Source organism: Phycisphaeraceae bacterium (genome assembly GCA_019636735.1).
Lineage (GTDB): Bacteria > Planctomycetota > Phycisphaerae > Phycisphaerales > SM1A02 > VGXK01.
Map to the genome: position 1 here is coordinate 1 of JAHBWY010000012.1, position 42,772 is coordinate 42,772.

A 42,772-nucleotide genomic window follows, 5' to 3' on the forward strand; every position below is an offset into this window, starting at 1 on the left:
GACTGATCGCCGCCCCTCAATCGGAGCGAATTGCGGACAGTGCCTCTGCGAGCGACCGCTGCCCTCGCGTCAGCCCATCGGCGTCGTCAACTTGAGATCGCGAGCGTTCGCTACGGTTGGGCCTTGTGGCACAGAGATGTCCTCTGAGACTGAAGCCACGAAGCTCGTGCTGATCGGGACCCCGATCCCGGAACGCTGTAAACGGAGAGTTGGAGAGCGCGAGAGTCCGGGGTACATTTGGTCCACGAGTGATCGTTCTGTTCGGGACCCTCCGCGCACTCTTCAAAGCCGAGAGCGCAGACCCCTCGCCACGCCGTCGAACCGGGGTGTTTCCTCTCGGCGCTGGCTGTAAACGACACGGCCCGCCCAGACTTTGGGCGGGCCGTTGAACTCCCCGAGCTGGGCTCGAACCAGCAACCTGGCGGTTAACAGCCGCCCGCTCTACCATTGAGCTATCGGGGATATGGACTTGTGCCCGCGGGGGAGCGGCTCGGCCGTCCGAACGCGGGCCGAGGATCTTACCGTGCCCAGTCGCTGCGTCAACGGTGGCCCGTCCACAGCGTGCGCCTGCCACGGTGCAATCCGGGATTCCCGCACAGCCCCGACGGTGCGGCGGCAGGAGTGCCCGATACTATTGTCAGCCGAGCACCGCGGCAGCGGTCGGGGGACCAGCTCCTGAACACGCCGGAACTCACCCAGCACAGATGCCGCGGCGAGTGCTGCACCGTGTCGTGCCGACGCCTCTGCCCCCCGGAGCGCGGGTGAAGCCCGCCGAACTCCCGATGCGCCTCGAGCACACTCGACCTCCTCGCCACTCCCGAGCCCCCCAAGGGAATCGCTCTACGCTATCCCCATGCCAAGCGAGCCGCCAGCTCCTTCGCCCCATCGTGACTCCCCTCGCGGTGGCGCGCAGCGATCCACTGCCCAGTTCGATCCTGCGTCGATCGAACGGCCCGATCCGCGACTCCTCACCTACTACCTCATCGTCTCGCTGGCGTCGCTGATCTTCGCGCCGATTGTGTTCCTTCCTTTGTTCCTGCGATACAAATCGCTGCGGTACCGCGTGGACCGCGATGGCATCTCGATGCGAGTCGGCGTGCTGTTCAGGCAGGAGGTTCACCTGACCTATCGACGCATCCAGGACATTCATGTCACGCGAGGACTGCTCCAGCGGTGGCTTGGGCTCGCGACGATTTCACTCCAGACGGCATCGGGCAGCGCCGCGGCCGAAATGCAGATCGAAGGGGTGCTTGAGGCCGACGCGCTGCGCGACTGGCTCTACGCGCGCATGCGCGGCGCCGCCGGTGACACCGAGGGCGAGGCGCTCGACGGCCCGGCGCCTGGGCGTTCCGCAGCCGTGGCTCGCGGCGCGATGGCGGGCGTAGAGGCGGGCGTAGAGGCGGGCGTAGAGGCGGGCATCGGTGACGAAGCGCCCTTCCCGGAGCCGGGAAGTTGTGAGGCCACTCGAGTGCTGAGGGAGATTCTCCTCGAAGTTCGAGCGCTGCGGGAGCGACTCGATGAGTTGGAACGCCGCACCTAAGCCATGCGCCTCTTCACAGCGAGACTGGAACGCCGCACCTAAGCCATGCGCCTCTTCACAGCGAGACTGGAACGCCGCACCTAAGCCATGCGCCTCTTCACAGCGAGACTGGAACGCCGCACATGAGTCATGCGCCTCTTCACCGCGCCGCATCTCCAAGTGAAGCTCGCTCTGAGGTGGCCGTCCGGGCGTACCGAGGTGTCTGGCGCCTCCTCGCGGTCTGGTTCAAGCTTCCGCAGGAACCGCCCTCGCTCCCGATTGCACCTGGCGATGTCGCGGACTCGTTTCACCCATCGCCCGCGTTTCTTCGCTATCTCAAGTTCCGCTTCTGGATTGCGCTGCTCATCATCGATGTGGTGCTGGTTGTGCTGTGGATCGCTGCAACGGTGGCGCTGTATTTCGCGAACCTGACCTGGGTGGCCGTCATCCTTGCGCCGGTAGCGCTCGCGATCATCGTTGTTCCGGATATCGTCGCGTATGTCGCCATTCACCTTCGTTTCGACACCACCTGGTATGTGATGTCGCGGCGAAGCCTCCGAGTCCGGCAGGGCGTGTGGAGCATTCGCGAACTGACGCTCACCTTTGAGAATGTGCAGAATGTGCGAGTCGTGCAGGGACCGCTCCAGCGCTTCTTCGGTCTGGCCACGGTGATGGTTGAGACGGCGGGCGGCGGGTCGGTGCAGGCTCAGGGCCAGCCCGTCAAGCTTGGCCATCACGCCCTCATCGAGGGACTCACGAATGCCCAAGAGATCCGCGACCTGATCCTCGCGCGTGTCACGGCGTCTCGCAGCGCCGGAATCGGCGATGATCGAGTGCCCGTCGAAGCGCCGATGGTCTCGCGCGACTTCACTATGACGAGTGAACAGCTCGCCGTGCTCCGCGCCATTCGAGACGAACTCCGCGCCGCGGCCGCCGCGTGAGAATGACGAGCACAAGGAGCGCCCCGGCCATGACCGCGATGCTGCCCGCCGTGTTGACACTGCCTGCGCCCAGCAACGCAGGAACCACTACGGCCGCCATGTGACCGGTCGCCGCGGCAACCGCTCCGACAAGAACGGCGACGATCACCATGGCCGACAGGCGCAAGGTCAGGAGGCGCGCCGTCGCCGCCGGAACCACCAGAAGGGCGACCACCAGAATGCTGCCCACGCTCTCAAAGCACGCCACCGCGGTGATGGCGGTCATCATCATCACCATGGCCTGCAAGAGCCTCGGGCGCAAGCCAAGCGAGGCTGCTGACTGAGGGTCGAAGATCGAGAGCGCGAGCTCCTTCCAGAACGCGACGACACAGATCACATTCAGAACCAGCACTCCTCCGATGGTAAGAACGGCGCGCGGCACCACCACACCGCCGATCGACACGAGATCGAGTGGCGTGAACTCGATGCCGCCGAAGAGCACGCAGGAGGGGTCGAGATCCACTCGCGCCGATCCGCGCACCATCAGCAGAATCCCCAGGGCGAACAGCGAGGTGAAGACCACGCCGATCGAGGCGTTCTCTTCGACGCGGCCTCGGGCACGCAGCCACTCGCTTGCCAGCGCGGTCAAGGCGCCGACCATGGCCGCACCAAGAAACATTGGAAGGCTTGCTCGATTTCCGGTCAGCAGGAACGCCGCCGCGATGCCGGGCAGCACGGCGTGGCTGATCGCATCGCCCATGAGGCTCATGCGCCGAAGCAGAAGGAGCGAGCCCGGGATGGCGCATGCGGCCGCGGCGAGCGCGCCGACCACCACGATCCACCCGTCGAGCGACCACGACCACCTGGTGAGGCTCGCCACGATCATCGTTGGTGAACCTCCGGATCGTGTGGAGCCGCCTGCGGGCCTGGGGTGTCGCACTCACCTGCACTGGGCGGATCCCTGGGCGTGTGCGGCTGCACCGCGTTGGAATGTGGCGGGGCGTCGCTTCTGTGCGACCATGTCTCAGTGGTGCGCGACGGTGTGTTGGCACTGGGCTCCGGCGACTCGGAGCGAGGAAGTGCGGAACTGGAGCCGTGCGCCATGTCCCTCGACGAGTGCGGGTCGCGCGGGAGCGCTCCGCAGAACCCGATGGCTCGTTCGATTCTCGCAAGAAGCGCGGGGGAGAGGACATGCTCGACCATGTCCGCGTCGCGATCGACATGACTCGCCTGCACGCCTGCACGCTCGATCAGGAAGTGTTCCCAAAGCCGGTGCCGCGCCGTCAGCCGCGCCGCCTCCTGCCACCCCGCATCGGTGAAGTGGAGGCGCGCCCCGGCATCGCGCCAGATCAGACGGCGACGGAGGGCCATCGAGACTGCTCGTCGCAGGGCGGGGGGGCGAAAGCGTCGCCTTGCTTGAATCGCCTCGAGGGTGACGCCACCGTGCGAACTGAAGGCCGAATTGTCGTGGCTCAAGAAACTTGCTGCGGCCCCTGAGGTCGCCGATGTCATCGCGTCGCCCTTTCCATCGGCCTCGACTGCCTCGAACTGGGCGCGGAGCAGGTGTTCGAGTGCCACTTCCCGCGCCGCTCGCCAGTGCAGCAGACCGCGCCATGCCATTCCGTGCGCGGGGCCGAAGAGCAGGCTCATGACGAAGAGCGCTGCCGCAACCAGAACGATCACGGCACCTGAGGGCAGGTTCGGAAGCAGTGCGCTGAGCGCGGCACCGATGACGCCCGATGAGGCGCCGAGCCCCATGGCCAGGACGACGCACAGCGACAGGCGATCGCTCCAGAAGCGGGCGGCCGCGGCAGGAATCACCTGGAGTGCAACGACCAGGATCAGGCCCACCGCCTGCATGCCAGCGACCGTCACCAGCGTGGCAAGCGCCATCAGCGCGGCGTCGAATCGGGCGACCCGAAGACCGACAGCGCGGGCAAACTCCTCGTCGAAACACAAGACCTTCCAGCCGCGCGCGAAGCAGAGCCCGAGGGCCGTGGTCACGACGGCAACAATGGCGATGAGCCACGCGTCGCGGGCGAGCATGGTCGCGGTGCGACCGTAGATGAGCCCCTCGAGTCCTGCGGCATGTCCGGTCGGGAGCGACTGGATGACGCTGAGGAGCACCACGCCCGCGCCGAAGAAGACACTGAGGACGATCGCAAGTCGAGCATCGTCGCGAAGGAGGGTGGCGCGCCGAAGCAACTCGGTGGCAGCCACACCAAGCGCGCCACCGAGCGCGCCGCCCGCGAGGAGCCATGGCAGTGAACGGGCGCTGTCGGCGCCGGCGAATACGAGCCCCGCGATGAACCCGAGGGCGACACCGGGAAGCGCCGCATGACTGATCGCATCACCAAGAAGGGCGCGCCGTCGCAGAACGAGGAATGTCCCGAGCAGCCCGCACACGGCGCCGAGCGCGCCCGACCCGAGCATGACGACGCGCGCGTTGTGGTCGTCGAGGAGCACCGCAAGCCCGGCGATCACGATCGGCTCCGTGCAGCACCAAGGGCGGTGGCAGCCTCACTCAGAATGGTCAGCGAGCCTCCGTACGCGCGATGGAGGTTCTCCGCCGTGAAGACCTCGGCCGTCGGACCTTCGGCGACCACACGCTGATTGAGAAGGATGATGCGATCGAAGTAGAGCGGCGCCGTCGGGAGGTCGTGGTGCACCACAAGCATCGTGCGGCCGCGCGAACGCAGCTCGCGCAGGATGGCCACGATCGCCTCCTCGGTCGCGGCGTCGACCGCTGCGAAGGGCTCATCGAGCAGAGCCACCTCGGGGTCCTGCACCAGCGCCCTCGCGAGAAAGGTGCGCTGCTGCTGACCCCCGGAGAGTTGGCTGATCTGCCGCTCCGCCAACTCCGCCATGCCGACCCGTTCGAGGGCGACCATCGCTTGCGCGTGATGCCTTCGCCGGACGGGCCGAAACCAGCCGATGCGTCCAAAGAGGCCCATCGTGACGACATCGATCACTCGAACCGGGAACTCCCAATCGACGCTCTCTCGCTGCGGAACAAAGGCGACGCGCTGTCGAACCTTGGCAAGTGGCTGGCCCAGGATGCGAACCTCGCCTGAGAGGCGGGGAATCATCTCCATCACGGCTCGAAGGAGCGTGCTCTTGCCGGCGCCATTGGGGCCAACCAGCCCGACGATCGATCCGCGCGGAACATCGAGATCGATGTCCCAGAGGACCGGGCGGCCCTGATACCCCACCGTGAGGTCATGCACGCAGAGCGCCGCATCGGGCGCATGCTCCGCCCCAAGTCGATCGGTTCGCGTCTGTTCACGGGCGCTCGACATGGTCCCTCCCGGACTCTGGCGCACCATCGACCGGCGGCGACTTCGCCGTAGATGCGGCCGCGCCCAGCCGACCGCGCCATCCGCGCTCCGGCGCCGTGCCGCCGAGCCCTCGCACAATGACGGTCATGTTGTGATCAAGCATGCCGGCGACCGATCCCTCCCAGCGATCGGCGGGCCCGAGGGCATCGGAGAAGAGCTCGCCTCCCACCGCGAGTTGGTGACCGCGGGCGCGTGCGCCCTCGATCAACGCCTCCACGCTGCGTCGAGGAACGCTGGTCTCCACGAAGACGACCGGAACCTGCTGACGCACTACGAGGTCCACGAGTTCCAAAATCCGTCTGAGTCCGGGCTCAGAATCAGTGGAGACGCCTTGGATTCCCTCGACCCGCACTCCATAGGCGCGACCGAGATAGCCAAAGGCATCATGCGAGGTGATCAACACGCGCCGCGCCTCGGGCACCGTGGAGATGGCCTCGCGCGACCACGCATGCAGCGCTCGAAGTTCCTCGGCGTAGTCGGCCGCGCGCCGAGTGAGTGCCTCGCGCGCTTCCGGATGATCGGCCGCAAGCGCCTCCGCGAAGCGCTCCGCCGCGAGGGCCCAGAGCAGGGGATCCATCCAGATGTGGGGGTCTGGCTCACCGTCGTCGCCGCTCGAGAGGAGCAGCTCACTTGGAGGGAGAAGCGAGCCGAGCGCGACGCCACTCCGCTGGCGGCCGAGGAGATCGCCCATCTTCCCTTCGAGCAGCAGGCCGTTGCTCACAACGAGGTCGGCGCGCAAGATCTTCGCCATGTCGTCGCGCGTCGGCTTGTAGAGATGCGGATCGACTCCGGGGCCCATCAGGACTTCAACGCTCGCGGCATCGCCCAGCACTCGGCGGGCGAGGTCGCCCGCCATCCCGGTCGTTGCGACGACCTTCGAAGGGAAGGGGTGCGAGCCCCGCTCAGATGCAGCATCACCGCCCCCGGGTTCGCAACCAGCCATCGAGAGCAGCACGGCAGCCACCACCAGCCATCGAGAGTGACCCATGCGGGAAGTGTATCGAGTAACCTTGACTCATCAAACTCTCAAGTTTGACTCATCAAACAAAAACCTGTAGCGTGGGGGCCATGGGTCTGCTGCGACGCCATGCTGGGCCGCACGAGCGGCGCTTCCGGCACGTTCCATTGGCGTGGTTGCTGGCGAGCGGCCTGGCCGCGCATGCGTCGGCGTGGCCACAGACTGAGTCCGACGCGATGGAGCCATTCACGCAGGATGAGCTCTCCGCCGAACAGGTGCCCGACTTCGGTGCACTCGGGGATCTCTGGGGGGTTCGCAGCGACCTCTCGGCAGCAGGAATCGACTTCGGTGGCACACTCACCGTCGACAACGCGTGGAACACCATGGGCGGTCTCTCACGCGGATTCGTCTTCCTGCCGCTCCTCGACCTGAACCTCGCCCTGAGGACCAAGCCGCTCATCGATCTCGAGGGTGGTCGCTTCAATGTGGCGATGATCGCCTACGGCCAATCGCGAAACCCCGACGCACTGGTCCCTGACTTCTGGGGGTGGAGTGACCTCATCAGTGGAATCGGTTCCGTCACCCAGCTCTCCGAGCTCTGGTACGAGCAGATCCTGTGGGACGATCGCCTTCGGATCCGCTTCGGAAAGCAGGATGCCAACGCGCTCTTCGCCGTAACTCCCGGTGCCGCGAACTTCATCACCTCGGCCGCAGACTATCCCGGTCCGCTGGTGGGATTCCTTCCGACCTACCCGGAGCAGGCGGTGGGGCTTGCGATCGAGGTCGAGCCGATCGACCGCGTCATTGGTCGATTCGGGTGGTTCGATGGAACAACCAACTACTTCGATGTGGAGCGAGGCACCCGGTGGCCCAACACCGGCACACGCGGACCAAAGAGCTTCTTCAACAACCCGGGCAGTTGGTTCTTCATCACCGAGGCGGAAGTCGGATGGCGACTCTATGACGACCTACTCCCCGGCATGATCCAAGCGGGTGCGTGGTGGCAGACCGGCACCGTGGGCTTTCTGCCGCCGTCAGTGTCGTCGAGTAAGAGCGGTGGCGAGGGTCTCGACGAGGGCGACGCGCTGTGGTCGCCGTATCTCACGCGAGGCTCAGATGGCTTCTATCTCGGCGCCGCGCAGACCGTTCTGAACCTCTCGCAGGATCTCGACGCATCGCAGGGCGTTGCGCTGTTCAGCCAGCTCGGATTCGGCAGGCCTTCGTCCAATGCGGTGACCTTCTCGGTGGTGTCAGGTGTGGTGGCGACGGGCCTCGTTCCAGGCCGCCGCGCGGACTCGATCGGGGTTCAAGTCAACTACGCGCAGTTCACCGGCGACGGCAGGATCACCGCCACACCAAGTTCGTTCCAGCTTGGCTTGGAGGCCTACTACCGCATCCAGATCACCGATTCGATTGCGATTCAGCCGGATGTGCAGTGGATTCGAAGGCCCGACGTGATGCCTCGATTCGAGATGCGCTGCTCGCGACGATTCGGGTGCAGGTGACCTTCTGATGCCGCGACGAAGGGCCGAATCGTGGGTTTCGTCAGGGCGAGCGTCGCCGGCTCGATCGGACACGGTCGAGAACTACCTCAAGCAGATCCTTGCGCTCTCGGGGAGTGCAGGGGGCCGGCGACGAGGGGCCGGCGGGCGGGGGGTGCGTCGCGGCGCCACACGACCGTCCGCGAGTGTCGATGCAGCGCTCGTCTCTCTCGGTGAACTTGCCGCCGCACTGAGTCTCACGCCGGGCAGTGTCACCAGCATGGTGAAGCGCCTCTCGAAGGAGGGGCTGGTCCGCTACGAGCGCTACGGCGGCGTGGCCCTCACGCCGGTCGGGGCGAGAGCGGCGGCGGCCGTGCTGCATCGACATCGCCTGGTCGAGACCTTTCTGGTGCGAACGCTCGGCCTCGACTGGTCCGAGGTGCACGACGAGGCGGAGAGGATCGAGCACGCGCTCTCTGACCGCGTGCTTCTAGCGCTCGATCGCTTCCTCGGATTCCCGGAGACCGATCCGCATGGAGATCCGATTCCGCGACGCGCCGCGGGGCGTCACGAGTTGGGGCGTCGACTTGTCGACTGCACCCCCGGCGAAAGCGTGATCGTTGAGCGTCTGCTCGATCAATCCGCTGACTTTCTGCGCTTTGCGGCGAAGCACGCACTCACGCCTGGAGCGACGCTGCGCGTGCTTTCACCCGGCGCCGCAAAGGGCGTCATGCGACTCAGCCCAAGGCGCGGTGTCCGGGTGTCGCTCGACACATCGCGCGCCGCGCAGATTCGGGTCACCAACTGATGGCTCACTCGCTGTCGAGTTCACGATCCACCGATCGCTGACGCGCTGTCAGTCTCGCGAACCGCCAAGCGCTGATGCGCGCTGTCGCATGGACAACGCCGCGCACGACTTGGAACTCGGCGGTAGCGCTCACGATTCACGCAGCGCACGCTTCGGAGCTGCGCGGTGGTCCTCACAGGCAACGCCCGACTGTTCAATCTGAGCGGCGAAGACGCCTCTGTCATCCCTCTGCGGCGCGGAGGGCGTCGACAGCATCACGGACCATCTTGGTCACTCGCGTCTTCGCCTGATGCACGCTGTTGACCGCGAGGCCGAGCTGTTCGGCAACCTGCTCCGCCGGCATGCCGCGGCGGCCGTAGAGTTCGAATGCCTCGAAGGTCTTCGCATCGACGCGCGCGGCGATCTCGCGCACGGCGCGTTCAAAGAGATGTTCCGCCCAGGCGTTCTCCCACGGTGCTTCGCTCTCCTCGTCGAGCGCCGGGTCGATCTCATCGAGTGGAACGCTCGAGGCTCCAGCGGTCACCTGGCCGTGGCGCCGTCGGCGCATGGCATTGAGCGTGCAACGCTTCAGATATCCGCGAAAGCGCCCGCGCTCGGGGTCATAGGTGAATCGCGGCGCTGCCTGGAAGAAGCCGAGGAGCACATCTTGGACGACATCTTCCGCATCATCGCCACGGCCTCCGGCATTGCGCACGAAGCCGCGAATGACTGGCGCATAGCGATCGTGAAACTCCTGCCAACTCACCTCGCGCTGCTCGGCGCTCGTCGATTGGAGGCGCAGGAAGATGGTCGGCCGAGTGGCATAGGTCTCGGCTCCGGAGCGCACCACGCGACGCATCGCGATGCGCTCGTCGGCGCGACCGGATCCCTCGAGTTCGACGCGCCATCGCCACGGACCGACGACCAGCAGATCGCCCGACGCGAGCCGACGAGGGTGTTCCGGTGCGAGCCTCTCCTGATTGACATATGTGCCGTGGCGACTGCCCAGATCGGCGACGGTCCATTGGCCATCGACGACGGCGAGTCGCGCGTGGCTCCTCGAAATGCTCTCATGGTCGAGCCTCAGCGCACAACTTGGCGCCCGCCCAACTTCGCAGGCTTCTCCTGCGGGAAGCGCATGGTCGATCCGCACCGGCCCATCTTCATGCTGGAGCGTGAGGCGCGGAACATCGCTCATGGCCACGACAGCCTACGGTCGGACTTCACGCCATGTCGCCGCCGAACACGGTCGAACGCCGCGCTCGAGTCTCTCAGTTGCACGCGCCCCAGTTCGCGAGAAGGATCGAGATGTCAGCGCCATTCACGAAACCGTCGCCATTGAGATCAGCAGGAGAACCGGGGTTCGGGCCCCAGGCACCCAGCAGGATCGCCAGGTCGGCACCGTCGACCACACCATTGCCGTCGAGCGAACCGAGACACGCAATCGGCTGAGAAACCTGCACCGAGATCGCGCCGGGCAGAAGACCCGCGGCGATTCCACCGGCCTCCCCGGCGCCCGCGAGCACGAGATCCGGTGGTCCTTCACCATTCGCATCGCCGCTTGCGAGCGCAGCGGGAATGCCGAAGACGCTCTGCGCATTGAAGATCGGCACGAGCACGAGATAGCCATTGGTGGTGTCGTTGCGGAACACGGTGAGCGAGGGAACACCGGCGTTGTCGACGATCACGGCAATGTCGAGATCGCTCGCGGCGTCTCCGTCGAGATCGACGAGCGCGAGGGCCGTCGGCGTGCCACCGGCATCGAGTGAAACCGCGGGTTCGAAGGTGCCGTCACCGCGATTGATGAGCAGCGACAGCGTGCCATCGCCGGCGTTGGCGGTCACAATCTCCGGGAAGCCATCTCCGTTGAGGTCGCCGGTCGCCAGCGCGAACGGATCGGGCCCGACCGCATAGGAAACACCGGGTTCGAAGCCGGTGAAAGGTCCGCCCTTCACGAGCGTGTTGATGTGCACTGACACCGATGCGGTCGACGGATCACCCGGCACGCCGCTGTTGAGCGCGACGACATCGATGTCCTTGTCGTTGTCGAGATCGGTGGGGTTGACGCCCTTTGTTCCAGTTCCCGATGGCACCACCGAGCCGACGGCGAAGAAGCCCGTGCCATCGTTGAAGAGCACCACGAAGGCGCCGCTGATCGACTCGGCGACAACGATGTCCAGCGCGCCGTTCCCGGTGATGTCAGCGATGCCCAGGCCGCCCGGTGCGCCGCCAAGGTCGAGGATCTGCGACACCTTGAAGCCCGGATCGCCCACCACGCTGCCTCCGAGGTTTCGCACGATCGTCACGGTGCCGCTTCCGCGACTCGACACCGCGATGTCGCGAAGTCCGCGTCCACCGAGATCACCGTTCCCGAGTCCCGCGGGTTCGGCTCCGACCGGAATGACCGTCGTCTCGATGTAACCCGGGGTTCCTCCCGGGAAAGGCAGCGTGTTGGTGAGAATCAGAAGTGAACCCGGGTCTCGTCGTGTCGCACCGGGAATCGTGACTGCGGCATCGAGCAACAGCGGATCGCCACCGAATGGCGCGACGGTGAGCAGGTTCGGCGGTGCAGGCAGGGGACTTGTCGTCGGCGGATCAACGCTCAAGCGCAGGTCCAGCGTCTTCACTTCGGCCACCACGCGCGTACCGCCGAGGTCGTCGACCTCGCTGAGATCGACGAAGTTCAAGCCACCAAGCAGCGGAGTCGTGGTGACGAGCAGCGCTCCGCTCACGGCGTTCGCTTCAACAACATCGAGCGATGCGCCCAAAGTTGGCGGATCAAGAGGATCGGCGAGCTCGAGCGCCAACGACCCGGAGAGTGTGGCCATCGAGGTCACGCGGAAGAGGCTCTGCTCGCCCGGTGTGACGCTCCCCGGTGCAAAGGTCGCCCTGATGCGAGCCAGCGGGTGGATGTCGAGTGCATCGCACTCCACGCGCGACGCGTCAAGATCGAGAAGCGCTTCCGCTCCAAGGATCACATCGCCCGCCACCACGCGTGCGCCACTTCTCAAGGTGACCTCGCCCGGCGCGGTCGTGCCGATCGAGAGCCCCGGACCCGAAGCTGGAACACCGGCATTCACCGACGCAATCGAAGTCGCGTCGATGGCGAGCGTTGCCGCGGTCGTGTGCAGCGCACCGATATCGAGCGTGGCGCCGCTGATGGTCGCTTCGCTCTCCGGACGAAGCGTCAGAAGTTCGCCAACGGAAAGCGCGGCGTCGTTCGTGACTGTAAGCGCCGCCAGACCTCCCGCGCCAAGGTCCGACCCACCGAGGAAGAGCGAACCCGCAACGGACCACGAAGTTCCGGTGCCGTCGAGAGTGATCGATGCCTCCGACCCCGGTTCACGCGCGGCGTGGACATCGGCCGTGGTCAGCAGCGCCGAGCCCTGCAAAACCTCCAGCGTCGCGACGCCTTCGTCGGCAATGTCAACGGGCCCGAAGAGAATCACGGTGGCGGTGTCGAGCACGCGCAGCGTCGCGTCGGAGCCCGGCGCGACGGCGATCGCGGCGGCACCGGCGATCAGCGTGCCGTCGAGGACTTCGAGCTCAACTCCATCGCCGGGATTCGGGCCGACGAGGAAGGGGCGATCGGGGCCGCTCGTCTCGGGCGCGTTCAGAAAGTACGCATCGCCTTGAAGCAGCAGGCGCACCTGCGGCGTGAGCCCGCGCACGATGAGCTGCCGGTTGTTGGTGAAGGCGCTGCCGAAGAGGATGTCACCACCGACGCCGTTGAAGATCGCGGCATCGAGCGCGTTGGGGACGCCGACCGGCGACCAATTCAGCGCACTGTTGAAAGTGGTCCCGTCGCCGGGTGGAAGCCCCGTGGAGCCCACCCAGGTTCGATCGACCGCGAGCGCGGCGCTTGACATCACCGCGATCGGAAGCACGATCGTCGACACCACTCCGGTCCGCAACCATTCGCACCTGCCCTGCATGCTCTTCATGACTTCTCCCACTCGCCCTTGATTCGACCGCATTGGCCCGCGGAAACGAGTCTAACGGGCATGTCTTGACAGACCGAGGGCTCTCTGGTCGATTTCGGACTGTGGCAACGGCCGGCGGGGCCTCGCGTGGGCCACCAAGAGAACCTCTGACATGCACACGGGCCACTCCCGCGAACCAGATGAGACCTCGCCCGTGGACGCGTCCGCCGTGGGCCGGGCGGAGCCGGGAGCGGCGGGTCCCGAGGTCACGCGGATCGGTCCCTATCGCATTCTGAAGCGGCTTGCCGCTGGTGGAATGGGCGTCGTTTACCTCGCCCAGCGCGAGGGGGCCGTCGCCTCTCGGCCGGTGGCGCTCAAGGTGGTTCGCGCGGGAAGTGCTGTCGAAGATGTGCTGGTGCGCTTCGATCGCGAGCGGGCCGTGCTCGCATCGCTCGATCACCCGAACATCGCGCGCCTGCTCGATGCAGGAGAGAGCGAACGCGGCGAACCCTACTTCGCCATGGAGTTCGTCGAAGGTCAGCCCATCGACGAGTGGTGCGACGCGCGGCGCCTTTCGGTGTCGCAGCGCGTCGAACTGCTCCGAACCGTGTGCGACGCGGTGCACCATGCGCATCGGAATCTGGTGGTGCATCGCGATCTGAAGCCGCGCAACATTCTCGTTGGCGCAGATGGAGTTCCGAAGCTCCTCGACTTCGGCATTGCCAAGCTCCTCAATCCAGCACTCGCGCCGGGAGCGCTCGCGCCGACGGCGGCCGGCATCCAGCTCATGACCCCCGAGTACGCCGCGCCCGAGCAGGTGCGCGGTGAGCCGATCTCGACCGCCACCGATGTCTACGCCCTCGGCGTCATCCTCTACGAGCTCCTCACCGGTCGGCGCCCATATCGCTTCATCACGCGCGATCCCGCGGAGATCGAGCGCGTGGTGACAGGTGCCAACCCGCCGAGGCCGGGCAGCGTTGTCGTCGTGCCGGTGAGCGAGCCATCGTGGCTCGCCGGTCCGTTGCGCGGTGATGTGCGCGTGAGTGCCGAGGAACTTGCGCTTCGCCGTGGCACCTCGCCCGCCAAGCTCGCCCGACAACTCGCGGGCGATCTCGACCAGGTGGTGCTGATGGCGCTTCGCCAGGAGCCGCAGCGGCGTTATCCCTCCGCCGAGGCGCTGGGCCAGGATCTCCGGCGCCACCTCGATCGCGAGCCCGTCACGGCCCGACCGGACGCGCTCTTCTATCGACTCTCGCGCTTCGCGTCGCGGCACCGCGGCGTGGTGGCGCTCGCGCTGCTGCTGGTGATGGCGCTCGCGGCCGGCATCGGCGCCACGGCATGGCAGGCGCGACGAGCCGCCGCGGAGCGCGATGCGGCGCTGGCCGCGAATGTCATTGCCGAGCGGCGCCTGGGAGAGGTTCGAACGCTCATCCGCTCGCTGCTCTACGACTACCACGATGCGATTGCGCGACTTGCAGGCGCCGTCGAGGTGCGTCGGCGGCTGGTGGAGAACGCGCTCTCGCACCTGGCCCGCCTTCGGGAGGAGTCCTCTGAAGACCCCGAGCTGTTGATTGAAGTCGCTGGCGGCTATCGACGCTTGGCGGAGATCCAGGGGGGCACTCGAAGCGGCAACCTTGGCGACACCGCCGCCGCCTTGGCCACGCTCGCGCAATCGGCGGCGCTGCTCGAAGAGGCTCGCACGCTGCACGGTGATGTCGGCGTCATCGAACGACACCTGGCGGCGAACGCGCTCTTGCGCGCCGACAATCTTCGCCTGCGAGGGGAGATTCCCGCGGCACTTGAATCGGCTGAGACAGGGCTCGCCCTGCGGCGAGCGCATGCCGACAGCGGCGATGAACTCGATCGTCGCGGCCTCGCCGTGGCGCTCGCTTCCGTGGGTGATCTGCTCGACATGCAGGGGCGCGGGGCCGAAGCGCTCGCGGCGTACGAGCAATCCCTCGAGATCCGCCGCGAACTTCTTGAACGCAAGCCCACCGATGCCGACGCGCGTCGCGAGATCACCACCGCGCTCCTCCGCATCGGCTGGATGGAGTCAAAGGCGGGCCGACCTGAGCGAGCCGTCGAGTCGTATCGGCAGATGCTCGCGATTCGGGAGGCGATTCTCGCCGCGTCGGACACGGCGCGGGCCCGGCGCGATGTGATGCGCGCCCATGCCGTCCTGGCGCAGGCGCTGGAGGAGACGGGGCGCACGCAGGAGGCGATCGAGGCGGCCCGTCTTGAACTCGCGATGGCCGAGCAGCTCGCGCGCGATGACCCGCAGAATGAGCGGGCCCGAGGTGATCTCGTGGTGGCTCGCTTCGAGGCGGGTTCCATTCTGGGCCGCGCGGGCGAGCGGAGCGAGGCCGTTCCACTCCTGCGACTGGCGATCGATGGCGCCAGGACCACGCTCGAGCGCGATCCCACGCAGCGGGTCCACACGAGCGTGCTTTTCGGAGCGCGCGAAGCGCTCGCCGACCTGCTCAGGCAGGAGTCGGCGACAGCGCATGAGGCAATCCAACTCTATCGGACCGCGCTGGCGACACTCGCCGCAGCGCCGTCGGCCGGGCGCACGGGCGATGACTCGGCCGAAGGCGCGGCCTCCACGCTGGTGGATCTCGACCGGGCGAGACTTCGCATTTCGCTCGCTTCGCTTCAGGTCGAACTCGGATCTCTCGCCGAGCCGGCTGAGCTGCTCGACTCCGCGCTGGCGGCCCTCGAAGGTCTGCCCCCTGAAGTCGCTGCGACCCCGACCGCGCGGATCGAGCTCGGGCGCCTTGCCCTGGCTCGCGCCGAGTTGCTCACGAAGCGCCATGACTTCGATGGCGCCTTTGCCGTGCTCAGTGACGGAATCGAGCAGATGGAACACTCTGCCGAGGCGACAAACAGCGCGACCTCGGCCTTGCATCAGGATCTCCTGCGCCGCCTGCGGACCTCTCGTGACGAGATTGCAGCTCGGCGCCGCTGAGCGCCGTGGCATACCGCTGCGTTTGACAGCTCGACGCCCATGGCCCCAAATCGCGATCAACGGCGGCCGAGCGGCGCGGATTGCCACAGATCGTTCTCAATTGCCGCTGAGCGCCGCTGCGCTCCGTCGCTCACGGCCCAATCTGCGATACGCCGCCCATGTATCCGCGCAGGGGCTCCGGAATGCGCACGCTGCCGTCGCGCTGCTGGTGAATTTCAAGCAGCGGGATCAGGATGCGAGGACTCGCGATGACCGTGTTGTTGAGCGCGTAGGCAAAGACCGTGCGGCCACGCTCATCGCGATAGCGCAGGTTAAGGCGACGACACTGGAAGTCGGCCAGGCGACTCGCCGAATGCGTCTCACCCCAGGCGCCCGTCGGCCGGCCGTCGGCGTCATCGTTGCCGCGCCCGGGCATCCAGCACTCGACATCGATCATGTCCTCGTTCTTCATGCCAAGGTCACCCGTGCAGCACTGAAGAAGCCGGTAGGGAAGATCGAGCGACTGGAGCACCATCTCGACGCTCTCGAGCATTGTGCGGTGCCACTGGCGACTCTCCGCATCGTCGGCGCGGCAGACCACCACCTGCTCCACCTTGTCGAACTGGTGGATTCGATACAGACCCGCCGTCTCCTTGCCAGCGGCGCCCGCCTCGCGGCGGAAACAGGTGCTCATGGTGCAGTAGCGGAGAGGAAGCTGAGCGGCATCGAGAATCTCATCGGCGTGAAGGCCCATCAGGCCCACTTCGCCCGTACCGGTGAGATAGAGGTCGTGGCCGGAGCCGCGCTTGCTCTCCTCGAGGTGATAGGCCTGGTCACGCCCGAATGGGAAGAACCCCGTGCCGGTCATGCACTCCTCGCGCACGATGACGGGCACACCCATGGGCGTGAAGCCGCGCCGGTCGATCATGAAATCGAGGGCGTAGCGCAGCACCGCCTGATGCAGGCGCATGCCGAGGCCGGTCAGGACATAGTGCCTGGTGCCCGACATCTTGACGCCTCGTTCGAAGTCGACAAGCCCGAGGTCCCGCACGAGTTCGATGTGCGTCTTCGGCGCGAAGCCACGGTTGTCCTGGAAGCTGTTCGCCGGATCAAAGCCCGCCGGCGACCAGCGCCGGATCTCCACATTCCCCGAAGCATCCGCGCCGATCGGAACATCGGGGGCCGGTGGCTGCGGCACGCTCATGAGAAGCTCATGCCACTGCGGCTCGATGGCCGCAAGTTCCGACTCGAGCGCCTGCCCCGTGGACTTGAGCGCGAGCGGCTGCGACTCGAGTTCGCGAAGATCGCGCTCGAGAGCATCTCGTTCAGCGCCTGAGGCGCTCTTGAGCGCGCCCTTCAGCTTGCCGATCTTCGGCCCGATCTCCCGGCTGATGCGATTCTGCTCGGCCCGGAGGGTCTCCAGCTCCGTGAGAATGCGGCGTCGCAGTTCATCGAGCGCCGTCAGCTTCTCGAAGGGAATGGAGACACCCTTGCGACGCGCGCCTTCGATGAAGCGCTCGGGGTCCTCGCGAAAGGCCTTGACATCGATCATGGGCCGGGCAATGTACCTCGGCCCGAATCAGGAGCGGTAGTTCGGCGGGACCGCCCAGCGCATCTTCTCAATGAGCGTGCGCCAGTAGTTCACCTGCGGATTCCCGATGAAACGAGCCTGCGTGTGGTACCGGGCGATGCTCACGCGCTCGCCGCGGGCGAGAGGCCGTGTCTCCTGTCCGTCGAGCACCAGCGTGGTGCCCTCGTTCGCCCGCAGCACCTCGATTTCGAGGACTTCGTGCGACGGCGCGACGATCGGCCGAAAGGAAAGACTGTGGGGCGCAATCGGTGTGACGATCAGCGCCTCGTTCTCGGGATGCACGATTGGACCACCCGAACTCGCGTTGTAGGCGGTGCTGCCGACCGGCGTGGCGACGATCACGCCATCGCCTGTCAGCAGCGGCCCTTCTTCCCCGCCGAAATGCAGCCGAAGCTCGATCATGCGGAATGGCGGTCCTGCCGTGACGACCGCGTCATTGACGGCAATGCTCTGGAAGACGGTCTCGCCAGCGGCATTGCGAACGACCGCATCAAGCGCCATGCGCGTTCGCACGAGCGGATCGGGCCCGAAGACCTGCTCGGCGTGCGTGGCGAGGGAGACATCGTCGAACTCCGCGAGGAACCCGAGTCGCCCGAAATGGACCCCCACCAGCGGCACACCTCGATCAAGCATGCGCCGGCATTGGGAGATGAGCGTGCCATCGCCACCAACGACCACGGCGCGATCGAAGGAGAGCGATGGAGGAATCGCGGTGTGATCGGCCTCCATCTCGGCCACGATCATGGCGTGTCGCGCGACGATCCGGCGCACTTCCTCGAGCACCGGACCGACGCCCGCCCGCGAGCGGGTGGCCAGCAGCAGCACGGCGCTCATGGTGCGATGCTCACGACACGAGCCCCTTCGTCAGCTTCATGAACGCGGTCTCGAGATTGACGCGCTCCTCGTGCAGGGCCGCCACACGGAAACCCTGAGCCACCAGGCGGCTGGGAATCTCGGAGACCGCCAGACCGACCTCCGGGTCGAGCGTCAGGCTCAGGTGGATTCGACCATCCGATTCATCGATCTGCACGCGGGAAATGCCCCGCACGCGCCGGAGAATCTCCGCCGCCTGCTCATGCCGCTCCTCGACGCGGACCTGCACCACGGTTCCGGCGCTCGCCCGCGCCATGATGTCGGACATGGGCCCCGCGTAGATGAGCTTGCCCTGTTCAATGATGCCGACGGCGGTGCTCAACTCGGCGAGTTCCGGCAGGATGTGCGAGCTGATGATGATCGTCTTGCCCATGCGGCGCAGCTCCTTCAGGAGTTCGCGCATCTCGATGCGGGCGCGCGGGTCGAGGCCCGAGTTCGGCTCGTCCATGAGCAGCACCTTCGGGTCGTGCAGCAGCACGCGCGCCACGCTGAGGCGCTGCTGCATGCCGCGACTCAGTCCGTTCACCTCGGCATTCGCCTTGTAGGTGAGGTCGGTCAGCTCGAGCACGCTCTGCACCGTCTGTCGGCGCTTCGCCCCGTGGATGCCGTAGCAGGCGGCGAAGAACTCGAGGTACTCGAGCACCACCATGTCGGTGTAGGCGCCCATGAAGTCGGGCACATAGCCGATGATCGGCCGGATCAGCGCATTCTGGTAGCCGATCACCTTGCCATCGATGCGCGCTTCGCCCCAGGTTGGCTTGAGCAGCGTCGCGAGAATCTTGATGGTCGTCGTTTTGCCCGCGCCGTTCGGGCCGATGAAGCCGAAGCAGACACCCTCCTCGATCGTGAGGTTCAGGTTGTCGAGCGCGACGAGATCGCCATACTTCTTCGTGAGGTTGACGGTCTCGATCATCGCCATGGCGGGGCGGCAGTGTAGAGGGGGCGGTCGCCGGTGCGGCGATCAGGGGAAGGGAAGAACGCTCGCGGTATCGGAAGGCAGTGGCACGACGATCCGCACGATGGTGAGTCCATTCGAGGGTGGTCGTCGTCCGCCAATCTCGATCGGAATCGGCAACGGCGAATTCGCGAGGTATCCAACGATCACCAGACATGGCCGGTTCGACCAAGGTGACAGATCGATGGTGCGACCGAGCGTTCTCAAGACTCGGGCCAGTTGCGGCTCGGGACGCGCCATGTACTCCGGCGGCTGGAGCCACCAATAGAAGCTGAGCAGGTCGTACTGGTCGAACTCCGGCAGGCTGACGCCGCCGATCAGGCCTGACGCGGCGACTCGTGCGTAGTAGCGCTCGCGCATGCCCACCTGGAGTGAATCGACCGTTCCCACGCTGGGCGGCGCCGGACCGTTCGGATAGAGCACCGACGACAGATCGAGCGGCGTGCCGGCCGGCCACAATGGGACCTCGCGATATCGACCGTAGTTCGGCGCGTTGCCGCTCGGATCGATCTCGGGAAGCGGGTCTCGGAGCGGTGCCTCGGTCGCACTCCGCGCGCCGCGCCGATCGGTCGCCCGCGCGGGCGGAGTGACCAGTCGCGGCCGTGGCGTGCGGAAGGGCTGCACATGGATGATGCGCACCGACGAGAGGTCACTCGGCAGCCGATGGATGAGCGAGCCTCGCAAGCCGACGCGCGGATCGACGATCCACTCGAGGACGGGCTCGATCGTCGAGGCGCCATCGCCCGCAGGGAGCGCGCCCCACTGCTCATTCAATGCCCCCATCCAGTGCACCTCGAACTCGCTCGAAGTGGCGCGCGAAGGAACTTCGATGGATCCCGGTGAATCGATGGGAACCTCGTATCGGGAAGGGTTGGGGAAGGTCAGCGTGCTGCCTGAGGGGGGAGGCGACCAGATGGTGAGGAGATTGCGTTCACCACTGTCGCGATCGACGGTGATCTCAGCGGCGCCATACCCCGGCAGCGCCGCGCTGAACCACGACACCGCTCGCGCGAGGCGCGGCGCTGTGCTCGGCGGCTCATGAGGTCCGCGGGCGATCCAATCCAGCACCGTGACATGCTGGACGCGCGGCTCGCGCTCGCTCATCAGGCGCGACGCGCCCCAGGCGATGCCGCTGAAGAGGAGCGCCACGCCCACGAAGACGAGCCATGTGAGCTGACGCTGACGAAGTTTGCCGAGTACGACCCACGCGGCGGGACCGGCCACCACCCAATAGGTCGCAAAGAGCGCCAGCACACCGAGCAGGCCGAGCGCCGCCTGACCTCGCAGACCGATGCGGCCGCTGACGAGTGCGCCTTCAACGGCAAAGATCGTGGGCTGCCCGCGCGAGAGGCGCCTCGGTTCCGAATCAGCCCAGCCCTGCAACTCCGCGGCCGTGGGTGTATCACCCCGGCGACCGAGCACGCAATTCCAGAAGACATCGGCCTGCGGCAGATCGCCCGCCTGAAGTCGACGGCGGTGAAGCCCATCGACATCGATCCCGATCAGACTGATGCGTCCGTGACCGACCATCGCCTGCACTGCGACCACCGCGCCATCGAGCGTGCCCGGCCGTGGCGCAAGCTCACCCGTCGCCGAGTCGCGCGGACTGGGTAGCGCAAGCAGCGGCACGAACCCGCGGTCGAGGCGCGAGGGGTCAAAGACCTGGATCGGAACCGTCGCATCCTCCACGCGGAGCGAGTCTGACTTCGAGAGGATCGGCAGCAGGCTCGCCACCGGTGTTCCTTCGAGCCGCTGCGGCATCTGCGAAGGCAGGAGCGCCGAGAGACCATGCGCCGTGGCCGATCCGAGCGTCCACGGATTGCCCGCCTCGGGAAGCACGATCACCAGATGGCCACCGCGACGGATCCATGTGCGGAGCGCCTCGGATTGCTCCGCCGAGAGCGCCGCGGGCGAACCTTCACTCCAGATCAGCGCCTGATAGGGGAAGAGTCCCTCCCAGCGATCGGGCAGATCGCGCGGCTGAATGCCCCGCGCGAACATCGTCGCGGTGTTGAGGGACACTGGCCGATCGCCGAAGCTTGCGACCGGCTCATAGCCGTCGAGTCCCATGCGGCCCGCTCCGACGATCCCGACGAGGTCATCTTCGATCGAGACGGCCATCGGCCTGACCTGCGCATCGGAGGCCTTGATGCGCTGCGAAGCGAGCTCACGCACGCGACGACCATCGCGCTCTTCGAAGACGCGAATCAGCGTGATGAACTCATCCGAAATCCCCACCGAGCGCATCGGCGGCAATCGACCGTAGAGCCAGCGCGTCGCTGACTGCCGTGGATTCAACACGAGCGATCGGCTGTACTCAGCCATGTCGCCGTTGGCATCGGGCACGCTCCACTCGACCCGCACGGGCGTCGGTTCAGAGAGGTCGCTGGTGAACGACACCTGAATCCCCACGAAGTCGCCGGAGCGCCACCGATCGCCGACGCCGTAACGCTCAAGCTTGACCTCGACCTGCGCGACCGCGGTCGCGACGAGGAGCAGCGGGTGAAGCCGGGTCAGAGACAGCAGCAGGCGCACCGTGGAAGCCTAGCGTCGAAACGCGGCGAACTCCGCCAGCATGGCGACATGGCTGCGAATCCCACCCTGGTAGCAGGCGAGATTGAACTTCTCGTTTGGGGAGTGCACGCGGTCGTCGTCGAGACCGAAGCCAACCAGCAGACTGTCGATGCCGAGCACGCGCTTGAAATCTCCCACCGCGGGAATGCTGCCACCGGAGCCGATGATCGCCGCCGGTTTCGAATAGACGCGCTCGAGCCCTCGCTTCGCCGCCGCGAGCCACGGGGAGTCGATCGGCACTCGAATGGCGGGGGCGCCCGAGTGGCGAATGACCTCGGTGGTGCACCCCTGCGGCGACTCTCTGGCCACGAATGATTCGAGCGCCGCGAAGATCTTCTCGGGGTCCTGATCAGGCACGAGTCGGCACGACACCTTGGTGCGGGCCTCGGCTGGAATCACTGTCTTCGCGCCGACACCGGTGTAGCCGGCGACGATGCCATTGCAGTCGCAGGTTGGGCGCGCCCACATGCGCTCGAGCGTGGTGAAGCCGGCTTCGCCCCAGCCTTGGCGCACACCGGCGCTGCCGAGGAACTCCGCTTCGCTGAACTCGAGTGAGCGCCAGCAGGCGGCGAGTTCTTCGGGAATCGGCCGGACAGCGTCGTAGAAGCCGGGCAGCGTGATCCGCCCCTTGGCGTCATGCAGCTTCGCAATGAGCTCCGCCAGCGCATTGATCGGATTGCGCACCGTGCCGCCATACATGCCCGAGTGGAGATCATGGCCCGGACCGCGCAGAACAATTTCCGCGTAGACCAGCCCTCGCAGCATCGCGGTGATGGCGGGCGTCTCCTGGTCCCACATACCGGTGTCGCTCACCACGCAGACATCGGCGGCGAGCTCCTTCGCATGAGATTCGAGGAAGGGCACAAGGCTCTTGCTTCCCGACTCCTCTTCACCCTCGAGGAAGACGGTCACGGGGCAGGGCACTCCGCCAGCGACATCGCGCCACGCCCGGAAGGCCTCGACAAAGGTCATCACCTGCCCCTTGTCGTCGACGGCACCGCGGGCCACGATCCGCTTGCCACCGGGACCATCTCGAATCACAGGCTCGAACGGCGCGCTCTCCCAGAGTTCAAGCGGGTCAGGAGGCTGCACATCGTAGTGGCCGTAGTAGAGAAGGCGCGGGCCGTCCCAGCCGGGCGGCCCCTCGGCGTGGGCGACCACCATCGGGTGCCCTGCGGTCGCGTGGATCGCCGCATTGAAGCCGACACCTCGAAGCGCTTCGGCCATCCACTCGGCGCAGCGCGCGACCTCGGAGGCATACGCCGGATCGGTGCTGATCGAGGGAATGCGAAGCAGATCCGCAAGACGATCGACGGACGCGTCGAAGTTCCGGTCCGCCTTCGCGAGGACTTCGTTGAGAGACTCGGTCATGGGGCGCGAAGCCTACTGGCGAACCCAGCTCAGCCCCGCGCGAAGTGCATGATGACCGCGATGGCGACGATCACTCCAATCGCGCCAAGGAAGCCGACGGCGAGCCAGCGCTCCACAAGGCGACGCTCCTGCCACGCGGGGCGGCGCAGCACCACGGGGCGCTCATCGGCTTCGAGAAGACCTTCCATATCGGCGTAGCTTCGAGGAGGTCGCTCCTCGAAGTCGACACCGCAGCGAGGACAGGAGTCGGCGTCATGACTTCGAATGATCAATCCGCAACCAACACAGCGGGGGGCCAGGTGGCGAGGCTCGATGGTTCGAATCGGCGTCGACATCGCATCAACAGTAGCACCGACGCGGCTCGAGTCCACCCTTGCGCAGGAGTCGGTAGCATTCACGCCAGCAACTCTCACTGTGCGGAGGTGACATGGCCGACCTGAACGACGGTGAAGCGCTCGATCTGAGAAGAATCTTCCGGGTCCACCGCATCTTCAGTGCAGTTCCCGTGGCCCTCAGGCCCGGGGCGATCCTTCTGGCAACCTTCCTCATTCTCCTGATGAGTGTTTCCGGTCGCCTTTGGGACGGGCTCCGGGGGCCAGCCATTCAAGCCCCCGGGTTGCTCCAGCCGGCACCCTCCGAGGCGGCGCTCTCGGCGCAGCGCAATCGCCTCTTCCGAATCACCAGCGAGTTCGTCCCGCGCGACCGCCGTCCCGAGGGAATGTCGCTCGATTCGATCGATCCGACCTGGCTTCGAGGGGCGCTGGAGCAGGAGCGCGGCCTTCTCGATCCGACGACCGACGGCTCGCGCATCGAGCGACTGGGGCAGGCGATTCAGGAGGTCGAGGCCCTGGCGCCGCGCGGCACATTCGCTGCAACATCGATCGCCATCGGCCAGGTGGTCGACACCCTGTCTGTGGCGATTGTGCAGGTTGAGCCTCGACTCGCCGCGACCGCCGTCGGGGTCCTGGCCATCGATCTGCCCAAGGCGCTTTGGGAGCGCGACCGCGGCTTCGTCATCTTCTTCGGGCTGCTGTCGGCGATCATCCTCTCGGTGGGCGCGGGGGCGCTCGCACGAATGACCGCCGTCGCGTTTGCCGAGAGACCGGCGCTCCCGCCGGCCGATGCCGTGAGTTTCGCCCTCTCGAGATGGACGAGCTTCGCCTTTGCGGTGCTGCTGCCACCTCTCTTCGTGGGCGGTCTCTTTCTGCTTGGCGGAATCGTCGGTTTCCTCCTGCGGGTGCCAGTGCTGAATGTGCTCGCCGGCGCCCTCTATGGAGTCGCGCTCATCTTCGGATTCCTCGCGGCGCTGGCGGGCATTCTCTGGGTCATTGCGCTGCCGCTCATGGCGCCATCGGCGGCGTGCGATGGCGCAGATGCCGTCGAGAGCTGCCAGCGCTCGGCGGCCTATGTGCTGCGCAGGCCGCTGCTCGCGCTGGGCTACTTCGCCGCCGGAGTGGTGGCGTGGGGCCTCGGCATCTTCGTGGTGCGCGTCGTGCAGGTGGTGACCGTGAATCTGACGGCCGCCAGCGGCGCTTGGTTGTCAAAGGCGCCCGCTCTCGGAGGCGCCGGGGGCATGCCGCTCTTCGGGCGTGCGTCAACGCCACCGCCGCTGCTCTCGGGAAGTGAGCGGTGGACCGCGGGCTTCATTGACCTCTGGGTGCAGACGACGGGCATCATCGTGACCGGCGTCGCCTTCGCGATTCTCATTTCAGTGGCCACCGCGGTCTATCTCTGCCTGCGACACGCCTGCGACGACCAGCCCTTCGAGGACCTCTGGGACCCCGATGACCCCTCCGGTGTTCGCACCATTCCTTAATGGATGAAGGCCACAGCGCTGAAGTGCGTTGAAGGCGCCGAACTCTGCTGAATTCCGCTGATGTCTGCTGAAGAGCGCTGATGACCGTTGTTGAGCGTTGATGAGCATCGCCGACCAGATTGCCCGCCGCGCCGCCGAGTTGCTCCTGGGCGGTGAGACCTCGGACATGCAGAAGGCCATTGCGCTCGCGGGGGAGGAACTCGGCTTCGCTCGTTCCACATGGCCCGGGCCTGTGCTCGTGCGTCGCCATGCCCGCGCCATGGCTGAGCGGGATCTCGGCGTCGAGGGCCATCGGGCGCTCATGCACCGTCGCCTGCGCATTGCCGAGGAGATCATGACGCTGCTTGAGACGCAGCTTCGGCCGAAGGAACTCTGGCTCGTCGGCCGCGCGGCGAAGGGTCAGCTTGACGCCGACCCCGTCATCCGCGTGCGCTTCCACGGTGATGATCCGATCGGCACCATCGCCGCGGTGCTGGTCGAGGCAGGCTACGAGGAGCCGTCGTTTGAGACCCTTTCGACGCGCGTAGGTCGACTCTCGTCGCTGCGCTTCAATGAAGGCGAAGTGGAGTGTGTCGTGGTGCGCTGCCCGCCGTCGCAGGTGAGCGACAGCACCATCGATCTCGTGACCGGTGGAGCGGTCGTGCGGCAATCACTCGAATCGCTTCGACGCGAGCTGGCCTCGGGCGACGATCAGCCGATGCCGCCCTTGAGCTGACTGCTCGACGAGAACCGGGCCTTCAGCTTGCGCATCGCAGGGTCTTCATCGCGCAAGTAGCCGTCGGGTCGAGCGGGAGTGTCGGCATCGCTTCCGGGGCGAGCCGGTCGCTCCACCAGCGCCTTGATCGAGAGGCTGACACGCTTGCGGTCGGCATCGACCGAGAGCACCTTCGCCGTCACGATCTGGTCCCTCTTGAGCACCCGATCGACCGAGGGAATGCGGTCGTGGCTGACTTCGCTGATGTGGACCAGTCCTTCAAGACCGGTTGCAATCTCGACGAATGCCCCGAACTCCGTGAGTCGCGTGACCCGGCCGGTCACCGTCGCGCCGATGACGATCTCCGACATCTTCTGGAGCACGGGATCGGCCATGATCTGCTTGCGGCCCAGGGCAATCTTCGGCGGCTGCTGCGAGCGATCGATGCGAAGGATCTTGACCTCAAGTTCATCGCCGACCTTGACCACCTCGGAGGGGTGCTTCAAGCGCTCGTGCGCAAGGTCGGCAATGTGAATCAGCCCGTCGATACCGCCAATGTCGGCGAAGGCGCCATAGGGCTGCACGCTGGTCACGGTCGCGCGAATCTGCTGTCCCTCTTCCAGCGTGTCGAGGATCTCATCGCGCTTTCGAGCCCGCTCCTGGGCGAGCGCCGCCTTGCGGCTGAGCACAAGGCGACCCTTCTCCTTCCGGAGTTCGAGGATCTGGCAGGGGAACTTCTGCCCGAGAAACACCGAGATATCGGGGACATGGCGCAGGTCGACCTGACCCGCGGGCATGAACGCCTTGTGATGGGCGACTTCCATTTCGAGCCCGCCCTTGTTCATGCCGATGCAGCGGGCCTCCACCACCTGGCCGACTTCGAGGTGCTCCCAGTCAGCCTTCTGCGTTGCCCCCGGCAGGGAAAGCACATGAAGTCCTTCAAAAGCATCCATGCGCTCGAGAATGAACTCGCGCTCGCTGCCGACTTCGGGCGTCTCCTCGCCGAACTGAACGAGCGGGCAGACGCCCTGCATGAGGTTGCCGAACTCGACAAAGACATCGCCGTCGTGGATCCGCATGATGCGTCCCACGCGGATCTGGCGCTCCGGCTTGGGTGCTCGATCCCGCTGCGAGCCGCGGGGCTTTCGCCGCTGCTGCTTCGAGCGATCGGGCGCACGGCCCTTGTGGCGAGCCGAAGGCGCCGGAGCGCGCTCGCTCCGCTCGGGAGTGCTCGAGTCGTCCGCGCCCTTACCGCCATCATCGCTGCCCGAGAGTTCGATCAGGTCGTCCATTGACATATCGCCCAAAGCCTCGCTGATCTCGCGCTCGAGGGCGTCGTCAAGAGACGGGGCGGGCCGAGCCGGAGGCGTCGGCGGCGTGGTCGGCGATCGATCGGGGGGCTGGGTGGGGTCCATGGGATGCTCCGGCGTCTCGGGAGGGAACCGCATCGGCTGCCGGCGGGCGGTCCTTCAGGGTATCCGAGAGTGGGGGGACGGTTCCAAGCCCCGAGCCGGGGCGATCGGGCAACCAAAGCCGGCTCGAGTTCGTATTCGAGAGCGTCCAGTTATGATCAATGGTTCTCTCTGGTCGCCCCCGGGGTGGCCAGTCACCAGTCCCCGCCACGGCGGGTTCGCGCTCGCATCGGAGGCCAGGAACAACCATGCCAAGCAGCAAGGCCGCGTGGGGTATCGAAGTGGGAGCAGGGGCCGTCAAGGCCATCCGGCTCGAGCGAAGCGGCAGCGAGGTCCAAGTCACGGACTTCGCCTATATCGAACACAAGAAGGTCCTGACAACGCCCGACCTCGATCACAACGAGGTGATCCGGCTCAGCCTCGGGCAGCTCGTCAGTCAGAAGAACTTCGAGAACGAGCGAGTCGTGATGAGCGTGCCCGGGCACTCGGCGCTCGCGCGCTTTGCCAAGTTGCCGCCGGTCGAGCCGAAGAAAATCCCCGACATCGTCAAGTTCGAGGCGGTGCAGCAGATCCCGTTTCCCATCGATCAGGTCGAGTGGGACTACCAGACCTTCTCCGCACCCGACAGCCCCGAGGTCGAAGTCGGCATCTTCGCGATCACCAAGGAGAAGATCGCCGATCGCCTGGCGCTCTACGGCGAGCTTGGTCTGACGCCGGAGATCGTCACGCTCAGCCCGCTCGCGGTCTACAACGCGGCGGTTCACGACCTCGAGACGAAGCCCGGCACCCCGCTCGTCATTCTCGACATCGGGACATCGGCGAGCGACCTCATTGTCGCTCTCGATGGTCACTGCTGGATTCGCACCTTCCCGCTCGGTGGCCATCACTTCACCGAGGCGCTGGAGCAGTCCTTCAGCCTCAGCTACAGCAAGGCGGAGCGCCTCAAGCATGAGTCGGCAACCAGCCAATACGCCAAGCAGATGATGCAGGCGATGCGGCCGGTCATCGGCGACCTGCTTCAGGAAGTGCAGCGAAGCCTCGGCCACTTCCAGACGCTCCACCGGGAAGCGCAGGTCAGTTCGATCATCGGTGTCGGAAGCACCTTCAAGATCCCCGGCCTGCGGAAGTTCCTCGGCCAGCAGCTTCAACTCGAAGTCAATCGCCTTGATGAGTTCAAGAAGATTCGCGTCGAGGGACGCGAGGCTGCGGACTTCGCGGCACATTGCGTGAATTTCGCCACCGCCTATGGCCTCGCCCTTCAGGGGGTCGGACAGTCGGCGATTGCCGTCAATCTCTCGCCCGTCCGCAACATCCGCGAGAAGGTCTGGGCCTCGAAGACGAAATGGTTCGGTGCCGCGGCGGCGATCGCGATCGTGGCGGGCGCCGCGATGACGGTGCGGCCGCTCATCGAGCGCGTCCAGATTCCCGGCGATATGCCGCAGGTGACGCGCGTCAAGAACAGCGGTAAGGGCTTTGTTGATGAGTATCGCCGCGTGGAGTCATCGAGTGACATCGGCTTCGTTGCCGAGAACATGCGGCGCCTGCTGGAAGATCGTGAAGTCTGGCCCTTCCTCGTCAGGGACTCCTTCGAGGCGCTGCGATCGAGCAAGCCCTCGCGCGTCGAGCTCGAGGCGACCAACATCGCCGATGTCCTTCGACTCTCCGCCGGCCAGCGCAATCTCATCATGCTGGAACGGCTCTCCGGCACCTACGACTTCGTGAATGGCCGCCGGGTCATCGATGTTCGAATGCAGGTCACCTTCCCCGAGCGGGATCAGCCTCGCGGGTTCCTCAACTCCACCGTGGGCGACTGGCTTCGGGCGAACGCCGACCGGCCCGATGTGCCCTACATCATCCTGTCCGACACCACCTCGCCCAGCATCGAGGTCACCGGTCCTCTTGGCGGACCAGAGAGCGAGCGCGCTCCGGGGCAGCGAGGGTCCGATGACTCGCTCGATCTTCCCTCGATGCCGGGCCGCGAGGGCGACGCGGGCGCGACCACGCCCTCCGCTCCCCCATCGCAGGGACATCCGGGGCGCCAAAGACCCGGCGCAGGCGGCGGCGTGTCACGCGGTGGCGACGGCGGCGGGGGGGGTGTCGGCTTCGGAATCGGTGAATTGAAGCCGCCGCCTGGCACCGATCGCGAGCCTGTCGAAGAGGAGCGACGGCAGGGGCCCACCGGGCCCTCGCCCGAGGAGGTCGCCGAGGCGAAGGAACTGGATCAACTCGCGCCGATTCCGGGGCTGCCGGGCATCTACTCCAATGTGCGCTTCCATCGTGCCGTGATCACCTTCCGGGTCCAGCTTCGTGGTGATGCTGGTCCTGCGCCTGCCACCGAGGAGGGCGTGCAGTGAATTTCAAGCTGGTGCTCGACTGGGTTCGCCGCCATGTCTTCATCGTTGTCTTCGGCGTGATCATCATCGCGGCGCCGGTCACCGGCTGGTTGATCGGCGGTCGTCTGAAGGGTGGGGTCGTGAACGACCTCAACTCCAAGAAGAGCGACATGGACGCCTTGAGTTCGCTCGAAGCGTCCAAGGTGACACTGAACATTCCGGGCCGTGAACCGGTGACCGTTCAGACCACCGTGAATCGACAGGTGATCGACTCATACAGCGGCATCGTGGAGGCCCTGCGGGCCGATGCAGACACGGTGCGGACCGCGGCCCTTCGTCACAACTCGAAGAATCGCGATGTCCTGCTCACCGAGATCTTCCCGGCTCCGCCCGACGCCCGCCGCGCCGATGCGCATGAGCGCTTCTACCCGGCGCTCGTCGCCGCGTATCAGGCGCTCCTTGAGGAGATCCGCGCCGGTCAGCCGCCTCCCACCGCCGAGGTTCGTGAGCAGCTTCAGCGTCGTTCGTCGGCGTTCATCGCGTCGGTGGGCGGTGGAAAGCGGACTCGCGAGGAGCTGAACCCCGACGATCGCAAGCGCCTCGATGACGACCTGCTCGGGGCGCGCAAGAGCATCTACGCCGAGGTCGCGCGCGGCATCGGCCTCTATGCCACGCTCGAGTCGATCGGCATGCCCCGACTCCCCTCCAACATTCCCTCGACCGGCATGCCTCTCGATCGAATGTTCGAGTGGAACTGGAATCTCTGGGTCACCCAGGATGTGGTCCGGGGTCTTGCCGCTGCCAACGCAGGCTTCGACGATGTAACGACGGCGCCGGTCAAGCGCATCGTGCAGTTGCGAGTGGAACCGCTGCCTCGTGGTGAAGGCAGGCCCATGGCGCCGGCGGGCACTGATGATGACGGCGGCGGTGGCGGTGGCGGCGGTGGTGGCTCGCCGGTTGATCCCAGGTCGGAGGTCCAGCGGGACTTCTCGATGTCGTTCACCGGACGCCTGTCGAACAGCCTTTACGATGTTCGTCGAGTGACCTTGCGCGTCATCATCGAGACGGCGCAGTTGCCTCGAGTGGTCGATGCCCTCGCCCGACAGAACTTCATCACCGTCACCAATGTCGACCTGGTGCCCGTTGATCCCTTCGCCGCGGCGCGCGAGGGCTTCCTCTATGGAGCCGAGCCTCTCTCCGAGGCGACGCTGACCCTCGAAACGATTCAGCTCCGCGAATGGACCACCCTCCGAATGCCCGCCGAAATGAAGGCCCGCATCGGCACCTCCGGCCTTGGTGGCTCGAGCGGCGGGGATGAGCACGGCGGCCTGTGAACCCGATCAGTCAGGAGTTTTCGTCATGAAGGGCATTTCCTTCTTCGAACTGCATGTTGAGAAGATCGTGGTCGGCGCCGCAGCGGCGCTGCTCCTTGGCGCCGTGGCGATGGAAGTGATGAGCGGCAGGTCGGTCAAGGCGGGGAATGCCACCCTGACGCCCGGCAATGTCGGCGAGTCGCTTGATCAGCGTGCGCGCGCCATCGAGAGTCGGCTCAACGAGGGTCGACTTCCGGCTGAGCTCAGCGTTGACCAGATTCCCCGGGTTGCCACACAATTCACCGCCGCGCTGGAGGGTGGCGTCTCTCCCGTGGCGACGCTTCCGCGCATCGAGCCGACGCTTGCGGGAGACCTGCTCCAAAGCGGATCGATCTCTGACACTTGGTATCGCATGCCCGTGGTGCCCCAACTCGCGATGGTGCCGGATGTCGGCCAGACTTCCGATGCGATCGTGAGCGAGACCTTCGAGGCCCCCGAGAACAAGGGGCTCGCAGCGCTCTTCCCGGGTCGTGTAGATGGCGTTACCGTCGATGTGACTTTCACGACGCCAGCCGCGTGGCTCGATGTTCGAGCGGCGCGAGAGGAGCTTCGTCGCGGTGACACCGCCGCCCGTCCGCCACTCTCACCGGCGCCATCGGCGTGGTACCAGGAGGGGCTCTTCGTCATCGATGTCGTTTTCGAGCGAGAAGAGCTTCTGCCGGACGGCACCTGGGGTCGGCGGCGCGAGGTGTCGCCTCTGCCGGATCGCCTCTCGTTCCGAAGTCGGATTCCTCGGGCGGATATTGAGGTCCGCAACGAAGTCCTCGGTCTGTTGGCGCGACCCGTCAATCAGTTCGAGATTCTCCAGCCAGCGTTCTACCCGACGAAGAACGACAGTTGGATCTCACCGATTCATGCCGCTACGGCCACAGCCGGTGGCGCCCCCGAGCCTGATTCGCGCGAGATCATTCGACTTCGACAGCGCATCTCGAACATCGAACGGGATATTCGCCGCAAGGAAGATGCGTTGAAGGAGATGGGCGGTCCGCTTGATGATGATCCCTCGCGTCCTCGTGGCGGCGGCGGTTCGGGCGGCCGGGAAGGTGGCGGCGGAGGCGGAGGCTTCAGCGGCGGCGGAACTGGCGGCATTGGCGGTGGTGGCGGCGGAACCGCCGGTCACGGCAGCGGGGGTGGCGCTTCCGGCGATGCGATGAAGGATGCGCAACGGCGTCGTTTGACCCGAGAGTTGCGGGAGCACCGCGAAGACCTGGCGCGGCGGCGCGACGAGCTTGCAGCCCGATCTCCTGCGGCTGCGGCGGCTGACGAGGACCAGGCGGAGCGACGCTCGGCGGACCTCGGCACGCTTGAGAGAGTCATGGTCTGGGCCCACGACCTCGAGGTGAAGCCGCAGGTCTCCTACCGCTATCGAGCAGTCGCCAAGATGTTCAACCCGTTCTTTGCCCGGACGCGTCAGCTCGTGTCCGAGCAGTCGAACTTCGCGCAGTCGCTTGTGATCGTGAGCGCACCGAGTGCATGGTCGAACCCCGTGCAGGTCACGCCCTCATCGACATTCTTTGTGACCGGCGCCACCGCGGAAGGTGGCGCGATGGGGCTCGGCGCCGCGGACATCGAGGTCTATCGACTGGTCGAAGGCATCCGTCGCCGGCAGACATTCTCGGTGCAGCCCGGCGAGCGGATCGGCCGAGTGGTCGAGCCTCGCCGAGGTGAGGCCGGAGATCCGATCGACTTCACCACGGATTGGTTTGTTGTCGCCATTGTCGAGGACACATCAATCGATCGAGGCGATCAGGATCGCAACCGTGGGTTCATTGTGGTGGTGCGAGAAGCAACCGGAGCCGATGGCTTCGAGCTGCGATCACCGTCCGCGGACACGGAGAGCATCGATCGCCGCCGATTGATGGACGAAGCCAATCAGGCCACGGCGGCGGCGCCACCCGCGGATCGACCAGGCTCGTGAGCTTGTGCATCGGCCGAGCAGCCGCCACAGATCTCACGCTGAACGCCCCGAGGATTGAGGGGCCTCGTGACTCTGTGCATCGGGTGAGCAGCCGCCACAGGTCTCGCACCGCCCGCCCTGCGAATCGACCGGGTTCGTGACCATGACCGCCGCGGAACGGCCCCGCTCGCTCGGAGCCACTCCTGGTCGGCCGGCACCTCGGTGGCTGGACTCAGACGCCCAAAGTCCTGAGGTTCCTAGGCTTCTGACCGCTACCGCTCCGACGGGGCACGGATTGGTCTGACGATCTCGGCCCCGGCGCCAGCTTGAGGCCGCATCCGGCTCGGCCCGATTGAGGCCTGGCATGGGGTCGTCCAAAGCGTGAACGGGTCGGAATCTCGGCCGAGAGTGGGCTTTCCCCGCGCTCATCACAGGTCCTCCGCGGCCCCTCCACGAGAAGCATGGAGATGGGTTGACAGCATGGAAAATCTCGCTACACTCTCCGGTCCGCCTCAGGGAGCACCTGAGTCGGCAGAAGGCCAGTGACACTCGTCACGAACCCTCTGAACCACATGTGAACCGCATTCGTTTCGCGGCCCTCACACAGTTCTTTGACAAGTCATGCAGCAGACACGGCGCCGTCCGGCGTACCGGCACCCAGGCTCAACACCTGGCCGACCGGGCCTCGAACGGCGCACACCGAGAGCGATTTGTTTGTTAGACGAGCAGCTTGAGCGCTCCGGCTCCCGAGTCACTTGACCAACCGGTCCGGTGAATCGTGAAGTCCGGAGCACACCGGCCGCCCCGCGGCGGTCGGCAGCATGATCGAAGAGACCTTCTTCAAGGTCGACTCTCCTCACCCGCGTTCACGCGGTTGAAGATGGTTGAACCGACGGGGCTTGGTCGACGCGGTCAAGCTGGAAAGGGCACACGGTGAATGTCTTGGCGTCGAGAGGCGATGAAGGACGTAGGAACCTGCGATAAGCCTAGGGGAGCTGGTAACCGAGCATCGATCCTAGGATTTCCGAATGGGGCAACCCGGCCGAAAGGTCATCTGCGGCTGAATGCATAGGCCGTATGAAGCGAACGCAGCGAACTGAAACATCTCAGTAGCTGTAGGAAAGGAAAGCAACCGCGACTCCGCGAGTAGCGCCGAGCGAAAGCGGACGAACCAGTATCGTGGCGAACGACTTGGAAAAGTCGACCAAAGAAGGTGATAGTCCTGTATGCACGTACCTGGGAAATGGCTTCAAGTAGAGTCAGGCTCGAGAAACCTGGCTTGAACATGGGGGGACCACCCTCCAAGCCTGAGTACTCCTCGACGACCGATAGTGAACCAGTAAGGCGACTGAACGATGAAAAGCACCCCGATCAGGGGAGTGAAAAGCACCTGAAACCGTGTGCTTACACAGCGGTCACGGGCCGTAAGGCTTGTGGCGTGCCTTTTGCATAATGAGCTGGCGAGTTACTCTCTGCGGCAAGGCTAAGCCGTTCCGCGGCGCAGCCGAAGGGAAACCGAGTCTTAAAAGGGCGCACAGTTGCAGGGGGTAGACGCGAAACCGGTTGATCTACCCATGGGCAGGTTGAAGGGGGGGTAACACCTCCTGGAGGACCGAAGCCGTGAACGTTGAAAAGTTCTGGCATGACCTGTGGGGAGGGCTTAAAGTGCAATCATAACCGGAGATATCTCGTTCTCCTCGAAATAGTTTAGGGACTAGCCTCGGGGGTCACGGCGCGGGGGTAGAGCGACTGAATGGGTTCGAGGGCCTACCCGGCTACTCCGCCCAATCAAACTCCGAATACCGTGCCCGTTGCCCCGGGAGTAAGAGTGCGAGCGATAATGTTCGTGCTCAAAAGGGAAACAACCCAGACCATCGGTTAAGGTCCCCAAATGACTCTCAGTTCGAAAGGTAGTTGGATTGCTGTGACAGCCAGGATGTTGGCTTAGAAGCAGCCACCATTTAAAAAGTGCGTAACAGCTTACTGGTCGAGGAATCCAGCGCCGATAATTATCGGGAATAAGAGTCATACCGAAACCGTGGCCAGCCATCGCAAGATGGTTGGGGTAGAGGAGCGTTGCTGCCAGCTGCGAAGCTTTCCCGCGAGGGTTGGTGGAGCGGCAGCAAGTGAATATGCCAGCTTGAGTAACGATTAATGGAGTGAGAATCTCCATCGCCGAAAGTCCAAGGTTTCCTGGGGAAGGTAATTCCGCCCAGGGTTAGGCGGTGCCTAAGGCGAGGCCGAAAGGCGTAGTCGATGGACAGCCGGTCAATATTCCGGCCCTCTCATGTGCGGTTGACCCGGCGTGACGGATTGTGAAGCGACCGCGGCCCAGTGAAGCGGGCAGGCCCTTGAGGCCGATGCGGCGTGGAACGGTCCCAAGAAAAGCCGTCCGGTGACAAGCATGAGAACCGTACCAAAACTGACACAGGTGGACGTGGCGAATAGCCTCAGGCGCTCGAGAAAACGGTCGTGAAGGAACTAGGCAATTTGACCCCGTACGTTCGCAAGAAGGGGGCCCTCCTCGAAAGAGAGGGCGCAGAGAAAAGGCTCTGGGAACTGTTTATCAAAAACACAGCACTGTGCGAACTCGCAAGAGGATGTATACAGTGTGACGCTTGCCCGGTGCCGGAACGTCAAAGAAGCCGGTTAGCAGCAATGCGAAGCTGGCGACTGAAGCGCCGGTAAACGGCGGCCGTAACTCTGACGGTCCTAAGGTAGCGAAATTCCTTGTCGGGTAAGTTCCGACGCGCATGAATAGCGTAATCACTGGAGCACTGTCTCCACGACCGACTCGGTGAAATAGTAGTGGCGGTGAAGATGCCGCCTACCCGCAGCAAGACGGAAAGACCCCGTGCACCTTTACTGTACGCTTGCAGTGGTCATGGATTTATTCTGCGTAGCATAGCTGGGAGCCTTTGAAGCTCGGTTTTCGGATCGAGTGGAGGCGTCAGTGAAATACCAGTCTGAGTCAGTTCGTGGCCTAACCCTGATTCCCGTGAAACCGGGCAGGGAACACTGCATGCCGGGCAGTTTGACTGGGGCGGTCTCCTCCAAAAGAGTAACGGAGGAGTGCAAAGGTTGGCTCAGCGCGGTTGGCAACCGCGCCTCGAGTGCAAGAGCACAAGCCAGCTTTACCGTGAGCGATACAGCGCAAACGGTCTCGAAAGAGGGCTCTAGTGATCCGGCGATCCCGTGTGGAAGGGTCGTCGCTCAACGGATAAAAGGTACGCCGGGGATAACAGGCTGATCGCTCCCGAGCGTCCATAGCGGCGGAGCGGTTTGGCACCTCGATGTCGGCTCATCACATCCTGGGGCTGAAGGCGGTCCCAAGGGTTAGGCTGTTCGCCTATTAAAGTGGTACGCGAGCTGGGTTCAGACCGGCGTGAGCCAGGTCGGTCCCTATCTGCTGTGGGCGTAGCAACATTGAGAGGAGACATCTTTAGTACGAGAGGATTGGGATGGACGTACCCCTGGTGTGCCAGTTGCACCGCTCGGTGCATCGCTGGGTAGCTAAGTACGGCAGGGATAACCGCTGAAAGCATCTAAGCGGGAAGCCCACCTCGAGATTAGTGTTGCATGTCCTTGTGACGAGAGACCCCCGGTAGACCACCGGGTTGATAGGCCGCATGTGCACGCGGAGAAATCCGTTCAGCAAAGCGGTACTAACGGTCGATTGCTTGGCCGCGTCGACCGGGTTCCGTCGAATCTCCGCTCCTCATCAAGAGGGGAGCGGGTTCGGATGGCCCGGACGACCAGGTGTCGCGCACCAGCGCGACGCATGCTGGTCAAGCTGCTCGCAGAATGAACGCTCTCATCAATTTGGCCGTCGTGGCCTTCTCCGGATTCACCTCCGGTCAGGTCACCCGACCTCGTGTCTGTTGCATGGTCATCCACGGTCGCCGGCGCGAAGGCGTCGGCGACCGATTGTCGGCGACCATAGGCGGAGGGAAACACCTGTTCCCATTCCGAACACAGCAGTGAAGACTCCGCCGCCGATGATACTGCTCAGCGGGAAAGTAGGTCATCGCCGACTTTGATGGGCTCCACCGGTTTCGGCCGGTGGAGCCCGCTTTGTTTTTGCGGCATGCGGCGGCTCGTCGGCACGACTTCCTTCCATCCGCTATGATGCCACGACTCGGATGGTCCGAGCCACCGCGGGGCGGGGCACGCATCCACATCCCCACACAATTCGTTCATGTTCAAGGTCTTCGTTGGCAACCTCGACCAGAGGACAACCGCCGACTCGCTTCGACCGATCTTCGAGCCCTTCGGGGACCTCGACGAGATCATTGTCGCGATCGATCCCAAGACGAAGCGCTCGCGAGGCTTCGCCATCGTGCTCTTCCGTGACCCGCTCAAGGGCCAGCTCGCCATCGAGACGCTGACCGGGCGGAAGATCAACGGTCGCACGATCATCATCAATGAGGCGCTGAAGAAGGGGAAGGCTCCCCAACGCGGCCCGGGTCAGATGGCGAGGCAAGGTCCCTTCGGACCTCGGCTCGGCACCGCCCGGGGCGGCGTGGGTGGTCGGCGCTTCAGCAACCGGAACCCCCGTCGGGGCAGTAGCGCCGGCGGCCCGGGCGGATCTCGCCCCGGAGGGCCGGTACCAGGTTCATCACCGGGTGCGGCACCGCCGGCACGAAGCAGTGAGTCTCCACCAGCAGGCGGCCCACCCCGTCCGCAAGGACCTCCTCCGACTGGCGCGAGCGATCCGTCGCGGCGTCCGCCTTCGCCCTGATGCGCGTTCGAGCCGGTCCGCGGCGTCCGCCATCGCCCTGATGCGCGTTCGAGCCAGTTCGCGGCGTCCGCCTTCGCCCTGATGCGCGTTCGAGCCAGTTCGCGGCGTCCGCCTTCGCCCTGATGCGCGTTCGAGCCAGTTCGCGGCGTCCGCCTTCGCCCTGATGCGCGTTCGAGCCGGTCCGCGCGTGCGCCGAATCGAGCTGCGGACCGATCTCGCATGCGCCGGGTGCGCGAGCGTGCACCGCGCGCGCCACGCTCGGTCCCACGCCTGCCCGGTTGTATACTCCGCTCTTCCGACCTTCTCGTGACGGCCCATCCTGCCGGCTGGGTGCGCGACGCGGGCTCGGCGTCCGTATAGCTGTCATGCCATTTGTCGAAGCGAAGACTCCCAAGGGTCTCAGGCGGCTGGAGCTCGAAACCGACCAGGTGACGGTCGGCCGACTGCCGGAGAACACCGTCCATGTGGACGACGAATCTCTGAGCCGCAGGCATTGCGTGCTGGAGCCCTTTGAGGGCGGCTGGCGCGTGCGGGACCTCGGAAGTCGCAACGGTACCAAGGTCAATGGGATGCGAGTCGCCGAATCACCCCTCGCCAACGGCGACATCGTTCGCGCTGGATCGGTCGAGATCCGATTCGTCGATCCCCAGGAGACCGCGGCGCCCAAGCCCAGACTCACTCCGGACTTCAAGGCTGCCGCCGAGGCCCGCCAGAAATGGGCCTACGCCCAGAACACCATCGACCTCGATCTCTCGGAGATCGCCTCGAAGGCCCAGACCGACTACGAGCGGCGGCTGCGCGAGATCTGCGACGCGGCGCATGAGAAGCCGTTCGATGAGAACGGCATCGCCCTCGTCGACTGTCGCGGCGTCACCGTGCACCAGGCGGTCGCCGGTGGGATCGAAGCGGGGCGCGATGATGAGGCCCGCGAGAGCATTCGCGTCTTCCGTCTGCTGCTGCTCACGGCGTTTCGCGCCCGGGCCACGGACATTCACTTCGAGCCGCGCGCCGAGAAGGCCGTGGTGCGCCTCCGCGTTGACGGCGTGATGCTCACGGCGGTTGAACTCTCGCTCACCATTCTCCGCCGGGTGCTCGGCATGGTGAAGGTGCTCTGCCAGATCGACACGAGCCTGAAGGCGCAGGTGCAGGACGGCCACTTCACCGCCATTGCCGGCGGCCGCCGCGTCGATTATCGCGTCAGCCTCACACCTGCGGTGCATGGGCAGAAGCTCGTCGTTCGCGTGCTCGACAGCTCGAATGCGCCATCGCGCCTCGACCAGCTCGGTCTGCTGCCGTGGATGTACGAGAAGCTTCGGGTCATCGCCACGCGCGACGCGGGCATGCTTCTTGCCTGCGGTCCGACCGGCAGCGGCAAGACCACCACGCTCTACTCGTGCCTGCGCGAGATCGATGTCGATGTGCGCAACGCCATCACCATCGAGGACCCCGTCGAGTACTACCTCGAAGGGTGCACGCAGATTCCCATCGACCACAAGCAGGGCAACACCTTCGCCACCATCCTGCGATCGGTGCTGCGGCAGGACCCCGATGTGATCTTCGTCGGTGAGATCCGCGACATCGAAACCGCCAATGTCGCGATGCAGGCCGCGATGACCGGGCACCTCGTCTACTCCACGGTCCACTCGAAGGACTCGATCGGGGCCATCTTCCGCCTGCTCGACCTTGGCGTCGAGAGCTATCTCGTGGCGAATGCCATCAGCCTGATCGTCGCCCAGCGCCTCACGCGCGTGCTCTGCGACTCGTGCAAGAAGCCGATCAAGCCGACTCCTTCTCAGGTGCTGAAGATGGGGCGCTCACTCGAGGGCATTTCGCAGATCTCTGTGGCGCAGGGCTGCGCGATGTGTCTCGGAACCGGCTACATGGGCCGGCGCGCGCTCTTCGAGCTGCTCGAGGCCAACGACGCGCTGCGGGACATCATCCTGCGGAAGCCGACCATATCGGCGATCCGCGAGGTGCTGGCCACCGGGCTCTTCGTCACCCTTCAGCAGTTCGGCTTTCACCAGGTGGCGCAGGGCGTCACGACCTTCGAAGAGGTCGAGCGCGTTGCGGGCAGCGAGTGACCGGCGACGACCCGTTCGAGCGCCTGGGTTGTCCGCGCCGATTTCGCGTGGCGGATGAGGAGATCCGTGCGCTCCAGCGCTCGGCGCTGGCGCGCGCGCATCCAGATCGCGCCGGCGACGCGATGCAGCGGGCCAATGACCTGCGGGAGTCGGCGCTCATCAGCGCGGCCGCCAGGGTGCTTCGCAATCCGATCGAGCGGGCGGCGATCCTCCTTCGCCAGGCGGGCATTGATCCAGCGCCTCCGGCGCCTCCGGCGCTCCTGATGCAGAGCCTCGAGTGGCAGGAGGCGATCGAATCGGCGCGCGCCGAGGGTGAAGCGCCGCTCGCTGCGGCGCGGGCACCGGTTGAAGCGCGCCGCGACGAGGTGCTTGCCGAACTCGCCGAGGCCATCGATGGAGAATTCGTTGCAAGAGAGGGGGGGGCCGAGACAGGCGCCGAGCCGCCGACTCGCGGAGAGCCGTCAGCCGGTCACGCGCATGCTGCGAGAGAAGAGCCGGTGCGCGGCGGTGGATTGCCAGCGCGCGGAGAGTCGTCAGCCGGTCACGCGCATGCGGCGCGAGACTCAGGAAAGGTGCCCGGCCACCAGGGGCTCGGCGGTGCTGCGTCAGTCCGACGCACCGCGATTGCCGATGGCCCGCGTGCGGCGCTCCTGCTGACCGAGCTTCGCCAGCTGTCACGACTGCTCGAAGCGCCGCGCGGCGGGGAGTTCGACCGGTGACACCCACGGACTGGATTCTGGCGACGGCCCTCCTTCCGCTCCTCGTCTGCAGCGCGATCTTCAGCTGCTCGGAGACGGTGCTCTTTGGACTCTCACAGAGCGATCGACTTTGGCTTCGCCGGGAGCGGGCGAGCGTGGCCGCCATCGTCGATCACCTGCTGCTCGATCCGCGTCAACTCCTCATCACCATCCTGCTGGTGAACATGACGGTGAACACGCTCTACTTCGTCACGACCAGCGTGATGTTGATCCGGGTGAGCGAAAGCTGGGTCGTGAGCACGCTCGCCTCGATTATCACGCTGATCATGCTCATTCTGCTGGGTGAGATCCTTCCGAAGCTTGCGGCCAATGCAGCTCGCCGGCGCCTGGTGGGCGTCTGCGTGACGCTGATTCGGCCGGTGCACCTGCTCCTTGCTCCGGTGCGGATACTGCTCGACCGGACCGTCGTTACGCCGGCCGCGCGGCTCATTGGCGGCGGAGAAGCGAGCGGTCTCAGCGTCGGCGAGATCGATGAAGCGCTCGAGTCGGCGAGCCGGAGCGGACTGGTCGATGAACGGGGCCGAGGCGTGCTCGCCCGCGTGGTTCGCCTCGGCGCCCTGCGTGTTCGCGATGTCATGACGCCACGCGTCGATCTCGTGGCTGTCCCTGTGCAGGCGAGTCGATCATTGGTCGCGACCGTCGCGGGACGCGCAGGTTTGACGCGACTGGTCGTCCATCGCGGTGACTTCGATGACATCGAGGGCTTTCTCAATGTACGAAGCTTTCTCCTTGATCCAAGAGGCGACCGCACACCGCTGGCCGACCACTGCCGCCCCGCCCTGGTGGTGCCCGAGGTGGCCACCGTGCAACAGCTCCTCGATCTCTTCAGGCAACGAGGCCGACAGATCGCCGTCGTGGTCGATGAGTTCGGCGGCACTGAGGGTGTGGTCTCCCTGGAAGACGCGGTCGAAGAGATTGTCGGAGACATCCAGGCTCCCGGTGAGGCGCCGATTCCACCGCCGCAACCGACGGCCGATGGTCGCTGGCGCGTCAGCGGCGAGATGCCGGCCGTCGAGTTTGCACGGGTCTTCGGCCTCGTCCTCGGGCCCGACGCACCGGCAACGGCGGGAGGCGTCACCCTCGAACAACTCGGCCATGAGCCGCGACAGGGCAATCGCGTCGTGATCGATGGGATGACCGTCGAGGTGGCCTTTGTGCAGCGAGGCCGAATCCGCGAGCTCATCGTTGATCGCGCACCGGAGAGCGAGCCATGACCTTGGAGGTGGCGCTCTTCTTCACGCTGCTGATCGCGCTGGGCGTGCTTCTCTCGGCGCTCTGCTCGGGCATAGAGACGGGGATCTACACCACGAATCGAGTCCGGCTCGCGCTTCGAGTCGCGGAAGGGCAGCGTCGGGCGCGGATCCTGCGCGACGAGATGGATCACCCCAATCGACTCCTCGCGGCCCTCTTGATCGCCAACACCATCGCGAATGACTTCGTGGCGATTGGAATCTCGCGTGTGCTGCATGGCGTGGGCCTTGGACCTTTCGGTGCCGTCGTGGTCAACACCATGATCGTGGTGCCCATCCTCTTCATCTTCGGAGAGGTGATTCCCAAGGACCTCTTCCGACGATCGGCCGATCGCGCGACTCAGGCGCTGGCGCCAGGCCTTCGCGCCGCACGCTTGCTGTTGACCTGGTGCGGCCTTGTTCCACTCGTGCAGGGGACCTCGACGGCCGTCCTGCGGCTCCTCGGTGCCGAGCCTGACGCGCCACTGACTTCTCGTCAGCGCCTCGCGCGCATCTTCGAAGAGGGCGTCGGTTCAGGGGCCCTCAGCGAAGAGCAGGTGTCGCTGGCTGAACGCGTGATGGGCGTCGCTGGCCGAACGGTCGCGGAGCGGATGATTCCGTGGCGGCGCGCATCGGTCATTCGAGCGAACCTCGATCAACCGGTGCGTCATGTGACCGTGCGGGGTGACGGTTTCAGTCGCTATCCCGTGGTGGGTTCCGATGGTCGTGTGATCGGCGTCGTGGCGGCGCTCGACCTGCTGACGGCTCCGGAGCGATCGCTGGGTGAAGTGGTCCACAACGCGTGCTGGGTCGATCCCGGCACACGGCTGCTCGAGGCGCTTGAAGTGCTGCGGCGTGAGCGCGCGAAGCTGGCGGTCGTGGGTTCTCCGAAAGGGGGGCCTGTTGGGGTGATCACGCTCAGTGATCTGGTCGAGCCGCTCGTCGGCTCGTTCAAGGGCGACCTCTGATCGTTGGCGTCGGCCGGAGGGTGGCGCCGCGCCGACACAGATGGCGCACGCGGCAGGACCGTCACGACAGGATTCGTCAGCATCGCAGGCGGTTGAGGTTCCGAGCTTCACGCGGTTGGCAACCATGCCAAGCGCACGGCCCGATCCACCATGCGAAGCGGTCGACTCCGAACAGGTCGACCTCGGGGCCGCGTGGGGATGCTGAGGCGCTGGCACCGCGGCAAGCGGAATCGAAG

The 42,772-nt window shown here is 65.6% G+C and carries 28 protein-coding genes, 1 tRNA gene and 2 rRNA genes; 17 read left to right on the top strand and 14 right to left on the bottom strand.

The features are described 5' to 3' along the window. Positions 1–390: 390 nt before the first annotated feature. Positions 391–462: transfer RNA gene (locus tag KF724_13135), tRNA-Asn, on the bottom strand. 391 nt (positions 463–853) lie between these two features. On the opposite strand from KF724_13135, the gene KF724_13140 reads away from it, so the two are divergent. Together KF724_13140 and KF724_13145 are read left to right on the top strand one after the other, a co-directional pair. Next, positions 854–1,540 (top strand): PH domain-containing protein, encoded by a 687-nt coding sequence (locus tag KF724_13140; protein ID MBX3356635.1) that lies wholly within the window; start codon positions 854–856, stop codon positions 1,538–1,540. A gap of 122 nt (positions 1,541–1,662) precedes the next feature. Continuing rightward, a complete protein-coding gene (locus KF724_13145) occupies positions 1,663–2,460 on the top strand; it encodes a PH domain-containing protein (GenBank protein MBX3356636.1) in 798 nt (265 codons plus the stop codon). Here KF724_13145 and KF724_13150 read toward each other — a convergent pair. The 4 genes from KF724_13150 to KF724_13165 are packed head-to-tail and all read right to left on the bottom strand — an operon-like array spanning position 2,390 to position 6,765. Continuing rightward, a complete protein-coding gene (locus KF724_13150) occupies positions 2,390–3,325 on the bottom strand; it encodes a metal ABC transporter permease (GenBank protein MBX3356637.1) in 936 nt (311 codons plus the stop codon). The two genes, KF724_13145 and KF724_13150, sit on opposite strands and share 71 nt — an antisense overlap. Then, complete coding sequence (locus tag KF724_13155) at positions 3,322–4,923, bottom strand: metal ABC transporter permease (protein MBX3356638.1); 1,602 nt, start codon at positions 4,921–4,923, stop codon at positions 3,322–3,324. Before KF724_13155 ends, KF724_13150 begins: the two co-directional genes overlap by 4 nt. Further along, positions 4,920–5,738, bottom strand: a complete 819-nt coding sequence (locus KF724_13160) for a metal ABC transporter ATP-binding protein (protein ID MBX3356639.1) — start codon at positions 5,736–5,738, stop codon at positions 4,920–4,922. The genes KF724_13155 and KF724_13160 overlap by 4 nt, the downstream gene beginning before the upstream one ends. Further along, entirely contained in the window at positions 5,722–6,765 is a 1,044-nt protein-coding gene (locus tag KF724_13165; GenBank protein ID MBX3356640.1) for a zinc ABC transporter substrate-binding protein, read from the bottom strand. The genes KF724_13160 and KF724_13165 overlap by 17 nt, the downstream gene beginning before the upstream one ends. A gap of 80 nt (positions 6,766–6,845) precedes the next feature. On the opposite strand from KF724_13165, the gene KF724_13170 reads away from it, so the two are divergent. Then, complete coding sequence (locus KF724_13170) at positions 6,846–8,240, top strand: carbohydrate porin (protein ID MBX3356641.1); 1,395 nt, start codon at positions 6,846–6,848, stop codon at positions 8,238–8,240. Between the two features lie 7 nt (positions 8,241–8,247). Further along, positions 8,248–9,024 (top strand): metal-dependent transcriptional regulator, encoded by a 777-nt coding sequence (locus KF724_13175; GenBank protein ID MBX3356642.1) that lies wholly within the window; start codon positions 8,248–8,250, stop codon positions 9,022–9,024. A gap of 220 nt (positions 9,025–9,244) precedes the next feature. On the opposite strand, the gene KF724_13180 is transcribed toward KF724_13175, so the two are convergent. Beyond that, on the bottom strand, positions 9,245–10,201 hold the full coding sequence (locus tag KF724_13180; protein MBX3356643.1) for a sigma-70 family RNA polymerase sigma factor: 957 nt from the start codon (positions 10,199–10,201) through the stop codon (positions 9,245–9,247). A gap of 73 nt (positions 10,202–10,274) precedes the next feature. Then, positions 10,275–12,947 (bottom strand): VCBS repeat-containing protein, encoded by a 2,673-nt coding sequence (locus KF724_13185; GenBank protein ID MBX3356644.1) that lies wholly within the window; start codon positions 12,945–12,947, stop codon positions 10,275–10,277. A 193-nt stretch (positions 12,948–13,140) separates the two neighbouring features. On the opposite strand from KF724_13185, the gene KF724_13190 reads away from it, so the two are divergent. Next, positions 13,141–15,891, top strand: a complete 2,751-nt coding sequence (locus KF724_13190) for a serine/threonine protein kinase (protein MBX3356645.1) — start codon at positions 13,141–13,143, stop codon at positions 15,889–15,891. A 130-nt stretch (positions 15,892–16,021) separates the two neighbouring features. On the opposite strand, the gene serS is transcribed toward KF724_13190, so the two are convergent. The 6 genes from serS to KF724_13220 are packed head-to-tail and all read right to left on the bottom strand — an operon-like array spanning position 16,022 to position 23,569. Then, entirely contained in the window at positions 16,022–17,422 is a 1,401-nt protein-coding gene (serS, locus tag KF724_13195; protein MBX3356646.1) for a serine--tRNA ligase, read from the bottom strand. 27 nt (positions 17,423–17,449) lie between these two features. Then, positions 17,450–18,295 (bottom strand): NAD(+)/NADH kinase, encoded by an 846-nt coding sequence (locus KF724_13200; GenBank protein MBX3356647.1) that lies wholly within the window; start codon positions 18,293–18,295, stop codon positions 17,450–17,452. A 10-nt stretch (positions 18,296–18,305) separates the two neighbouring features. Beyond that, positions 18,306–19,247, bottom strand: coding sequence for an ABC transporter ATP-binding protein (locus KF724_13205; protein ID MBX3356648.1), 942 nt, complete (start codon positions 19,245–19,247; stop codon positions 18,306–18,308). A gap of 48 nt (positions 19,248–19,295) precedes the next feature. Continuing rightward, complete coding sequence (locus KF724_13210) at positions 19,296–21,824, bottom strand: hypothetical protein (protein MBX3356649.1); 2,529 nt, start codon at positions 21,822–21,824, stop codon at positions 19,296–19,298. 9 nt (positions 21,825–21,833) lie between these two features. Continuing rightward, positions 21,834–23,234: a dipeptidase gene (locus tag KF724_13215; protein MBX3356650.1), complete on the bottom strand. Its 1,401-nt coding sequence runs from the start codon at positions 23,232–23,234 to the stop codon at positions 21,834–21,836. 29 nt (positions 23,235–23,263) lie between these two features. Beyond that, on the bottom strand, positions 23,264–23,569 hold the full coding sequence (locus KF724_13220; GenBank protein MBX3356651.1) for a hypothetical protein: 306 nt from the start codon (positions 23,567–23,569) through the stop codon (positions 23,264–23,266). A gap of 92 nt (positions 23,570–23,661) precedes the next feature. On the opposite strand from KF724_13220, the gene KF724_13225 reads away from it, so the two are divergent. Both KF724_13225 and KF724_13230 read left to right on the top strand, forming a co-directional pair. Beyond that, on the top strand, positions 23,662–25,050 hold the full coding sequence (locus KF724_13225) for a hypothetical protein (protein ID MBX3356652.1): 1,389 nt from the start codon (positions 23,662–23,664) through the stop codon (positions 25,048–25,050). A gap of 100 nt (positions 25,051–25,150) precedes the next feature. Continuing rightward, positions 25,151–25,765 carry a hypothetical protein gene (locus tag KF724_13230; protein ID MBX3356653.1) on the top strand — a complete coding sequence of 205 codons (615 nt, stop codon included), beginning with the start codon at positions 25,151–25,153 and terminating at the stop codon, positions 25,763–25,765. Here KF724_13230 and KF724_13235 read toward each other — a convergent pair. Then, positions 25,741–27,159 (bottom strand): S1 RNA-binding domain-containing protein, encoded by a 1,419-nt coding sequence (locus KF724_13235; GenBank protein ID MBX3356654.1) that lies wholly within the window; start codon positions 27,157–27,159, stop codon positions 25,741–25,743. The two genes, KF724_13230 and KF724_13235, sit on opposite strands and share 25 nt — an antisense overlap. 245 nt (positions 27,160–27,404) lie before the next feature. On the opposite strand from KF724_13235, the gene pilM reads away from it, so the two are divergent. From pilM to KF724_13285, 10 genes are all read left to right on the top strand, one after another. Next, a complete protein-coding gene (pilM, locus tag KF724_13240; protein MBX3356655.1) occupies positions 27,405–29,510 on the top strand; it encodes a type IV pilus assembly protein PilM in 2,106 nt (701 codons plus the stop codon). Beyond that, on the top strand, positions 29,507–30,823 hold the full coding sequence (locus tag KF724_13245) for a hypothetical protein (protein MBX3356656.1): 1,317 nt from the start codon (positions 29,507–29,509) through the stop codon (positions 30,821–30,823). The genes pilM and KF724_13245 overlap by 4 nt, the downstream gene beginning before the upstream one ends. Before the next feature lie 25 nt (positions 30,824–30,848). Next, positions 30,849–32,780, top strand: a complete 1,932-nt coding sequence (locus KF724_13250) for a hypothetical protein (protein ID MBX3356657.1) — start codon at positions 30,849–30,851, stop codon at positions 32,778–32,780. An 889-nt stretch (positions 32,781–33,669) separates the two neighbouring features. After that, positions 33,670–36,447 (top strand): 23S ribosomal RNA (locus KF724_13255). A gap of 241 nt (positions 36,448–36,688) precedes the next feature. Further along, a 5S ribosomal RNA gene (gene rrf / locus KF724_13260) occupies positions 36,689–36,795 on the top strand. Positions 36,796–36,957: 162 nt separating this feature from the next. After that, on the top strand, positions 36,958–37,500 hold the full coding sequence (locus tag KF724_13265) for an RNA-binding protein (protein MBX3356658.1): 543 nt from the start codon (positions 36,958–36,960) through the stop codon (positions 37,498–37,500). A gap of 365 nt (positions 37,501–37,865) precedes the next feature. After that, the gene (gene tadA, locus KF724_13270) at positions 37,866–39,581 is read left to right on the top strand and encodes a Flp pilus assembly complex ATPase component TadA (GenBank protein ID MBX3356659.1); all 1,716 of its coding nucleotides are present in this window, start codon (positions 37,866–37,868) and stop codon (positions 39,579–39,581) included. Beyond that, the gene (locus tag KF724_13275) at positions 39,578–40,300 is read left to right on the top strand and encodes a hypothetical protein (GenBank protein ID MBX3356660.1); all 723 of its coding nucleotides are present in this window, start codon (positions 39,578–39,580) and stop codon (positions 40,298–40,300) included. The genes tadA and KF724_13275 overlap by 4 nt, the downstream gene beginning before the upstream one ends. Next, positions 40,297–41,553: an HlyC/CorC family transporter gene (locus KF724_13280; protein MBX3356661.1), complete on the top strand. Its 1,257-nt coding sequence runs from the start codon at positions 40,297–40,299 to the stop codon at positions 41,551–41,553. Before KF724_13275 ends, KF724_13280 begins: the two co-directional genes overlap by 4 nt. Continuing rightward, positions 41,550–42,536, top strand: coding sequence for a DUF21 domain-containing protein (locus KF724_13285; GenBank protein ID MBX3356662.1), 987 nt, complete (start codon positions 41,550–41,552; stop codon positions 42,534–42,536). The genes KF724_13280 and KF724_13285 overlap by 4 nt, the downstream gene beginning before the upstream one ends. The last annotated feature ends 236 nt before the right edge of the window (positions 42,537–42,772 follow it).

What these genes read in the sequence shown, in the direction of transcription:
- KF724_13165 (MBX3356640.1), bottom strand. Translation starts at nt 6,765, where the DNA reads ATGGGTCACTCTCGATGGCTGGTGGTGGCTGCCGTGCTGCTCTCGATG.
- tadA (MBX3356659.1), top strand. Translation starts at nt 37,866, where the DNA reads ATGCCATTTGTCGAAGCGAAGACTCCCAAGGGTCTCAGGCGGCTGGAG.
- KF724_13140 (MBX3356635.1), top strand. Translation starts at nt 854, where the DNA reads ATGCCAAGCGAGCCGCCAGCTCCTTCGCCCCATCGTGACTCCCCTCGC.
- pilM (MBX3356655.1), top strand. Translation starts at nt 27,405, where the DNA reads ATGCCAAGCAGCAAGGCCGCGTGGGGTATCGAAGTGGGAGCAGGGGCC.
- KF724_13225 (MBX3356652.1), top strand. Translation starts at nt 23,662, where the DNA reads ATGGCCGACCTGAACGACGGTGAAGCGCTCGATCTGAGAAGAATCTTC.
- KF724_13285 (MBX3356662.1), top strand. Translation starts at nt 41,550, where the DNA reads ATGACCTTGGAGGTGGCGCTCTTCTTCACGCTGCTGATCGCGCTGGGC.
- KF724_13150 (MBX3356637.1), bottom strand. Translation starts at nt 3,325, where the DNA reads ATGATCGTGGCGAGCCTCACCAGGTGGTCGTGGTCGCTCGACGGGTGG.
- KF724_13200 (MBX3356647.1), bottom strand. Translation starts at nt 18,295, where the DNA reads ATGAGCGCCGTGCTGCTGCTGGCCACCCGCTCGCGGGCGGGCGTCGGT.
- KF724_13145 (MBX3356636.1), top strand. Translation starts at nt 1,663, where the DNA reads ATGAGTCATGCGCCTCTTCACCGCGCCGCATCTCCAAGTGAAGCTCGC.
- KF724_13220 (MBX3356651.1), bottom strand. Translation starts at nt 23,569, where the DNA reads ATGTCGACGCCGATTCGAACCATCGAGCCTCGCCACCTGGCCCCCCGC.
- KF724_13205 (MBX3356648.1), bottom strand. Translation starts at nt 19,247, where the DNA reads ATGATCGAGACCGTCAACCTCACGAAGAAGTATGGCGATCTCGTCGCG.
- KF724_13185 (MBX3356644.1), bottom strand. Translation starts at nt 12,947, where the DNA reads ATGAAGAGCATGCAGGGCAGGTGCGAATGGTTGCGGACCGGAGTGGTG.
- KF724_13170 (MBX3356641.1), top strand. Translation starts at nt 6,846, where the DNA reads ATGGGTCTGCTGCGACGCCATGCTGGGCCGCACGAGCGGCGCTTCCGG.
- KF724_13265 (MBX3356658.1), top strand. Translation starts at nt 36,958, where the DNA reads ATGTTCAAGGTCTTCGTTGGCAACCTCGACCAGAGGACAACCGCCGAC.
- KF724_13180 (MBX3356643.1), bottom strand. Translation starts at nt 10,201, where the DNA reads ATGAGCGATGTTCCGCGCCTCACGCTCCAGCATGAAGATGGGCCGGTG.
- KF724_13250 (MBX3356657.1), top strand. Translation starts at nt 30,849, where the DNA reads ATGAAGGGCATTTCCTTCTTCGAACTGCATGTTGAGAAGATCGTGGTC.
- KF724_13235 (MBX3356654.1), bottom strand. Translation starts at nt 27,159, where the DNA reads ATGGACCCCACCCAGCCCCCCGATCGATCGCCGACCACGCCGCCGACG.
- serS (MBX3356646.1), bottom strand. Translation starts at nt 17,422, where the DNA reads ATGATCGATGTCAAGGCCTTTCGCGAGGACCCCGAGCGCTTCATCGAA.
- KF724_13230 (MBX3356653.1), top strand. Translation starts at nt 25,151, where the DNA reads ATGAGCATCGCCGACCAGATTGCCCGCCGCGCCGCCGAGTTGCTCCTG.
- KF724_13175 (MBX3356642.1), top strand. Translation starts at nt 8,248, where the DNA reads ATGCCGCGACGAAGGGCCGAATCGTGGGTTTCGTCAGGGCGAGCGTCG.
- KF724_13160 (MBX3356639.1), bottom strand. Translation starts at nt 5,738, where the DNA reads ATGTCGAGCGCCCGTGAACAGACGCGAACCGATCGACTTGGGGCGGAG.
- KF724_13215 (MBX3356650.1), bottom strand. Translation starts at nt 23,234, where the DNA reads ATGACCGAGTCTCTCAACGAAGTCCTCGCGAAGGCGGACCGGAACTTC.